The 55,358-nt window shown below is 62.1% G+C and carries 52 protein-coding genes, 3 pseudogenes and 1 riboswitch (2 of these 56 only partly in view); of the genes and pseudogenes, 34 read left to right on the top strand and 21 right to left on the bottom strand.

All coding sequences use genetic code 11. From position 1 onward, the window contains the following. A protein-coding gene (locus AA098_RS23785; RefSeq protein ID WP_003247399.1) for a tetratricopeptide repeat protein crosses the window boundary here: on the bottom strand, positions 1-100 show its 5' portion. The gene continues 1,622 nt to the left of window position 1, outside the view; the window shows 100 of its 1,722 coding nt (coding positions 1-100); its start codon is at positions 98-100; the stop codon falls past the left edge of the window. A gap of 861 nt (positions 101-961) precedes the next feature. Continuing rightward, positions 962-1,069: pseudogene (locus AA098_RS29355) on the bottom strand (3-deoxy-7-phosphoheptulonate synthase); the annotation flags it as partial. 696 nt (positions 1,070-1,765) lie between these two features. Here AA098_RS29355 and hemA point away from each other — a divergent pair. From hemA to AA098_RS23755, 6 genes are all read left to right on the top strand, one after another. Beyond that, positions 1,766-3,043, top strand: a complete 1,278-nt coding sequence (gene hemA, locus AA098_RS23780) for a glutamyl-tRNA reductase (RefSeq protein ID WP_003247394.1) — start codon at positions 1,766-1,768, stop codon at positions 3,041-3,043. Continuing rightward, positions 3,040-4,122: a peptide chain release factor 1 gene (gene prfA, locus AA098_RS23775; RefSeq protein ID WP_003247392.1), complete on the top strand. Its 1,083-nt coding sequence runs from the start codon at positions 3,040-3,042 to the stop codon at positions 4,120-4,122. The genes hemA and prfA overlap by 4 nt, the downstream gene beginning before the upstream one ends. Beyond that, complete coding sequence (prmC, locus tag AA098_RS23770) at positions 4,122-4,952, top strand: peptide chain release factor N(5)-glutamine methyltransferase (protein ID WP_004575885.1); 831 nt, start codon at positions 4,122-4,124, stop codon at positions 4,950-4,952. Before prfA ends, prmC begins: the two co-directional genes overlap by 1 nt. After that, the gene (locus AA098_RS23765) at positions 4,946-5,701 is read left to right on the top strand and encodes a molybdopterin-synthase adenylyltransferase MoeB (RefSeq protein WP_003247388.1); all 756 of its coding nucleotides are present in this window, start codon (positions 4,946-4,948) and stop codon (positions 5,699-5,701) included. The genes prmC and AA098_RS23765 overlap by 7 nt, the downstream gene beginning before the upstream one ends. After that, positions 5,694-6,491 carry a glutamate racemase gene (gene murI / locus AA098_RS23760; RefSeq protein WP_003247387.1) on the top strand — a complete coding sequence of 266 codons (798 nt, stop codon included), beginning with the start codon at positions 5,694-5,696 and terminating at the stop codon, positions 6,489-6,491. Before AA098_RS23765 ends, murI begins: the two co-directional genes overlap by 8 nt. A 106-nt stretch (positions 6,492-6,597) precedes the next feature. Next, positions 6,598-7,116, top strand: a complete 519-nt coding sequence (locus AA098_RS23755; RefSeq protein WP_004575884.1) for an acyloxyacyl hydrolase — start codon at positions 6,598-6,600, stop codon at positions 7,114-7,116. A gap of 123 nt (positions 7,117-7,239) precedes the next feature. Here AA098_RS23755 and AA098_RS23750 read toward each other — a convergent pair whose 3' ends face one another. The 5 genes from AA098_RS23750 to AA098_RS23730 all read right to left on the bottom strand — a co-directional run bounded on the left by AA098_RS23750 (position 7,240) and on the right by AA098_RS23730 (position 12,315). Beyond that, a complete protein-coding gene (locus AA098_RS23750) occupies positions 7,240-7,938 on the bottom strand; it encodes an SDR family oxidoreductase (protein ID WP_033725213.1) in 699 nt (232 codons plus the stop codon). Between the two features lie 11 nt (positions 7,939-7,949). Then, positions 7,950-9,377 carry a deoxyribodipyrimidine photo-lyase gene (phrB, locus tag AA098_RS23745; RefSeq protein ID WP_004575883.1) on the bottom strand — a complete coding sequence of 476 codons (1,428 nt, stop codon included), beginning with the start codon at positions 9,375-9,377 and terminating at the stop codon, positions 7,950-7,952. Further along, positions 9,368-10,267, bottom strand: a complete 900-nt coding sequence (locus AA098_RS23740; RefSeq protein WP_003247379.1) for a MerR family transcriptional regulator — start codon at positions 10,265-10,267, stop codon at positions 9,368-9,370. The genes phrB and AA098_RS23740 overlap by 10 nt, the downstream gene beginning before the upstream one ends. Further along, positions 10,257-11,225 carry a DUF523 and DUF1722 domain-containing protein gene (locus tag AA098_RS23735; protein WP_003247377.1) on the bottom strand — a complete coding sequence of 323 codons (969 nt, stop codon included), beginning with the start codon at positions 11,223-11,225 and terminating at the stop codon, positions 10,257-10,259. Before AA098_RS23735 ends, AA098_RS23740 begins: the two co-directional genes overlap by 11 nt. A 103-nt stretch (positions 11,226-11,328) precedes the next feature. After that, positions 11,329-12,315 (bottom strand): NAD(P)/FAD-dependent oxidoreductase, encoded by a 987-nt coding sequence (locus tag AA098_RS23730; RefSeq protein ID WP_003247375.1) that lies wholly within the window; start codon positions 12,313-12,315, stop codon positions 11,329-11,331. A gap of 187 nt (positions 12,316-12,502) precedes the next feature. Here AA098_RS23730 and AA098_RS23725 point away from each other — a divergent pair, with 187 nt between their 5' ends. Together AA098_RS23725 and hemH are read left to right on the top strand one after the other, a co-directional pair. Then, positions 12,503-13,408, top strand: coding sequence for a TIGR01777 family oxidoreductase (locus AA098_RS23725; RefSeq protein ID WP_003247373.1), 906 nt, complete (start codon positions 12,503-12,505; stop codon positions 13,406-13,408). Positions 13,409-13,421: 13 nt separating this feature from the next. Next, the gene (gene hemH, locus AA098_RS23720; protein WP_003247370.1) at positions 13,422-14,438 is read left to right on the top strand and encodes a ferrochelatase; all 1,017 of its coding nucleotides are present in this window, start codon (positions 13,422-13,424) and stop codon (positions 14,436-14,438) included. Positions 14,439-14,473: 35 nt separating this feature from the next. On the opposite strand, the gene AA098_RS23715 is transcribed toward hemH, so the two are convergent. Then, a complete protein-coding gene (locus tag AA098_RS23715; RefSeq protein WP_003247369.1) occupies positions 14,474-15,739 on the bottom strand; it encodes a uracil-xanthine permease family protein in 1,266 nt (421 codons plus the stop codon). Between the two features lie 2 nt (positions 15,740-15,741). Next, a complete protein-coding gene (gene upp / locus AA098_RS23710) occupies positions 15,742-16,380 on the bottom strand; it encodes a uracil phosphoribosyltransferase (RefSeq protein ID WP_003247366.1) in 639 nt (212 codons plus the stop codon). A gap of 163 nt (positions 16,381-16,543) precedes the next feature. On the opposite strand from upp, the gene AA098_RS23705 reads away from it, so the two are divergent. The 4 genes from AA098_RS23705 to AA098_RS23690 all read left to right on the top strand — a co-directional run bounded on the left by AA098_RS23705 (position 16,544) and on the right by AA098_RS23690 (position 18,458). Further along, positions 16,544-17,101 carry a hypoxanthine-guanine phosphoribosyltransferase gene (locus AA098_RS23705; protein ID WP_003247364.1) on the top strand — a complete coding sequence of 186 codons (558 nt, stop codon included), beginning with the start codon at positions 16,544-16,546 and terminating at the stop codon, positions 17,099-17,101. 2 nt (positions 17,102-17,103) lie between these two features. Next, positions 17,104-17,577 (top strand): WbuC family cupin fold metalloprotein, encoded by a 474-nt coding sequence (locus tag AA098_RS23700; protein WP_003247362.1) that lies wholly within the window; start codon positions 17,104-17,106, stop codon positions 17,575-17,577. Positions 17,578-17,628: 51 nt separating this feature from the next. After that, entirely contained in the window at positions 17,629-18,099 is a 471-nt protein-coding gene (locus AA098_RS23695) for a hypothetical protein (RefSeq protein ID WP_003247361.1), read from the top strand. Positions 18,100-18,167: 68 nt separating this feature from the next. Then, a complete protein-coding gene (locus AA098_RS23690; protein ID WP_003247360.1) occupies positions 18,168-18,458 on the top strand; it encodes a PA4642 family protein in 291 nt (96 codons plus the stop codon). A 159-nt stretch (positions 18,459-18,617) separates the two neighbouring features. Here AA098_RS23690 and mqo read toward each other — a convergent pair whose 3' ends face one another. Both mqo and AA098_RS23680 read right to left on the bottom strand, forming a co-directional pair. Beyond that, positions 18,618-20,126 carry a malate dehydrogenase (quinone) gene (mqo, locus tag AA098_RS23685; protein WP_003247357.1) on the bottom strand — a complete coding sequence of 503 codons (1,509 nt, stop codon included), beginning with the start codon at positions 20,124-20,126 and terminating at the stop codon, positions 18,618-18,620. Positions 20,127-20,727: 601 nt separating this feature from the next. Continuing rightward, positions 20,728-20,961, bottom strand: coding sequence for a hypothetical protein (locus AA098_RS23680; protein ID WP_003247356.1), 234 nt, complete (start codon positions 20,959-20,961; stop codon positions 20,728-20,730). A 145-nt stretch (positions 20,962-21,106) separates the two neighbouring features. Between AA098_RS23680 and AA098_RS23675 the strand changes: the two genes are divergently transcribed. Then, on the top strand, positions 21,107-21,691 hold the full coding sequence (locus tag AA098_RS23675; protein ID WP_003247354.1) for a YajG family lipoprotein: 585 nt from the start codon (positions 21,107-21,109) through the stop codon (positions 21,689-21,691). Positions 21,692-21,765: 74 nt separating this feature from the next. On the opposite strand, the gene AA098_RS23670 is transcribed toward AA098_RS23675, so the two are convergent. Then, a complete protein-coding gene (locus AA098_RS23670; protein WP_003247353.1) occupies positions 21,766-21,972 on the bottom strand; it encodes a hypothetical protein in 207 nt (68 codons plus the stop codon). Between the two features lie 160 nt (positions 21,973-22,132). On the opposite strand from AA098_RS23670, the gene AA098_RS23665 reads away from it, so the two are divergent. Continuing rightward, entirely contained in the window at positions 22,133-22,393 is a 261-nt protein-coding gene (locus AA098_RS23665; protein WP_060545814.1) for a hypothetical protein, read from the top strand. A 123-nt stretch (positions 22,394-22,516) separates the two neighbouring features. On the opposite strand, the gene AA098_RS23660 is transcribed toward AA098_RS23665, so the two are convergent. Beyond that, positions 22,517-23,686 carry a 1-acyl-sn-glycerol-3-phosphate acyltransferase gene (locus tag AA098_RS23660; protein ID WP_003247351.1) on the bottom strand — a complete coding sequence of 390 codons (1,170 nt, stop codon included), beginning with the start codon at positions 23,684-23,686 and terminating at the stop codon, positions 22,517-22,519. A 122-nt stretch (positions 23,687-23,808) separates the two neighbouring features. Between AA098_RS23660 and AA098_RS23655 the strand changes: the two genes are divergently transcribed. From AA098_RS23655 to AA098_RS23640, 4 genes are all read left to right on the top strand, one after another. Then, on the top strand, positions 23,809-23,994 hold the full coding sequence (locus AA098_RS23655) for a CPXCG motif-containing cysteine-rich protein (protein ID WP_003247349.1): 186 nt from the start codon (positions 23,809-23,811) through the stop codon (positions 23,992-23,994). Next, positions 23,994-24,254, top strand: a complete 261-nt coding sequence (locus AA098_RS23650) for a putative signal transducing protein (RefSeq protein WP_003247348.1) — start codon at positions 23,994-23,996, stop codon at positions 24,252-24,254. Before AA098_RS23655 ends, AA098_RS23650 begins: the two co-directional genes overlap by 1 nt. 15 nt (positions 24,255-24,269) lie before the next feature. After that, positions 24,270-24,890 (top strand): SOS response-associated peptidase, encoded by a 621-nt coding sequence (locus AA098_RS23645; protein WP_003247346.1) that lies wholly within the window; start codon positions 24,270-24,272, stop codon positions 24,888-24,890. A gap of 227 nt (positions 24,891-25,117) precedes the next feature. Next, positions 25,118-25,936 (top strand): M48 family metallopeptidase, encoded by an 819-nt coding sequence (locus tag AA098_RS23640; RefSeq protein ID WP_003247344.1) that lies wholly within the window; start codon positions 25,118-25,120, stop codon positions 25,934-25,936. 44 nt (positions 25,937-25,980) lie between these two features. Here AA098_RS23640 and AA098_RS23635 read toward each other — a convergent pair whose 3' ends face one another. From AA098_RS23635 to AA098_RS23625, 3 genes are all read right to left on the bottom strand, one after another. After that, complete coding sequence (locus AA098_RS23635) at positions 25,981-26,565, bottom strand: TMEM165/GDT1 family protein (RefSeq protein ID WP_003247342.1); 585 nt, start codon at positions 26,563-26,565, stop codon at positions 25,981-25,983. A gap of 88 nt (positions 26,566-26,653) precedes the next feature. Further along, positions 26,654-26,793: riboswitch (yybP-ykoY riboswitch) on the bottom strand. Positions 26,794-26,832: 39 nt separating this feature from the next. Then, positions 26,833-27,831 (bottom strand): class I SAM-dependent methyltransferase, encoded by a 999-nt coding sequence (locus AA098_RS23630; RefSeq protein WP_064615043.1) that lies wholly within the window; start codon positions 27,829-27,831, stop codon positions 26,833-26,835. A gap of 54 nt (positions 27,832-27,885) precedes the next feature. After that, positions 27,886-28,851, bottom strand: coding sequence for a 2-hydroxyacid dehydrogenase (locus AA098_RS23625; protein ID WP_060538627.1), 966 nt, complete (start codon positions 28,849-28,851; stop codon positions 27,886-27,888). A gap of 292 nt (positions 28,852-29,143) precedes the next feature. Here AA098_RS23625 and AA098_RS23620 point away from each other — a divergent pair, with 292 nt between their 5' ends. The 8 genes from AA098_RS23620 to AA098_RS23575 all read left to right on the top strand — a co-directional run bounded on the left by AA098_RS23620 (position 29,144) and on the right by AA098_RS23575 (position 41,747). Continuing rightward, on the top strand, positions 29,144-30,826 hold the full coding sequence (locus AA098_RS23620) for a fatty acid--CoA ligase (protein WP_054889366.1): 1,683 nt from the start codon (positions 29,144-29,146) through the stop codon (positions 30,824-30,826). A 331-nt stretch (positions 30,827-31,157) separates the two neighbouring features. Continuing rightward, positions 31,158-33,041 (top strand): DUF1302 domain-containing protein, encoded by a 1,884-nt coding sequence (locus AA098_RS23615; RefSeq protein ID WP_064615042.1) that lies wholly within the window; start codon positions 31,158-31,160, stop codon positions 33,039-33,041. Positions 33,042-33,066: 25 nt separating this feature from the next. Beyond that, the gene (locus AA098_RS23610) at positions 33,067-34,431 is read left to right on the top strand and encodes a DUF1329 domain-containing protein (protein ID WP_003247334.1); all 1,365 of its coding nucleotides are present in this window, start codon (positions 33,067-33,069) and stop codon (positions 34,429-34,431) included. Positions 34,432-34,765: 334 nt separating this feature from the next. Beyond that, complete coding sequence (locus tag AA098_RS23600; RefSeq protein WP_064615041.1) at positions 34,766-37,483, top strand: LuxR C-terminal-related transcriptional regulator; 2,718 nt, start codon at positions 34,766-34,768, stop codon at positions 37,481-37,483. Positions 37,484-37,642: 159 nt separating this feature from the next. Beyond that, the gene (locus AA098_RS23595; RefSeq protein ID WP_003247330.1) at positions 37,643-39,250 is read left to right on the top strand and encodes a tetratricopeptide repeat-containing response regulator; all 1,608 of its coding nucleotides are present in this window, start codon (positions 37,643-37,645) and stop codon (positions 39,248-39,250) included. Continuing rightward, positions 39,247-39,939: a sensor histidine kinase KdpD gene (locus tag AA098_RS23590; RefSeq protein ID WP_003247329.1), complete on the top strand. Its 693-nt coding sequence runs from the start codon at positions 39,247-39,249 to the stop codon at positions 39,937-39,939. Before AA098_RS23595 ends, AA098_RS23590 begins: the two co-directional genes overlap by 4 nt. A gap of 334 nt (positions 39,940-40,273) precedes the next feature. Continuing rightward, a complete protein-coding gene (locus AA098_RS23580) occupies positions 40,274-40,918 on the top strand; it encodes an MBL fold metallo-hydrolase (protein ID WP_004575872.1) in 645 nt (214 codons plus the stop codon). A gap of 109 nt (positions 40,919-41,027) precedes the next feature. Next, entirely contained in the window at positions 41,028-41,747 is a 720-nt protein-coding gene (locus AA098_RS23575; protein ID WP_003247328.1) for an OmpA family protein, read from the top strand. A 79-nt stretch (positions 41,748-41,826) separates the two neighbouring features. Here AA098_RS23575 and pta read toward each other — a convergent pair whose 3' ends face one another. Beyond that, the gene (pta, locus tag AA098_RS23570) at positions 41,827-43,914 is read right to left on the bottom strand and encodes a phosphate acetyltransferase (RefSeq protein WP_064615040.1); all 2,088 of its coding nucleotides are present in this window, start codon (positions 43,912-43,914) and stop codon (positions 41,827-41,829) included. 31 nt (positions 43,915-43,945) lie between these two features. Further along, the gene (locus AA098_RS23565; RefSeq protein ID WP_014755346.1) at positions 43,946-44,248 is read right to left on the bottom strand and encodes a DUF3565 domain-containing protein; all 303 of its coding nucleotides are present in this window, start codon (positions 44,246-44,248) and stop codon (positions 43,946-43,948) included. On the opposite strand from AA098_RS23565, the gene AA098_RS23560 reads away from it, so the two are divergent. Beyond that, positions 44,247-44,732, top strand: coding sequence for a peptidylprolyl isomerase (locus AA098_RS23560; RefSeq protein ID WP_003247325.1), 486 nt, complete (start codon positions 44,247-44,249; stop codon positions 44,730-44,732). The two genes, AA098_RS23565 and AA098_RS23560, sit on opposite strands and share 2 nt — an antisense overlap. Before the next feature lie 145 nt (positions 44,733-44,877). After that, a complete protein-coding gene (locus AA098_RS23555) occupies positions 44,878-45,360 on the top strand; it encodes a glutathione peroxidase (RefSeq protein ID WP_014589696.1) in 483 nt (160 codons plus the stop codon). Between the two features lie 63 nt (positions 45,361-45,423). Here AA098_RS23555 and AA098_RS23550 read toward each other — a convergent pair whose 3' ends face one another. Further along, positions 45,424-46,614, bottom strand: a complete 1,191-nt coding sequence (locus tag AA098_RS23550) for a glycosyltransferase family 1 protein (protein ID WP_054889371.1) — start codon at positions 46,612-46,614, stop codon at positions 45,424-45,426. Positions 46,615-46,771: 157 nt separating this feature from the next. Here AA098_RS23550 and AA098_RS30320 point away from each other — a divergent pair. The 4 genes and pseudogenes from AA098_RS30320 to AA098_RS23535 form a co-directional block, all read left to right on the top strand. Beyond that, positions 46,772-47,515: pseudogene (locus AA098_RS30320) on the top strand (PAS domain-containing protein); the annotation flags it as partial. 162 nt (positions 47,516-47,677) lie between these two features. Beyond that, on the top strand, positions 47,678-48,109 hold the full coding sequence (locus AA098_RS30315; protein WP_370626866.1) for a methyl-accepting chemotaxis protein: 432 nt from the start codon (positions 47,678-47,680) through the stop codon (positions 48,107-48,109). A gap of 225 nt (positions 48,110-48,334) precedes the next feature. After that, positions 48,335-49,112 (top strand): annotated as a pseudogene (locus AA098_RS23540) (DUF6861 domain-containing protein). A 14-nt stretch (positions 49,113-49,126) separates the two neighbouring features. After that, a complete protein-coding gene (locus tag AA098_RS23535; protein ID WP_064615039.1) occupies positions 49,127-49,750 on the top strand; it encodes a GAD-like domain-containing protein in 624 nt (207 codons plus the stop codon). Positions 49,751-50,068: 318 nt separating this feature from the next. On the opposite strand, the gene cysZ is transcribed toward AA098_RS23535, so the two are convergent. Then, entirely contained in the window at positions 50,069-50,797 is a 729-nt protein-coding gene (gene cysZ / locus AA098_RS23530; protein ID WP_019436949.1) for a sulfate transporter CysZ, read from the bottom strand. A gap of 330 nt (positions 50,798-51,127) precedes the next feature. Here cysZ and trxB point away from each other — a divergent pair, with 330 nt between their 5' ends. Further along, positions 51,128-52,090, top strand: coding sequence for a thioredoxin-disulfide reductase (gene trxB, locus AA098_RS23525; protein WP_004575865.1), 963 nt, complete (start codon positions 51,128-51,130; stop codon positions 52,088-52,090). Positions 52,091-52,165: 75 nt separating this feature from the next. On the opposite strand, the gene nadC is transcribed toward trxB, so the two are convergent. After that, the gene (gene nadC, locus AA098_RS23520; protein WP_004575864.1) at positions 52,166-53,014 is read right to left on the bottom strand and encodes a carboxylating nicotinate-nucleotide diphosphorylase; all 849 of its coding nucleotides are present in this window, start codon (positions 53,012-53,014) and stop codon (positions 52,166-52,168) included. Positions 53,015-53,256: 242 nt separating this feature from the next. Here nadC and AA098_RS23515 point away from each other — a divergent pair, with 242 nt between their 5' ends. Continuing rightward, positions 53,257-55,358: the 5' portion of a DUF1631 domain-containing protein gene (locus AA098_RS23515; RefSeq protein ID WP_064615038.1), read on the top strand. The gene runs 58 nt beyond the window's last position; the window shows 2,102 of its 2,160 coding nt (coding positions 1-2,102); its start codon is at positions 53,257-53,259; the stop codon falls past the right edge of the window.

The following is a 55,358-nucleotide window of genomic DNA, read 5'->3' as shown; positions in this document are numbered from 1 at the left end:
TGCCAGCTTCGGCGACGGGAGGCTCGGCCTTTTGCGGGGCCAGGCTCTGGCAGCCCTGGAGCAGGGCGAAGGCAAGCAGCAATGCGTATGGTTTGTTCATAGAAAGGCTTATTAGGAGGACTCACCGGCGGTCGGAGCATGATGACACAAGCGCGTAGGCAAACCCACCTGCGAAGGTATGAAGCTACGCTTAGCCTATGCAGACCGCACTGCGCGCGCAGGGTTCGCCCCAGGCTGGCCACGATGCCCAGCGTTCGTGCTGTTGTTCTGCTTCTGCTTCTGCTTCTAAGCGCGCGGTAGTTCAGGCGACGCAGATTGCGACTTCAGGAGGCCGAGCGCAGGGCTTGCGGAGGGAGGTGACGGGCATGGATGCCCGTCAAGCGCTGGGCCCCAGGATGGGGCCTGCAGCGCGGTCCTCCCGGGAGCAAGCCCGGAGCGAGGGGACCCCGGAGCGTAGCGTAGGGGCCGGATGATGGGAGCCGACGGTTTTGGTTACTTTGGCCACGACCAAAGTAACCCGCCGGAAGGGCGGAAAGGTGAATAGGCGCCTACATCGTGAATGAATGTCTACTTGATGTGAAAGCGCACAACCCAAAGGCCCAAAAGCTCAAAAGCTCAAAAGCTTAAGCGCTGGTTCTGATCGGGCGTACAGTCCGTTTGCGATGGCGACGCCGACTCACCTTTCCGCCCTTACGGCGGGTCCCTTTTTGTCGTGGCAAAAAGGGACCAAAAACCGTCGGCTCCCATCATCCGGCCCCTACGCTGCGCTCCGGGGTCCCCTCGCTCCGGCCTTGCTCCCGGGAGCACGCGCTGCAGGCCCCATCCATGGGGCCTCAGCGCTTGACGGGCATCCATGCCCGTCATCTCCCTCCGCAAGCCCTGCGCTCGGCCTCCTGAAGTCGCAATCTGCGTTGCCTGGACTACCGCGCACTTAGAAGCAAAATCAAAAGCGAGAAGCGAATTCGGTGATCGGCCGGGCATCGCCGATGCATTCGGTGACGTTTTGCCCGGTCATCTGGATAAGGATATCGCCGACATGGCTGCCCTCGGCCTGGTGTACCTGGAAGAACGTCGTTGCTCTTGCTCTTGCTCTTGCTTTGGCTTTTGCTTCTAAGCGCGCGGTAGTCCAGGCGACGCAGATTGCGACTTCAGGAGGCCGAGCGCAGGGCTTGCGGAGGGAGGTGACGGGCATGGATGCCCGTCAAGCGCTGGGCCCCAGGATGGGGCCTGCAGCGCGGTCCTCCCGGGAGCAAGCCCGGAGCGAGGGGACCCCGGAGCGTAGCGTAGGGGCCGGATGATGGGAGCCGACGGCTTTGGTTACTTTGGCCACGACCAAAGTAACCCGCCGGAAGGGCGGAAAGGTGACTACGCGCCACCTTCGCGAATGAATACCTATTTAATGTGGATGCTCACATCCAAGAAGCAAGAAGCAAGAAGCAAACTCGTCTGTTTTGACTCGGCGAACCGTCCATTTGCGATGGCGACGCTGACTCACCTTTTCGCCGGTATGGCTCACCCACATGGGTTACAAATCAGTTCACGCACATAGGTAACAGCCTTTAACTGGCAAGGACTGCGTTCGGCCTCCTGAAGTCGCGAAGATCAGAAGCAGATCAAAAGCGGGAGTGAAACCTGAAATCAACGTTGATACTGGCCCGCGAGCGGCGATAGCCGCAGGACTATCAGCACAATAGCGAACGGTGGTTGTCCTGAAACCTGCGAAAGAGGACAATTATCGGCTTCCCGTCACAACCAGCGACCTTGCATGGCCTTTCTTGCACTTGGTATCAACCATAAGACTGCCTCGGTAGACGTACGCGAGCGCGTGGCGTTTACCCCAGAGCAGCTGGTAGACGCCCTGCAGCAGCTCTGCAGACTGACGTCCAGCCGCGAGGCGGCGATCCTGTCGACCTGCAACCGCAGTGAGCTCTATATAGAGCAGGACCACCTGTCCGCCGACGCCGTGCTGCAGTGGCTGGCCGACTATCACCGCCTCAGCCTCGACGAGCTGCGCGCCAGCGCCTACGTGCATGAAGAGCACGAAGCCGTGAAGCACATGATGCGCGTGGCCTCGGGCCTGGACTCGCTGGTTCTCGGCGAGCCTCAGATCCTGGGCCAGATGAAGTCCGCCTACGCCGTGGCCCGCGAAGCCGGTACTGTCGGGCCGTTGCTTGGGCGCCTGTTCCAGGCCACCTTCAGCGCCGCCAAGCAGGTGCGTACCGATACGGCCATCGGTGAAAACCCGGTTTCGGTTGCGTTCGCCGCGGTCAGCCTGGCCAAGCAGATTTTCGCCGACCTGGGCCGCAGCCAGGCCCTGCTGATCGGTGCCGGCGAAACCATCACCCTGGTCGCCCGCCACCTGCACGAGCAGGGCGTACGCCGTATCGTGGTGGCCAACCGCACCCTCGAGCGCGCCAGCATCCTGGCCGAGCAGTTCGGTGCGCATGCCGTGCTGCTGGCAGACATCCCCCAGGAACTGGCCAACAGTGACATCGTGATCAGTTCCACCGCCAGCCAGTTGCCGATCCTGGGCAAGGGCGCGGTCGAGAGCGCACTGAAACAGCGCCGACACAAGCCGATCTTCATGGTCGACATCGCTGTACCTCGCGATATCGAAACCGAAGTAGGCGAGCTGGACGATGTCTACCTGTACACCGTCGACGACCTGCACGATGTAGTGGCAGAAAACCTCAAGAGCCGCCAGGGGGCGGCTCAGGCGGCCGAAGAGCTGGTATCCGTGGGCGCCGAAGACTTCATGCTGCGCCTGCGCGAACTGGCGGCAGTGGACGTGCTCAGGGCCTATCGCCAGCAAAGTGAGCGCCTTCGCGACGAAGAACTGCAAAAGGCCCTGCGCCTGCTGGCCAATGGCGGCAACCCCGAAGACGTGCTGGCCCAGCTGGCCCGGGGCCTGACCAACAAACTCCTGCATGCGCCCAGCGTGCAGCTGAAAAAGCTCTCGGCCGAGGGCCGCCTCGATGCGCTGGCCATGGCCCAGGAACTCTTTGCCCTCAATGAGGGCTCCACGGACAAATCCCCGCAATGAAAGCGTCGCTGCTGAACAAACTGGAAATCCTCCAGGACCGTTTCGAAGAACTCACCGCCCTGCTCGGTGACGCCGAGGTTATTTCCGACCAGACGCGTTTTCGCGCCTACTCCCGCGAGTATGCCGAGGTAGAGCCGGTCTACGCTGCTTATAAAGAGTGGCGCAAAGTCCAGGACGACCTCGAAGGTGCCCAGGCGCTGCTCAAGGACAGTGACCCGGACCTGCGTGAAATGGCCGTGGAAGAGGTGCGTGAAGCCAAGGAGCAACTGCTGACGCTGGAGGCGCAGCTGCAGCGCATGCTGCTGCCCAAAGACCCCAACGACGGTCGCAACGTGTTTCTGGAAATCCGCGCCGGTACGGGTGGCGACGAGGCAGCCATCTTCTCTGGTGACCTGTTCCGCATGTATTCGCGCTACGCCGAAAAGCGCGGCTGGCGCCTGGAAATCTTGTCCGAGAACGAAGGCGAGCACGGCGGCTACAAGGAAATCATTGCCCGCGTCGAGGGCGAGAATGTCTACGGCAAGCTCAAGTTCGAGTCCGGTGCACACCGGGTTCAGCGTGTGCCCGAGACCGAGTCCCAAGGCCGTGTCCACACTTCCGCGTGCACGGTGGCGGTGCTCCCCGAGCCGGACGAGCAGGCCGCCATCGAAATCAACCCGGCCGACTTGCGCGTGGACACCTACCGTGCCTCCGGTGCCGGCGGCCAGCACGTCAACAAGACCGATTCGGCGATCCGTATCACCCACTTGCCCACCGGTATCGTGGTCGAATGCCAGGAGGAGCGCTCGCAGCACAAGAACCGTGCTCGCGCCATGTCCTGGCTGTCGGCCAAGCTGAACGATATGCAGACCAGTGCCGCGCAGAACGCCATTGCCAGTGAGCGCAAGCTGCTGGTGGGGTCCGGTGACCGCTCCGAGCGCATCCGCACCTACAATTATCCACAGGGGCGGGTGACCGATCACCGCATCAACCTGACCTTGTATTCGTTGGACGACATCCTCAGCGGTGGCGTAGACGCGGTGATCGAACCGCTGCTGGCCGAATACCAGGCCGATCAACTGGCCGCCTTGGGGGACTGATGACTGTCATCGCCAGCCTGTTGCGCAACGCGCAGTTGCCTGAATCGCCCACTGAGCGCCTGGATGCCGAACTGCTGCTGGCTGCGGCCATCGGTAAATCGCGCAGCTACCTGCATACCTGGCCCGAGCGTATCGTCAGCAGCGAAGATGCCGAGACCTATGCCGGCTACCTGCAGCGCCGCCGTGGCGGCGAGCCAGTGGCCTATATCCTTGGGCTGCAGGGCTTCTGGAAGATCGACCTGGAGGTTGCGCCGCATACCCTGATCCCGCGGCCGGATACCGAACTGCTGGTCGAGACGGCGCTTGAACTGCAACCCGCTTCGCCAGCCAAGGTTCTCGACCTGGGTACGGGTACGGGGGCCATCGCTCTGGCGCTGGCCAGCGAACGCCCGGCCTGGCAGGTGACAGCGGTTGACCGGGTGGAGGAGGCTGCTGCCCTCGCCGAGCGCAACCGCCAGCGGTTAGGCCTGGCCAACGCTCGGGTACGGCTAAGCCACTGGTTCGACAGCCTGGCCGGGGAGCGTTTCGACCTCATTGTCAGCAACCCGCCCTACATCGCCGCTGAAGACCCGCACCTGGTGGCCGGCGACGTGCGCTTTGAGCCCAGCAGTGCCCTGGTGGCCGGTGCCGATGGCCTGGACGACCTTCGCGTGATCGCCGCCCAGGCCCCCGCGCACTTGTTGCCAGGTGGTTGGCTGCTGCTGGAACATGGCTACGATCAGGCGGCAGCGGTACGCGCTCTGCTGGCTGAACATGGCTTTATCGAGGTGGCCAGCCGCACGGACCTGGGCGGCCATGAACGCATTACCCTGGGGCGACTGCCATGCTGAGTGATCAGGAACTGCTGCGTTACAGCCGCCAGGTGCTGCTGTCCCAGATCGACATCGATGGCCAGCTGCGGCTCAAGCAGAGCAAAGCGCTGATCATCGGGCTGGGTGGCCTGGGCTCGCCAGTCGCCCTGTACCTGGCCGCCGCTGGCGTGGGTGAGCTGCACCTGGCCGACTTCGACACCGTCGACCTGACCAACCTGCAACGCCAGGTCATCCACGACAGTGCCAGCGTCGGCATGAGTAAGGTCGACTCGGCCTTGCAGCGCTTGCAGGCAATCAACCCGGAAGTCAGCCTGGTTGCTCACCGCCAGGCACTGGACGAGGACTCGCTGGCGGCTGCGGTGTCGGCAGTCGACCTGGTACTGGACTGCTCCGACAATTTCTCTACCCGCGAGGCGGTCAACGCTGCCTGTGTCGCCGCCGGCAAGCCGCTGGTCAGCGGAGCGGCAATCCGTCTGGAAGGCCAACTGTCGGTGTTCGACCCGCGGCGCGACTACAGCCCGTGCTACCACTGCCTGTACGGGCATGGTAGCGAAGCCGAACTGACCTGCAGCGAAGCTGGCGTCATTGGCCCACTGGTGGGGCTGGTGGGTAGCCTGCAGGCGCTGGAGGCAATGAAGTTGCTGGCTGGCTTCGGTGAGCCGTTGGTCGGCCGCTTGCTGTTGATCGATGCCCTCGGCACCCGTATCCGCGAGCTTCGTGTCAAGCGCGACCCGGCTTGCACGGTCTGTGGTAAGCGCGATGGCTGAGCGCTCGGCGCCGATCGGCGTCATGGACTCGGGGGTTGGCGGTTTGTCGGTGCTGGCCGAGATCCAGCGCCTGCTGCCCAACGAAACGTTGCTGTATGTGGGCGATTGCGGGCATATACCCTACGGTGAGAAGTCGCCGGACTATATCCGCGAGCGCTGCCGGCACATTGCCGGGTTCTTCCATGAACAAGGCGCAAAGGCCATGGTGTTGGCCTGCAACACTGCCACGGTGGCGGCAGTGGCTGACCTGCGTGAGTTGTATCCGACCTGGCCGTTGGTGGGCATGGAACCGGCCGTCAAGCCTGCAGCGGCAGCCACCCGCTCGGGCGTGGTCGGTGTGCTGGCCACCACCGGTACCCTGCAGAGTGCCAAGTTCGCAGCCTTGCTCGACCGCTTCGCCAACAACGTACAGGTTATTACCCAGCCTTGCCCGGGGCTGGTCGAGCTGATCGAAGCCGGTGACCTTGTAAGCCCAGCGGTGCGCCAGCTGCTGCAAGGTTATGTGCAGCCGCTACTGGCTGCAGGTTGCGATACGCTGATCCTCGGCTGCACCCATTACCCTTTCCTTCGCCCATTGCTGGCCGGCATGGTCCCGGATGACGTGGCCATCATCGACACCGGCGCGGCCGTGGCGCGTCAGTTGCGACGGCTGCTGGGTGCCAATGATCTATTGGCCGAAGGCCCGGCCGGCGCTGCACGCTTCTGGACAAGCGCTGACCCAGAAGCCTTAAGAAAAATCCTACCTGTGCTGTGGCATAAGTCTGACGATGTGCAAAGCTTTGCGTTGTGAAAAAAACGTGAAAAAAGGCTGAACTATCGTTCCACTTCTGCTTTCTACCGCTTTGCCTGAGATGAGGCGGACACTAACAACAGCATCAGAAAGAAGGATGTTTCTTATGAGGAAACTGCTCGGCTTGGCAGCGGCTGCTGCCTTTGTTTTGGGGCAAACGATGTCGGCACAAGCTGCCGATGTTTCGTTTTCGGTGGGGCAGACCGGCGATTCGACAATGGTTTACCGGCTAGGGCTGCAATCGAATTGGGATGCGAGTTGGTGGCAGACCAGCGTTGGTCGGCTGACCGGCTATTGGGATGGGGCCTACACCTACTGGGATGGCGACGAGACCGCAAGCAATCACAGCCTGTCCTTCGCGCCCGTGTTCGTCTATGAATTTGCCGGGGAGTCGGTGAAGCCTTACATCGAAGCCGGGATAGGGGTAGCGGCGTTCTCCAGCACCGAGCTGGAAAGCAACGAGCTGGGTTCGGCTTTCCAGTTTGAGGACCGCATCGGCTTTGGTTTGCGCTTTGCCGGCGGGCATGAGATTGGGGTGCGGGCGATTCACTATTCCAACGCGGGCATCAAAGAGCCCAATGATGGTGTAGAAAGCTACAGCCTGCATTACAGAATGGCGCTCTGAGTTCGCCTGCATTCGCCACTTCGCGGGCAATGCCCGCTCCTGCCGGCATACCACAGTACTCAAGGTCTGGGTAATTTGCAGGAGCGGGCTTGCCCGCGAAGACGGTAATGCTGATTTCAGGTGTTAACGCGCCAGCGGCCACAGGCTACTGAGGTCCAGCGTCTCCAGGATCAGTTCGGGTTCTCTCTGAGGCCAACGCCGCAGCAACTCCTCTGCGGCACTGCCGGGCGTCCACTCCTCCGGTATCGCCTGTGCCGACGTTAGCGTAACCTTCAACGATTGTGGCCCTACAATGGTCAGTGCTACCCCTTGGTCCTCAAGGGCCTTGCGTTGCTCACGCATCCATTGCGGCAAATTGTTCCAGCCCGCAGTCACCTGTGTCGGTGCAAACAGCTGCAACGCCGAATAGCGGTTGAAAAGCGCCATCACCTGCGGCGACCGACCCTTTTCCAGCAACGGCAGCGCTTTGCTCAGGCAATGCTCTGCGGCCAGCTGGTTGGTAGTGACGATCGCTTCGATCAGCTCACTGTCACTGGCATTGTCTGGCAGGTAATCGGTGGTGCCGGTGTTGAGGATCAGCCCGTCCAGCGAACACCAGGCATGGCAAATTTGTTGGCACGCATGGCTGACGTGTTGTTCTTCATGCAACTGCCACGGCAACCGCAACAATTGGCTGCCGTAGCGTGCCCCCAAAGCATCCAGTGCATCGCTATCCTTGCCACTCGCGGCAACGCGATGTCCTTCATCGAGCATCCGCTCCACCAAAGCCAAACCAAGTCCGTTGCTTGCGCCCGTAACCCAGAAACTGCGTGAGTTAATCAACACGTTATCCCCTAATTCTGCCGGCGTGGCAGCCCTTTGAACGCTTCCAGGGCCCGCTGGCGACTGCTGCTGAGATCTACGATTGGACTAAGGTAAGAAGTATTACCGAAAAGGTCCGTCGATTTAATGGGCTGATGGATGGCTTTTTCATCGAGTGCTTGTAGTTCTGGTACCCAGTGGCGAATGAAATGCCCCTGAGGATCGAAGCGCTGCGACTGCGAAACCGGGTTGAAGATACGGAAATAGGGCACCGCATCGGTGCCGGTGGACGCACTCCACTGCCAACCCCCGTTGTTGGCGGCCAGATCGCCGTCTATCAGGTTTCGCATGAAGTGTCGCTCGCCCTTGCGCCAGTCAATCAGCAGGTTCTTGCTGAGGAACATGGCCACGATCATGCGCAAGCGGTTGTGCATCCACCCGGTGTGCAGCAACTGGCGCATGGCGGCATCGATGATCGGGAAACCGGTGCGGCCCTGCTCCCAGGCCTCCAGGTCTGCCGGGGCGTCACGCCAGGGCAAGGCTTCGGTCTGGGCGCGGAAGGCGCGGTGGCGCGAGACCTGTGGATAACCGCTCAGGATGTGCTTGTAGAACTCCCGCCAGAGTAGCTCGTTTATCCAGGTCTGCACGCCCATGCTGCCACTGTCGAACTCGCCCCGGTTGCTGGCCAGTGCACCGTGCAAGCATTGGCGGGGCGAAATCACGCCGGCGGCCAGGTAGGGGGAAAGCTGGCTGGTACCAGGCTTGGCAGGTAAGTCGCGCAAGTGGTGGTAGTCGTCGATGGTTTCGTCCAGGAAGCGTGACAGGCGGGACTGTGCCTCAGCTTCACCGGCTGGCCAGTGGTCGCGCAGTGCGGGCGTGGTTTTTCCGAACCCCTCTACATGTTGCGGGATTGGGTCGCTGCCGATGTTCAGCGGGGCCTGGCGCTTCACCCGCCGTGCCAGGGCCGGCAGGCTGCGGTGCAGATGCTCCAGGCAGGTTTTCTTGAACTGGCTGAACACCTGGAAGTAATCGCCACTGCGAGTCAGTACGGTGCCCGGACGGAAGAACAGCTGGTCGAGGTAGCTGTGCGCCTGGATGGCCGACTTTTCCAGCAGTGCCCGGGTGGCATCATCCCGGCGCTGCTCATTGATGCCGTACTCCTCGTTCCAGTGCACGCTTTGCACCTGGTGTTGGCGACAGACATCGAGCACCGCCTGTGGCGCCTGGTCCCAGGTATCGATTGTGCGGATCAGCAGGGGTATGTTCAGCTTTTCCAGTGATTGGCGCAGGTCATGCAGGTTACGCAGCCAGAAGTCGACTTTGCAGGCGGCATCGTCATGGGCTTGCCATTGTCCGGGGCTGACCAGCCACAGGGCGATGGTCGGGCCGCGCTCGGTGGAGGCGCTGAGTGCAGTGTTGTCATCGATACGCAGGTCGCTGCGCAGCCAGGTCAGGTGCATGGGGCATTTATCTCTACAGGCTGTCGATCATGGGCTTGAAGCACGCGCAATGCCGCCTGCGGGGTGTCGAACAGGAAAAGGTCGGGTAGCTCAAAAGCCTTCAAGCGGGCTTCATGCAGCGCCAGCGTGGCACCACCCAACAGCTTGGGGATTGGTAAGCCTTGCAGGGTGCGCAGCAACGCCTTGTCGTCGATGCGTGGGCCCAAGTGCAGGAGTAAGGCGCGTGGTTTGAGCGCGTTGACGGCGCTTAGCAATTGCGGGCCTGCGACGGGCTGCTCGAGCACCTCGACCGGGAAGCCATTGCTGGTGAGCAGCCAGGCGCACAACCATAAGTCTGGGCTGAAGGTGCGTTCGCTGTCTTCGGCCAGCAGCACGGCGGGCCCTTGCAGCAGCTGGTTGTCGTGGTACACGCGGGCACCGAGCTTGCTGCGCAGCCAGCTGTGGAAAAACACCTGCTCCAGCCGAGCATTGAAGTAATTGCGCCAGCGCTGGTCGAGCATGTCGAGCAGCGGCAGCAGCAGTTGTTCGCACAGGGTGACTGCCGGGTACAGCGCCATGGCCTGGTTAAGTTGCTGGTCGAGGGCGCGCTGTGAAAGGCCGGCGATGGCTTCGATCAGCTGGAATTGCCTGGCTTGCCAGTCCCCCTTCGGTGGGGTGCTGGCGGGTTTGTCGAGCAACTCGCGGACTTGGCCGACCGACGCGCCACGCTGCAGCCAGGCCAGGACCGCCTCGACGCGTTCGACCTGCTCAAGTGGGTACAGGCGATGCCCCTTGGCAGTGCGCTGTGGCTTGAGCAACCCATACCGGCGCTCCCAGGCGCGCAGGGTGACCGGGTTTACGCCGGTGCGACGGGCAAGTTCGCCGATGGGCAGCAAGTCCTCAGACCGCATTGCGCAAACCCAGGCTCTCGGGGTGCGGCTGCAGGTAGGCTTGTTGCTGCAGGTAGGGGTCTGGGTGCTTGCGCAAATGGTGTTTGAGCAAGGTCAGTGGCACTACCAGTGGTACCACGCCTTGTTGGTATTGGCCGATGACTGCCTGCAACTCGGCCTTGTCCTGCTGCGTCAGGGCATCCTTGAAGTAACCGCTCAGGTGCTGCAGCACGTTACTGTGGGTGCCGCGGCTCGCGCAGCGGCGCAGGGCTTGCATCAGCTGGCTGAAATAGCGCGGGCCGATGCTCTGTGGTTCATCAGCCTTGCTCATGCTGCCAAGCAGGCGGCCGAGGGTGCGATAGGCCTGGGGGTTATTGGCCATCAGCAAATACTTGTAGCGCGAATGAAAGCGTACCAGCGCGCCACGGTTCAGGCCCTCGGCCAGCAGGCGCTGCCAGTCGGCGTAGGCGTAAACGCGGCTTATGAAGTTCTCGCGCAGCACGGGGTCATGCAGGCGGCCTTCTTCCTCTACTGGCAGGTCCGGGCGCAATGCACAGAAAGCCTGGGCATAGACGCCGCGCCCACCATGCACGGCCGGGTGGCCATTGTCCTGATAAACCTTTACCCGTTCCAGGCCGCAAGAAGGTGACTTCTGCATGAAGATGTAGCCGCAGATGTCGTCAAGTTCGTTGGCCATCTGCTCGCCATAGGTGCGCAGCGGGTCGGTCAGGTCCTTGCCGGGGTCGCGGGTGCCGACCACTTCGGGTTGCTCGGGGTTGCCGACCAGGCGAATCGGGTCGCGCGGAACACCCAGGCCGATTGCCACTTCCGGACACACAGGTAGCCAGTCGAAGTGCTGTTCCAGCTGTTTACGGCACAGGTCGGAGGCCTTGTGGCCGCCGTTGTAGCGCACGCTGTGCCCGGTCAGGCAGGCGCTGATGGCGATACGCGGCTTGCGGTGGGCGGAAGGGTCGTGCATGGCTGCCTCCGAAAATAAACCTGTACGTGACTCGAAACTTGTACAGGTTTATTTCAGCACAGCGCTGAAGTTATGCAAACTAGTATTTTTGTATAGTTCGGCATCACTCAAGGTGTTCGAGCAAGCGCCGCGCCGCTTCCTGGCCACTGAGCCATGCGCCCTCGACGCGGCCGGACAGGCACCAGTCCCCACAGGCGTACAAGCCCTGGTCGGCATCGGCCAGTGCGCCCCACTCATGGTTGCTACTGGGGCGGGCATAGAGCCAGCGGTGGGCCAGGGCGAAGGTGGGCGGCGGTACCACGCAGCCGACCAGTTCGGCGAATTCACCCCACAACTGTTCGATCACTTCCTCCTTGGGCAGGTCGATGTGTTGCCGGCTCCAGTCTGAGGTCGCGTGCAGTACCCAGGTGTCCAGGTGCTCGTCGCGGCCGGGCTTGCTGCGATTGCGGGCCAGCCAGTCCAGCGGGTTGTCCTGCACGAAGCAGCCTTGCATTGGCGTATCCAGCGGTGCCTGGAAGGCGAGGGCGACGGCCCAGGTAGGTTCCATTTGCACGCCAGCGGCAACGGCAGCCAGCTTCGGTGTGGCGGCCAGAAGTGGCGTGGCCTGCGGAGCCGGGACGGCGATGACCACACGGCTGTAGGGGCCGTGGCTGCAACCTTCGGTGTCTTGCAGGTGCCAGTACTGCTTGCCGCGAAACACTTCCGCTATGCGGCAGCCGAAGTTGACGGTGGCGTCCTTGAGCAAGCCGCGGGTAATGGCGCTCATGCGTGGCACGCCTACCCAGCGCGTCTGCTCGTCAGGGGAGGGGGTGAGTTCGCCGTCACGGTAGTTATACAGTTGAGGCTTCCATTGTTCGGCCCAGCCGGCGGCCACCCATTGCTGCACCTGATCGACAAAGCGTCGGTCACGGGCAGTGAAGTACTGTGCGCCCAGGTCGAGCGCGCCGGCTTCGCTGCGCTTGCTGGCCATGCGCCCGCCACTGCCGTGGCCTTTGTCGAACAAGTGCACGGATTGCCCGGCCTTTTGCAAAGCCTGGGCGGCTGACAAACCGGCGATGCCGGCCCCGATGATGGCGATAGGTATTGTCATGATGGCCTCTTCAAACCTTGCTGTGAGCAGACTACGCTGTCAGGCAAACCTGTACAATGCAAAAATTCTGTATAAGGTTATTCCGTGTTGGCGGGCAGGTTGGCCTATGTTTATCCGAGAGCGTCGGGTCAAAAAAGTGCCTTGCTGTTAAAAATAGACCACCGATGCATTCTGCGAGGACACAGCCATGCATATATTGCTGACAGGTGGCACCGGTTTGATTGGCAAGCATCTGTGCCAGTACTGGCTGGGCCAAGGGCATCGGCTTACGGTTTGGAGCAGGCGTCCTGAACAGGTGGCAAAAATCTGTGGTAGCGGGGTGCGTGGTATCGCGCGCCTGGAGCAGCTGGAGGCCGACGATCATCTTGATGCGGTGGTCAACCTTGCTGGTGCGCCGATTGCCGACAGGCCCTGGACGGCCGCCCGGCGCAACGTGCTGTGGGCCAGCCGTGTCACCCTTACCGAGCAATTGCTGGCGTGGTTGGGCACCCGTGAGCAGCGCCCGGAGGTGCTGATCTCCGGCTCTGCGGTAGGTTGGTACGGAGACGGTGGCGAACGCGAACTGACCGAGGCTTCACCCCCGGTGCGTGAAGATTTCGCCAGCCAGTTGTGCATTGCCTGGGAAGAGACCGCCCAGCGTTCGCAAGCCCAGGGGATCCGCGTGGTACTGGTCCGTACTGGCCTGGTGCTGGCCAGCGATGGCGGCTTTTTGTCGCGCCTGCGCATGCCCTTCAAACTGGGGCTGGGCGGGCCTTTGGGCGACGGGCGGCAGTGGATGCCCTGGGTTCATATAGACGACCAGGTCGCCCTGATTGATTTTCTCTTGCAGCGCAAGGATGCCAGCGGTCCTTATAATGCCTGCGCGCCGGAGCCTGTACGCAACCGTGAGTTTGCCAGGCGACTGGGCCGAGCCCTGCATCGGCCGGCGCTGTTGCCAGTGCCGGCATTGCTGCTCAAGGCCGGGCTTGGCGAGATGTCGACCTTGCTGCTGGGAGGCCAGCGGGCGCGCCCGGTACGCTTGCTGGAAGCAGGCTTCACCTTCCGTTTCAACGATCTGCAATCGGCGCTGGACAACCTGTCCAGTGGCCTCTGACATAGGACGCTGCATGACCGATCACGCCCTGCTGCTGGTCAACCTGGGTTCCCCGGCCTCCACCTCGGTGGCCGATGTGCGCCGTTACCTCAACCAGTTCCTCATGGACCCGTACGTGGTCGACCTGCCGTGGCCGGTGCGGCGCTTGCTGGTGTCGCTGATCCTGATCAAGCGCCCTGAGCAGTCGGCACACGCCTACGCTTCGATCTGGTGGGAGGAGGGCTCGCCTCTGGTTGTGCTGACCCGTCGCCTGCAGGCAGCGATGGTCGAGCACTGGCCCCATGGCCCAGTGGAAATTGCCATGCGCTACGGCCAGCCAGCGTTGCCTGATGTGTTGGAGCGGCTGGCCGCCCAAGGTGTGCGCAAGGTGACTTTGGCGCCGCTTTATCCACAGTTCGCCGACAGCACGGTGACCACGGTGGTCGAGCTGGCAAAACAGACCGTCAGCGAGCGCCAGTTGCCGTTGCAGATGCGTGTGCTGCAGCCGTTCTACGAGCATCCGGCGTACATCGAGGCACTGGCTGCCAGTGCCCGGCCGTACCTTGAGACGGGTTACGACCACCTGCTGTTGAGCTTCCATGGTTTGCCGGAACGGCACCTGAAAAAGCTGTTTCCGAAAGGGGTCAAGCACGACCTGCGTGCTGCCGATTGCTGCCACGGTGCAACCGCCGAAGTACGTTCGGTTTGCTATCGCGGGCAATGCCTGGCCACGGCCAAAGCCTTTGCGCAGAAAATGGGCATACCTGATGGCAAGTGGTCGGTATCGTTCCAGTCGCGGCTGGGCCGGGACAAGTGGATCGAACCCTACACCGAGACGCGGTTGGATGAACTGGCCAAGGCCGGTGTGAAGAAGCTGCTGGTGATGTGCCCGGCATTTGTGGCGGATTGCATCGAGACGCTGGAAGAGATAGGCATGCGTGGCAGCGAGCAGTTTGTCGAGGCGGGTGGCCGGGAGCTGGTGCTGGTGCCGTGCCTGAATGATCACCCGGAGTGGGTGAGGGTGTTGGCTGATATGAGTGAAAAGGCCTGAATCGAAGGGGCCGCCTTGCGGCCCCTACCGACCGTTTATACATCCAGCTTCTTGTGCTTCCAGCTGTCATTACCCGGCAGAATCAGGTTCAGCGCAATAGCCACAATGGCGCACAGGGCGATGCCCTTCAGGCCCCAGTCATCCGGGCCGTCACCGCTGCCGATCAGCACGCCGCCGATACCGAACACCAGTGTCACCGAGACGATCACCAGGTTGCGTGCTTCGCCCAGGTCAATCTTGTGGCGGATCATGGTGTTCATGCCCACCGCTGCAATCGAGCCGAACAGCAGGCACAGAATGCCGCCCATCACCGGCACCGGGATGCTCTGCAGCAGCGCGCCGAACTTGCCGATGAACGCCAGGGTAATGGCGAAGACCGCCGCCCAGGTCATGATCTTCGGGTTGTAGTTCTTGGTCAGCATCACCGCGCCGGTCACTTCGGCATAGGTGGTGTTGGGCGGGCCGCCGAACAGGCCGGCTGCAGTAGTCGCCAGGCCGTCGCCCAGCAACGTCCGGTGCAGGCCAGGCTTCTTCAGGTAGTCACGGCCGGTCACGCTGCCCACTGCAATCACCCCGCCGATATGCTCGATCGCCGGCGCCAGCGCAACCGGGACGATGAACAGAATGGCCTGCCAGTTGAACGCAGGGGCGGTGAAATTGGGGATTTCCAGCCACGGTGCGGCAGCGATCCTGGCGGTGTCGACCACGCCAAAGGCGAACGACAGGGCAAAGCCCACCAGCACGCCGGAGATGATGGGCACCAGGCGGAAAATGCCCTTGCCGAATACGGCAACGATCAAGGTTGTCAGCAGCGCTGGCATCGAGATCAGCATGGCCGTCTTGTATGGCATCAGCGCTGTACCGTCCCCACCTTTGCCCATCGCCATGTTGGCGGCGATCGGTGCCATGGCCAGGCCGATGGAGATGATCACCGGGCCGATCACCACCGGCGGTAGCATGCGGTCGATGAAACCGGTGCCTTTGATTTTTACCATCAGGCCCATGAAGGTGTACACGAAGCCAGCAGCCATTACGCCGCCCATGGTCTCGGCCAGGCCGAACTGGCCTTTGGCGAGGATGATCGGCGTGATGAAGGCAAAGCTCGAGGCCAGGAACACCGGTACCTGACGTCCGGTGACCAGCTGGAATAGCAGGGTGCCGATGCCGGCGGTGAACAGCGCGACGTTCGGGTCGAGGCCGGTGATCAGGGGCATCAGCACCAGCGCGCCGAATGCCACGAAGAGCATCTGCGCGCCCGAAACGACCTGGCGCCAGAGCGGGTCGTTGAAGCCGTCCTGCATGGTCAGGCGTCCTTTTGCTTGGTGCCGAAGATCTTGTCACCGGCATCACCCAGGCCTGGCACGATGTAGCCGTGCTCGTTCAGGCGCTGGTCGATCGAGGCGGTGTAGATCTTCACGTCCGGGTGGGCTTTTTCTACCACCTCGATGCCTTCTGGCGCGGCGACCAGCACCATGGCGCGAATCTCTTTGCAGCCGGCCTTTTTCAGCAGGTCGATGGTGGCAACCATCGAGCCGCCGGTGGCCAGCATCGGGTCGATGATCAGGGCCAGGCGCTGGTTGATGTCCGGCGCGAGCTTTTCCAGGTAGGTGTGGGCTTCGAGGGTTTCTTCGTTTCGGGCAACGCCGACGGCGCTGACCTTGGCACCCGGGATCAGGCTGAGCACGCCGTCGAGCATGCCGATGCCGGCGCGCAGGATCGGTACTACGGTGATCTTCTTGCCGGCGATTTTTTCAACCGAGACCTTGCCACACCAGCCGTCGATCTCGTAGGTTTCGAGGGGCAGGTCCTGGGTGGCTTCATACGTCAGGAGCGCGCCGACTTCCTGGGCGAGTTCGCGAAAATTCTTGGTGCTGATATCGGCACGGCGCATCAGGCCAAGCTTGTGGCGGATCAGCGGATGGCGGATCTCACGAGTGGGCATAGGGGAGGGCTCCGAAAGGCGGGCAAAAAAACCGCGCTAGATTAATCTATTCAGCCTGTGCTGTCGTCTGGTCATTCTGGACGTTAGTCCATAAATGCTTGATCTGTGACGAGCGGATGCGTACCTTTGCCCGCTTTTCCAAAATGCCCCCCCGGAGAGCGCCATGTCCGCCGATCTCGAGCATATCCGTCAAGTCATGCGTGAAGCTGACTGCCTGTACACCGAAGCCGAAGTCGAAGCGGCCATCGCCAAAGTCGGCGAGCAGATCTGCAAGGACCTGCACGACAAGAACCCGGTTGTGTTCTGCGTGATGAACGGCGGCCTGATCTTCTCCGGCAAACTGCTGACCCACCTGCAGTTCCCGCTGGAAGCCTCCTACCTGCACGCTACCCGCTACCGCAACCAGACCAGCGGCGGCGAGCTTTTCTGGAAGGCCAAGCCGGAAGTGTCGTTCATCGACCGTGACGTGTTGATCGTTGACGATATCCTCGACGAAGGCCACACCCTCAGCGCCATCATCGAGTTTTGCAAGCATGCCGGCGCCCGCTCGGTGTACACCGCTGTGCTGATCGACAAGGATCACGACCGCAAGGCAAGCCCTGACCTCAAGGCCAACTATGTGGGCCTGCCTTGTGTCGATCGCTATATCTTCGGTTACGGCATGGACTACAAAGGGTACTGGCGCAACGCTAACGGCATCTTCGCCGTAAAGGGGCTGTAACCGTGCGCCAGCCTGCGTTCATCGACCAATCGCTGTTCGCCGGGCTGGCCGAAAAAGCCGCTGCCAACCCGCGCGGGCGGCAGCACCATAACTTTCACGCTATGGAAGAGCCCTGCCACCGCATGGCGGTCGGGCTGCAACCGAGCACCTACATTCCGCCGCATCGCCATGTGAGCGCCGACAAGGCTGAAACGTTGATAGCGCTCAAGGGGTGCTTTGGCCTGCTGATCTTCGATGAGCAAGGCGCGGTGACTGACAAGCGGGTGCTGCAGGCCGGTGGCGACTGTCTGGGTGTGGATCTGGCGCCTGGTACCTACCATGGCTTGGTGGTGCTTGAGCCCGACAGCATCCTGTTCGAGTGCAAGGCTGGGCCATACCGACCAGTGGGCGAGGGCGAGCACGCACACTGGGCGCCGCGCGAGGGTGAAGCCGGCGTGGCCGATTACCAGGCCTGGATGCGCGCGCAGTTCGATTGATATCGGCTGTACCCGGCATGCTAGAGTGCTCCTTCATACAAGGAGCCTCACATGCGTGCGATTCTTCCCCTCCTGCTGGCGGTCAGCCTGCCGCTCGCTGCCGCACCGCTGCACAGTCAGTTCCTGCCACCGGATGACCAGTCCCTGCGCCAGGAAGCGCCGACCAGCCAGCAATTGCTGCAAGTGACTGACTATTCGGTGGTCGTAGGGGCCCAGCGCCAGTCCGATCAGCAGCCGATCCCGATCACATCGTCGTTGCAGGTGCGCCTGAAGGGCAAGCCGCTGAGCAAGGGCGCGACCATTGCCCAGGTGCTGCTGACGTTCGATGGTGAAGCGGCCAAAAGCCTGAAAAAGCCTGTGTATGACGCTAAAACCCGCACCTTGAGCCTGAATTACCCGGTCAGCAACTACCGGGTGGTCATGGACCTGCTGCGTAACGAAACCCTGTACGTGCAGTTTCTGACTTACGGCAACGGCCATATCTGGGCCGACCTGCACACCGGGACGGTACGTACGCGTTGAGGCGTGAAGCCTGCGGGGGGTAAACTGCCGGCCTTCGAAATTCCGTGATGGTCCAGTTGGAGTCGGCAATGCGTAAAGACAAGAAACAGGTAATCGGTGACGAAATCAGCGACGACTACATCAAGTCGTTCCTTCAGTTCGAGCCGGCCGATGGTGTGACTTCGCCGTCGCTGCACAAGCTGGTCAAGGCCTACCGCGGCCTGCGCGTGGACGACTTTGAGCGCTTTGTAGGCTTCTTCGTCGAAGCTGGCCTGGACCTGGATGGCAAGGACGAGCACGGCAAGACCTTCGTCGAGCAGATTGCCGACCAGCGCAATGCCCCTGAGTACATCGAGATCATCGATAAAGCCCGTGGCTGATGGGTAACCTGCCCCGGCGCTTTCGCGGGTAAACCCGCGCCTGCAAAGGATATGCGGTCCTTGTAGGAGCAGGTTTACCCGCGAGAGGGCCGGCACAGGCTGACAAACACCCAGGTACAAAAAAACGCCCCGAGGGGCGTTTTTGCGTTTCAGGCCGTCTTAGGCGTAATGCTTGGCCGCCGGGCTGCTTTCTGCCAGGTCCAGGGCCGCGTCGTTATCGGCACTGATCTTGTGGTACAGCGCAGCATCGGTTGCCAGGGTCTTCTCGCGAGCCGGGAAGATTTCCTTGAGCTTGGCAGCCCAGGCGCCCTTGGCCTGCTCGGGGAAGCAACGCTCGATCAGTTCCAGCATGATCGACACGGTCACCGAGGCACCCGGCGATGCGCCGAGCAGTGCTGCCAGGCTGCCGTCCTGGGCCGAGACCAACTCGGTACCGAACTGCAGCACGCCGCCTTTTTTCGGGTCTTTCTTGATGATTTGCACGCGCTGACCCGCCACTTCCAGGCGCCAGTCCTCGGCCTTGGCCTGCGGATAGAAACGACGCAGGGCTTCCAGACGCTGCTCCATCGACTGCATCACTTCGCTGACCAGGTACTTGGTCAGGTCCATGTTGTCGCGGGCCACGGCCAGCATCGGGCCAATGTTGCCCATGCGCACCGACAGCGGCAGGTCCATCAGCGAGCCGTGCTTGAGGAACTTGGTGGTGAAACCGGCATACGGGCCGAACAGCAGCGAGGTCTTGCCGTCCACGACGCGGGTGTCCAGGTGCGGTACCGACATCGGCGGGGCGCCGACAGCGGCCTGGCTGTAGACCTTGGCCTGGTGCTGCTTGACGATTTCCGGGTTGTCGCAACGCAGCCACTGGCCGCTGACAGGGAAGCCGCCGAAACCTTTGCTTTCCGGGATGCCGGACAACTGCAGCAGCGGCAGGGCCGCGCCGCCGGCGCCGAGGAAGACGAAGCGGGCGTCGACCTCACGGCTGCCGCCGCTGTTGACGTCCTTGATGCTCACGGTCCAGCCGCTGCCGTTACGGCGCAGGCCGACCACCTTCTTGCTGTACTTGACCTGCGCGTCCGGCGAGTCGCCCAGCAGCTTGAGCAGCTTGTTGGTCAGTGCGCCGAAGTTGACGTCGGTGCCTTTGGCCACGCGGGTAGCGGCGATGTGCTGGTCGGCCGGGCGGCCAGGCATCATCAGCGGCATCCAGTCGTTCATCACGGCCTTGTCTTCGGTGTATTCCATCTCGGCGAAGGCGTGGTGCTGCTTGAGCAGCTCGAAGCGCTTCTTGAGGAAGGAAACACCCTTGTCACCCTCGACATAGCTCAGGTGCGGGACAGGGTTGATGAAGGCACGCGCCGAGCCGAAGTTGCCCTTCTTGCTCAGGTAGGCCCAGAACTGGCGCGAAACCTCGAACTGGGTGTTGATGTGCACGGCCTTCTTGATGTCGATGCTGCCATCGGCGGCCTGCGGCGTATAGTTCAGCTCGCACAGGCCGGCGTGGCCGGTGCCTGCGTTGTTCCAGGGGTTGGAGCTTTCCGCGGCCCCGGAGTCCATCGCCTCGACGACCTCAAGCTTCAGGGTCGGGTCAAGCTCCTTGAGCAGTACGGCCAGGGTGGCACTCATGATGCCCGCGCCTACCAGTACCACATCAACCGATTCGTTCTGCGCCATTTAACGCGTCTCCACAATCTACAGCTACCTAATTGACAGCATAGGACCTGGGTTTGCCAGGGTCGCCATGTCCGACTTTTCGCAGTTCTTGCAACTTCCGCGGACACCGCCAATCAGTCTTCGGGTTCGTGTATTGAACGCCGTTTGCCACAGGTGCGGCAATTCGACTTATGGTCAAGGTGTCGTGCGTGCGTTATGGAACGGTTCAGACACTCATACGGGATGAGCGCATCTGCCGCCTGTTCAGGGCTGTTCGGGACACATCTGCCGCTTTTGCACATGCCAGACTGTTCATTTGCTCGCCACACTCTTGTGAAGTTGTGAAAACCGTTTTTTCACGCTCTTTTGGAGACGTGAACCTCAAAAGGGGACTGCGCGATGGCAACCCGCAGGTTCATGCAGTGTGAAGGGCCGGAAAAAGCAGGCACGACAGCCGATGCAAGACCTGAGTGGAAGGCTCTCTGTGGGCGAGGCGGTGAAGTTGCCGGGGTCAATCGGCGAATGCGGGGCCCGATCAGGAGACGTCCTTATAATCGGGGGGAGATTATAGCGATGTCGCGGGCAGAAATGTCGCCATTCGTGGTTTTTATTGCAGCGTTTGTCAGGCAGCGAGGAGGCGTTGGTGCCAACGGCGCTTTGCACGGGCGCAAACCCGGGCTTCGGCGGGCAGTTCGCGCCCCAGCCAGGCCAGCTGAATTTCGCTGATCTGCACCCAGTCGATGCCCCGTGGTGCCTGGCTGCATTGCTTGAAGGCCAGGCATTTGCCATCAGCGTCAAGGCGGGCATAAGCGTTGTGACGCGGCCGTTTGAAGAGCTGAGTCCAGAGCGAGGTCATGGCGGCGAGTCCTTTGCGTTAGGGCTTGGCGCAAGGATAAGGGTGTGGCGATGAAACGATTGTGACAAGCGGATCGGGCCGATGACTGGTCTGTGCCTGGCTAGGTATACTGTGGGCCTTTGCCGCATTTTCTGGAGAAACGCGCATGTTGCAACGTCTGTTGTTCGGTTTGATCGCCGTGGCCAGCCTTAGCCTGGTCGGTTGTGCCCACAGCCCGCAACAACTCAACCCGCAACCCACGCTCAAGGCCCAGCTGGCCCCGGTCGGCCATGGCCAGCCGGTGGTGGTCCGGGTAGTTGATGGCCGGCCTTCGCCGTCCCTGGGTACCCGCGGTGGCATGTACCCCGAGACCAGCACCATCAGCGTCAGCGGTAACGACGTGGTGCCCAAGCTGCAGGCTCAGGCTGAAGCTGCTGTGCGCCTGCTCGGCTTCACCCCGACCCCGAACGCCTACAATGCGCCGCAGCTGACCGTCACCCTGGCCGAGCTGAAGTACCAGTCGCCGAAAGACAACCTTTACGTGACCGAGGCCACCATCGGCGCCACCTTCCGCGCTGATGTGACCAATGGCGGCCGCCGTTACAGCGGCCGTTATGGCGCTTCGCTGGACCAGCGTTTCGGCATGGCGCCAAATCAGGACACCAACACCCAGCTGGTGGGCGATGTGCTGAGCGATGCCCTGACCCGCCTGTTCAAGGACCCGAGCATCGGGCAGGTGCTGGGTCAGTAAGCTTCAGGTTGTGTCAGAAAACCCGCTGCCTGAGTGACAGGCAGCGGGTTTTTTGTTGTCTGGACGGCACAGATTTACGCCGCTTCTATGTGGAAATCCAGCAAGCTGAACCCTGTGCCTGCATCCACTTCGGGCAAGTCCTCATGCACATGTCCGCCAAGCGCACAGTAGACCAGCCACTGGCGGTCCTGCACATTGATGGCAAAACCATCGATCAGCGCCTGTTGTTCATCGCTCTGGGCAACGAGGTAGAGGCGGTCCTGGTTTTCGGCGTGCAACATGAAAAAGCTCCGGGTCATCAAAAGGTCGACAGGGTCGCCTGTATTGATGACGAGCGGATGACAGATGAAATTTAACGACAGTTTGTCGCCAAGGCCGGGCGCCATGGTGCGACTTGGGTAGAATGCTGGCCTTTGCCACTGCTCACACCGAGGTTGCGTGATGTCCTTGCAAGTGCTCTGGGGGTTCCTGGCCACCCATCCCACCAAGCTGATCAACCTGCTGGCGCTGCTGCTGACCTGCCCGGGCGGTTTGCTGCTGCACAGTGCGCGGCGGCGCGAGGCCGAAACCCGCGCGTACATGGCAGTAGACGAGGGGGTAGTGGACGCCTTCGAGCTTCGTGTGCCGAAATACTTCTACATCCTGGGCTTTTCGTGCCTGGCGATGGCGCTGCTGCTGTCCTGGTTCAGCACCTGGATCTAAGAACCATCGGGGCCGCGTTGCGGCCCAATCGCGACACAAGGCCGCTCCCACAAGGGTGGACGCAATTCCCTGTGGGAGCGGCCTTGTGTCGCGATTGGGCTGCAACGCAGCCCCCGGGATCAATCAGGCGACCGGCGTCTGCTGCCGGACCTGGTACTGGTTGCGCACCGGCGTCGCATACTGCAACACCAGGTACGGCCGCTGCTCTTGCGGGCAGGCATCCAGACGCCGTTGCCATTCTTCCTTGGCCTTGGCCAGCTCATCCGCCGGGAACACTTTCTCGGCGCTTGGCACCTGCAGGGCTTCGTCCTTGCCTTCCCACATCGCATACGCCAGGTAATGCACCGGGAACAGTCGGTAGCCCCCCAGAATCTGCCGGTCGATCTCTGCCGCCAGCTGTTTTGTGTCTTCGTGGTACTCGGTGACCGGCGGCGCGAAGTTGATGTGGACTCGGCCCTTGTAGCCGGTAATGCCTTTGGCAATGCTGTTGTCATCTTCGCCCGGCGCCTTCTTGTAGGTGCCGGTTGTGGCGCGGATGTACAGCTCGCGGGCCTTGGCCTGGTCGCACGGGTCGTATTCGTAGCTGATCGACACCGGGGTCAGGTTCAGGCTCTGGATAACCGCACCGAACGGCTCGTCCTTGCGGCTCATGTGGAACATCTTGAGGATCGCCGAGTCGGTACGGTCGTCACCGTCCTTGGCCCGACCTTCGGCCTGGGCAATCCAGATCGAGGTGGCATCGTTGCGGATCGAGTGGTTGATGTAGGCCGATAGCAGTTGGTAGGCAGCCAGTTTTTCGCGCCGCCCGCTGATCGAACGGTGCACGATGAAGCTCTTGTTCAGGCGCATCATGTCGCTGACAAAGGGCTTTTGCAGCAGGTTGTCGCCAATGGCGATGCGCGGCGTGGGCAGGCCGGCGTGGTACACGGCATAGTTGACGAAGGCCGGGTCCATGACGATATCGCGGTGGTTGGCCAGGAACAGGTAGGCGGTGCCTGCCTTGAGCTGTTCCACACCCGAATAGGTGACGCCGTCGGTGGCGCGATCGATGGTCTGGTCGACGTAGTACTCGACTTTGTCCTGCAGGGTCGAGACACAGGTAACGCCGGCGAATTCCTTGCGCAGGCGGCGTGCGATCAAGGGCTTGAGCAACCAGCCGAGAGCACCGGCCGCACGCGGAAAGCGGAAGTGAGTGAGGATATCGAGGAATGCCGGGTCGCTGAGCAGGCGTGCCAGAACGGCAGGGACCTCAGCGTCGTCGTACGGTCGGATGGCATCGAATTCGCCCATCATGCTCTCTTGTTGGAAACGGCTAGGGTAATAAGGTAGGGACGGGCTCCGAAAAACGGCTCGGACGCACACAGACCCTGTAAACAGACCGGCAATTATACGCATAAGTCACTGCGGAGGCCGCGATGCTGGAAACCGACTTCTATGATTGCCCTTATTGTGGCGAACGTGTGGAAACTACCGTCGATCTGTCTGCGGGCGACCAGGTTTATACCGAGGATTGTCAGGTGTGCTGCCAGCCTGTGGTGTGCATTCTGCAGGTGCATGGTGACGAATGGATGCTTGAAGTCCGTCGCGAGGACGACGCCTGATGCAGCGCATCTACGAACCGGAAAGCCTGCTCGAGGCGCAAATGCTGGCAGGTATGCTTGCCAGCGAGGGGATCGATGTACACGTGGTCGGCCGTGACCTGCTCGGTGCCGCCGGCGAGCTGCCCTTGCAGGGCCTGCTGGGGCTTATCGTGGCTGATGAGCAGGCCGAATGCGCACGGCAGCTGATCGATGCGTACAATGATGCCCAGCCACTGGTTGGCGACGAACCGGAGCATGTCCCCGGTACCTTGATCTGCTAGGTTCTGAATTCGCCCATGTGTGGACGTTATGCCCTGTTTCGCTGGCCCCAGGCCCTTGCCAGTCTGCCGGGTTTTCCCGTCGGCCAGCCGGCCCAATGGAATATATCGCCAGGGGCGTCGGTGCTGATCCAGCGCCAGCTTGATGGCCAGCAGCAACTGGCCAAGGCGCGCTGGGGGTTGACCCCGGCCTGGCTCACCGACCTGTCCCGTACCCCCGCCCATGCCCGGGCCGAAACGCTGGCCGAGCAGCCGATGTTTCGCGATGCATTTCGCCAGCGTCGCTGCCTGATGCCGGCCAACGGCTTTTACGAATGGCGTGGCAACGTGCGCAAACGCCCGTTCTGGTTGACCCCGGGGGAGGGCGCGTCGCTGTATTTTGCGGCGGTGTGGGAGGCCTACCCGGTGCAGGACCAGGTATGGCTGAGTTGCGCGGTGGTGACCCAGGCGGCCATGAACCAGCGTCGGCCGCTGATACTGGACGAGGCCGGGCAGGCGGCCTGGCTCGACCCGGACACGCCGGTTACCCGCTTGCACGAGCTGCTGGCCAGCCCACCTGCGACGTTGCGTGAGCGGGCCCTGGCCAACTTCGTCAATGACCCGAAGCTGGATGCGCCGGAGTGTCTTACCCCGGCTTGATGGGGGGCTGTGCCGGCCCTTTCGCGGGCAAGCCCGCTCCTACAATGATCGTGTTACCCCTGCGGTAGGAGCGGGCAAGCCCGCTCCTACCCACGGTCGTGTTACCCCTGTAGGAGCGGGCTTGCCCGCGAAGAGGCCGGTACAGGCGACGAAAATCTTCCCTGCGGCTATGGCAGCCACTGGCGACTCGGCCTAGGATACGCCGCATGTGGATAGGGAGTGTTTTCATGCGTAAGTCTTTTGTCGTCAGCCTACTGAGTGCTGGCATCCTGCTGGCCGGCTGCCAGGCGGTGAATACCACCAGCGGCGGTGCTGTTGGCGTCGAGCGCCAGCAGTACATGTTCAGCATGCTCTCGACCGATGAGGTCAACCAGATGTACGCCCAGTCGTATCAGCAGACCTTGGGTGAAGCATCGAGCAAGGGTGTGCTCGACAAGTCCAGCGCCGATGCCAAGCGTGTGCAGGCCATTGCCAACCGCCTGATCGCCCAGGCGCCCAAATTCCGCCCGGATGCCGCGCAGTGGGACTGGCAAGTCAACGTGATCAAGAGTGACGAACTGAACGCCAACTGCGGCCCGGGCGGCAAGATCATCGTCTACACCGGGCTGATCGATCAGCTCAAGCTCACCGATGCGGAAATTGCCGCAGTGGTGGGGCACGAGATTGCCCACGCCTTGCGCGAGCATAGCCGCGAGGCCATGTCCAAGGCATACGGTGTGGAAATGGCTCGCCAGGGTGCCGGTGCCATCTTCGGGCTCGGCCAGAGCAGCATGGCCATGGCCGACACGGTGGTGAACTACGCCATGACCTTGCCCAACAGCCGGGCCAACGAAAACGAGGCCGACCTGATTGGCCTGGAGCTGTCGGCCCGTGCCGGCTACGACCCGAATGCCGCGATCACCTTGTGGAACAAGATGAGCAAGGCTTCCGAAGGTGCACCGCCTGAGTTCATGAGTACTCACCCGGCGTCCGCGAGCCGCATTGCTTCGCTGCAGGCGGCGATTCCGAAGGTGATGCCGCTGTATCAGGCTGCCGCCAAGCAGTAAATGCCTGAATCCTGGGGCTGCATGGCAGCCCCCCGGTTTTCCCTTTACCCAATCCAGCCACTGGCCTTCATTGCCGAATAGACGGCCACGATCGCCAGCACGAAGAACGCCGTTGCCGCCAGGCGGCGAATCAGCGTCAACGGCAGTTTGTCAGCCGCGAAGTTACCCGCCAGTACCACCGGCACGTTGGCAATCAACATACCCAGGGTAGTGCCGATAATGACCATGATCAGGTGCGGATACTGCGCAGCCAGCATCACGGTGGCGACCTGGGTCTTGTCACCGATTTCGGCCAGGAAGAACGCAATCAGTGTCGTCAGGAACGGCCCGAAACGGCGAGCCGGGTTCTCGTCGTCATCCATCTTGTCCGGTACCAGGGTCCACAGTGCGGTGGCGGTAAAGCTCGCGGCCAGGATCCAGTGCAGTGCCGAATCGCTGAAGAAGCTGCCGACCCAAGCCCCCACGGCACCGGCTGCGGCATGGTTGGCCAAGGTGGCGGCGATGATGCCGGCGATGATCGGCCAGGGTTTGCGGAAGCGGGCAGCGAGAATGAGTGCGAGCAGTTGCGTCTTGTCGCCGATCTCGGCCAGGGCAACGATAGCGGTGGGGACCAACAGTGATTCCAGCATCAGGATTCCTACGGGGGCGGGTCGACACGGCTATGACACGTACAGCCTCCCCGCCCCGGGTAAGGTGTGCGTGTCATAGGTCTTGTCAAACCCTCGATCCGTCTATGCGGATCTCGCCATGCAGGCGTGCATGGTGGGTCGCACGCGCCATGGTCTGTGGACCAAGTGTGTTGACGCGTACCGGGCGAGCTGGGTGCTCGCGAGAGACTACTCCCCTAGGACGGTGCGGATTCTGCCTAGACAAAACGCTTTCGGCAAGCGCTGTTTTTATCCGTGAGTGGCCTGGTAGATGCGGAAACCGTCGGCCTCGTCACGTACCTGGCAGTTGCCCAATGCCCCTTCGATCAGTGGCTGGTAACGCAGGAAACTGTTGGCCACCAAGCGCATTTCGCCACCTTTTCGCAGATGAACGGCGGATTTTTTCAGCAAGTTTTCCGAAGCCTGATAGTTGGTATGAACGCCGGTGTGGAATGGCGGGTTGCTCAGGATAAGGCTCAGTTCGGTAGGGGCGGCGTCGATGCCATCGCCGCTGATCACTTCGCCTTCCAGGCCGTTGGCAGCCAGCGTCAGGCGGCTGGCGGCCACGGCGAAGGCATCCACGTCCAGCAAGGTCACCCGGCTTTGTGGGTAACGGCGTTTGAGCGTGGCCCCCAGTACCCCGGCACCGCAGCCAAAGTCCAGCATGTGACCACCGGGCAGGCCGTCAAGATGCTTCAGGAGCAGGGCCGTACCTCGGTCGAGTCGGCCATGGCTGAATACCCCAGGCAGGCTGACCACCTGCAGCGGGCCGTCTTCCAGGGCCAGCTCGAAGCGCTCGGCCAGGCTTTCCAGCGGTTTTGCCTGCGGCGCCTGGTCGATGGTCACTTGCCACAGCTGGCAGTGCCGGGCGCTGTCGAGCTTGCGTGGCTTGCCAAAGGCCGCCAACTGCTTGGCCGCGCCCTCGATGCCACCGCGCTTCTCACCGACCAGGTACAGCTCGCGGCCAGCCAGGCGCGACGCCAGGGTGTTGAGCAGATAGGCGGCCAGCTCGCGGGATTTGGGCAGGAACAGCACGGCGCTTTCGAATGCTGCGGTAGGGGCCTCGACGCCGTAATGGCTGCGGCCTGCGAAGCGGCTTTCGAGCATGGCCTGATCGCCGGCATGCCAAGTCCAGGCCTGGGCCTGAGGCAACTGGCCGAGCAGGTCGTCGGCGGGGGCGCCGGCGATCAGCAGCGGCCCCTGAAACAGCTCTGCCTGGCGGAGCAACACTTCACTGCGCGGGTCCATGGACGACGTCTCCTGGAAAAAAGTGGCGCAGTGTAGCAGAGGCGGGCGCCTGGCTCAGCTGACCACGCGGCGTGGCTGCCCGGCGAAGAAGGCCTGGGCGTTCTCGCTGAGCTGGCCGACGATGCGCTGGCGCGACTCCACGGCACCCCAGGCGCTGTGCGGGGTGATGATCAGGCGCGGGATGCCGGGCTCCAGCAGCGGGTTACCGTTGACCGGCGGTTCCACGCTCAGCACGTCGGTGGCCACGCCGCCCAAGTGACCATCGCGCAGGGCATCGGCCAACGCCTGTTCGTCGATCAGGCCGCCACGGGCGGTGTTGACCACCAGTGCATTGGGCTTGAGCAGGGCCAGTTCGCGGGCGCCGAGCATATGCCGGGTGTGCTCGTTCAGCGGGCAGTGCAGGGTCAGGGCGTCGATTTGCGGCAGCAACTCGTCCAGCGGCAGCCGGTCGGCGCGCTCCGGGCGGCCAGGGATCTGCCCGCTCAATACGCGCATGCCGAAGGCTTCGGCCAGCCTCGCCACTGCGCTGCCCAGTTCGCCGTGGCCGAGCAGGCCGAGGGTTTTGCCCTCCAGTTCGACGATAGGAAAGTCCAGCAGGCAGAACTGGCTGGCCTTGGCCCACTGGCCTTCGGCCACCGCCTGGTTGTAGTCGCACAGCCGGGTGGCCAGGGCCAGCAGCAGGGCCAGGGTATGCTGGGCGACAGACGGCGTGCCGTAGCCCTGGCAGTTACACACGGTGATGCCCTGGGCGCGGGCGGCGGCCAGGTCGACATTGTTGGTGCCGGTGGCGGCCACCAGGATCAGCTTCAGTTGCGGGTTGGCGGCCAGGGTAGCGGCGTCGAGCATGACTTTGTTGCTGACCACTGCCACGGCGCCCTGCAAGCGTTCCGCGACCTGGTCCGGGCGGGTGGCGGCGAACAGTTCGAACTGGTCGAACTGCTGCTTCAGGGGCGAAAGGTCGAGGTCGCCAAGGTCCAGGGACTGGTGATCGAGAAACACGGCGCGACGCGGGCTGGGCATGAAGATCTCCGGTGGCAGGGGGGATAAGGGTGTTGTGGCCATTCGCGGGCATGCCCGCACCCACAAGGTCACCACAACCCTTGCAGGAGCGGGCTTGCCGGCGAAGAGGCCCTCGGCTTCAGCACAAACCTGAAGCCGCCGCCGCAGTGTCTAGCTCAACCTTGCTGCCCGTCAACGCCCGCCACTCATACCTCTGCCACGCAAATCATTCCTTCGGCTGATTTGGCCGTCACATTGGCGAACTACAGTAAACCCAGACTTGTCCGGCCCGCTTTTCAGAAAAGGGATCCCCATGTTGCAGACTCGCATCATCAAGCCCGCCGAGGGCGCCTATGCCTATCCATTGCTGATCAAGCGCCTGCTGATGTCCGGCAGTCGCTATGAAAAGACCCGCGAAATCGTCTACCGCGACCAGATGCGGCTGACGTATCCACAGCTCAACGAGCGCATTGCACGCCTGGCCAATGTGCTGACCGAGGCCGGGGTCAAGTCCGGTGATACCGTGGCAGTGATGGACTGGGACAGCCATCGCTACCTGGAATGCATGTTCGCCATCCCGATGATCGGCGCTGTGGTGCACACCATCAACGTGCGCCTGTCGCCGGAGCAGATCCTCTACACCATGAACCACGCCGAAGACCGCGTGGTGCTGGTCAACAGCGACTTCGTGGGCTTGTACCAGGCCATCGCCGGGCAGCTGACCACTGTCGACAAGACCTTGCTGCTGACCGATGGCCCGGACAAGACTGCCGACCTGCCCGACCTGGTCGGGGAGTATGAGCAGCTGCTGGCGGCGGCCAGCCCGCGCTACGACTTCCCGGACTTCGACGAGAACTCGGTGGCCACTACCTTCTATACCACTGGCACCACCGGTAACCCCAAGGGCGTGTATTTCAGCCACCGCCAGCTGGTGCTGCACACGCTGGCCGAGGCCTCGGTCACCGGCAGTATCGACAGCGTGCGCCTGTTGGGCAGCAACGACGTGTACATGCCCATCACCCCGATGTTCCACGTGCATGCCTGGGGCATCCCCTACGCCGCCACCATGCTTGGCATGAAGCAGGTGTACCCGGGCCGCTACGAGCCGGACATGCTGGTCAAGCTGTGGCGTGAAGAGAAGGTCACCTTCTCCCACTGCGTACCGACCATCCTGCAGATGCTGCTCAACTGCCCGAACGCACAGGGGCAGGACTTCGGCGGCTGGAAGATCATCATCGGCGGCAGTTCGCTCAACCGTTCGCTGTACCAGGCCGCCCTGGCGCGCGGCATTCAGCTGACCGCCGCGTATGGCATGTCGGAAACCTGCCCGCTGATCTCCGCAGCACACCTGAACGATGAACTGCAGGCCGGCAGCGAGGATGAGCGCGTCACCTACCGAATCAAGGCCGGTGTGCCGGTGCCGTTGGTCGAAGCGGCCATCGTCGACGGCGAAGGCAACTTCCTGCCCGCCGATGGTGAAACCCAGGGTGAGCTGGTACTGCGTGCGCCGTGGCTGACCATGGGCTACTTCAAGGAACCGGAGAAGAGCGAGGAGCTGTGGCTGGGTGGCTGGCTGCACACCGGTGACGTCGCCACCCTCGACGGCATGGGCTACATCGACATCCGCGACCGCATCAAGGATGTGATCAAGACCGGTGGCGAGTGGGTTTCCTCGCTCGACCTGGAAGACCTGATCAGCCGCCACCCGGCCGTGCGCGAAGTGGCGGTGGTGGGGGTGGCCGACCCGCAGTGGGGTGAGCGCCCGTTTGCCCTGCTGGTGGTACGTGACGGCCACGCTATCGACGCCAAGGCGCTGAAGGAACACCTCAAGCCATTCGTCGAGCAAGGTCATATCAACAAGTGGGCGATTCCAAGCCAGATCGCCGTTGTTACTGAAATTCCCAAGACCAGTGTCGGCAAGCTCGACAAGAAACGCATCCGCCAGGACATCGTCCAGTGGCAGGCCAGCAACAGCGCGTTCCTTTCCACGTTGTAACTGTTGTGCGGGTCGCGCACGTCAGAGCGTGACCCGCACGCTAGAGAGCCCGCCGCCTTGCCAAACGACAGAAATGCGCCATCCTTGAGCACTACCAGCCCGCAACCGGAGCAAAACTGCAGCGAGTTGGTGGCATGGAGCGCAAATCACACTTTAGAGGGATCAAGCGCCTGTGCCTGCTGGCTATAGTCGGGGCCAGGGGATTTTCAGGAATGGGGGAGGGCGACATGCGCAAGCTGTGTCGCCGCGGGTGCAAGCCTGCAAACCGGTCGCTCGGGCCGTTCTTGAAAGGACTCACTGCCATAACAAAAAAGTACATGGAGTAGCGTCGATGAAATCTGCAAACCTGTTCTGGCGCCGGGCCAAGCTGCCCTTGGCCGTCAGCCTTGCTTCCACGCTCGCAAGTCCTGCTTTCGCTGTCAGTTTCAACATTGGTGAAATCGAAGGCCAGTTCGACTCGTCGCTCTCCATCGGCGCCAGCTGGTCGACGGCCAACCCCAACAAGAACCTGATAGGGGTGAACAACGGCGGCAAGGGCCTGTCACAGACATCCGACGATGGCCACCTGAACTTTAAGAAGGGCGAAACCTTCTCCAAGATCTTCAAAGGCATTCATGACCTGGAGCTCAAGTACGGCGACACCGGTGTGTTCGTGCGCGGCAAGTACTGGTACGACTTCGAGCTGAAGGACGAACACCGCGAGTTCAAGGACATCAGCGACTCCAATCGCAAGGAAGGCGCCAAGTCGTCCGGCGCCGAGCTGCTCGACGCCTTTGTCTACCACAACTACTCCATCGGCGATCAGCCTGGCTCGGTGCGGTTTGGCAAACAGGTAGTGAGCTGGGGTGAAAGTACCTTCATCGGCGGCGGCATCAACTCGATCAACCCCATCGACGTGTCGGCGTTCCGCCGTCCCGGGGCCGAGATCAAGGAAGGCCTGATTCCGGTCAACATGTTCTATGTGTCGCAAAGCCTGACCGACAACCTGTCGGCCGAGGCCTTCTACCAGATCGAATGGGACCAGACGGTCGTCGACAACTGCGGCACCTTCTTCTCCCAGCCGGACATCATTGCCGATGGTTGCAGTGACAATCTGCGGGTGTTGAACAGTAGCAGGGCGTTGTCGCCCCAGGCGCTTGCCGGTTTGTCGGCATTTGGTGTGGACGTGAACAGCGAGGGTGTGAAAGTACCGCGTGGCGCCGACCGCGATGCGCGTGACAGCGGCCAGTTCGGCGTCGCGTTCCGCTACATGTTCGAGCCGCTGGATACCGAGTTCGGTGCCTACTTCATGAACTACCATAGCCGGGCACCGATCTTCAGTGCTACCGGGGCGCCGCAGGCGCTGTTCAACCTGGTGAACAACCCACTCGCGTCACCTGCGGTACGAGCGCTGGCGCCGTTGATCATTGCAGGCAACTCCCAGTACTTCGTCGAGTATCCGGAAGACATCCGTCTGTACGGGCTGAGCTTCTCCACCACATTGCCTACTGGCACGGCCTGGAGCGGCGAACTTAGCTACCGCCCTAACGCTCCAGTGCAACTCAACTCCACAGATATTCTGTTTGCCGGTGTAAGGCCGATCGATAGAGCGCCCTACAACAATGCCTCGGTGCTGACTGGCACTCCAGGACAAGACCTGCACGGCTACCGGCGCAAGGAGGTCACCCAGTTCCAGACTACCTTCACGCACTTCTTCGACCAGGTCATGGGTGCCAGCCGCCTTACCGTGGTCGGCGAAGTCGGCGTTACCCATGTGGGTGGGCTGGAAAGCAACAGCAAGGCGCGCTACGGGCGTGACCCGGTCTATGGCCCGGGCCCATTGCCAAACGGCACCTGCGCCACTCTCAACGGTGCCACCATCGTCGGTTCGGGGCTTGGCTCCTCAACCGCGAACCTTGATCGCAACTGCGAAAACGACGGCTTTACCACCTCGACTTCCTGGGGCTACCGCGCCCGTGCCATCTGGGACTACAACGACGTATTCGCCGGGGTCAACCTCAAACCAAGCGTGGCCTGGTCCCATGATGTCTCCGGCTACTCGCCCGGCCCTGGCGGCAACTTCGAGGAAGGCCGCAAGGCAGTCAGCCTGGGCCTGGACGCCGAGTACCAGAACACCTATACGGCGAGCCTGTCGTACACCAACTTCTTTGACGGCAAGTACACCACCGTGGATGACCGCGACTTCGTCGCCCTCAGCTTCGGCGTGAACTTCTAAGCATACAGATCCAGGACGACACGACATGAACAAGACCAGAAGTCTACTGCAAGCCGGTGTACTGGGCCTGTCCCTGCTGGCGACCAGCGTCATGGCTGCGGTATCCGCCGACGAGGCGGCCAAGCTGGGCAGCACCCTGACTCCGATGGGTGCTGAGAAGGCCGGCAACGCCGACGGCTCGATCGGCCCATGGGAGCCGCTGTCGAAGACCGCAGGCAGTGTTGACGGCAAGGGCTTCCTGTCCGACCCGTACGGCAGTGAAAAGCCGCTGTTCACCATCACTGCGCAAAACGCCGAGCAGTACAAGGACAAGCTTTCGCCGGGCCAGCTGGCCATGCTCAAGCGCTACCCGGACACCTTCAAGATCCCAGTATTCAAAACCCATCGCGGCTCCACGGTACCTGCGGACGTGTTCGCCGCCATCAAGAAAAACGCCACCCAGACCACGCTGACGGAAGGCGGCAACGGTTTGAACAACTTCAACACGGCGGTGCCGTTCCCGATCCCGAAAAGCGGTCTGGAAGTGATCTGGAACCACATCACCCGTTACCGAGGGGGCAGTGTCAGCCGCCTGGTGATCCAGGCCACGCCACAGCAGAACGGCTCTTTCAGCCCGGTTTACTTCTCCGACCAGTTCGTCTTCCGCGACAAGATGAAGGATTACGACCCGAACAACCCAGGCAACATCCTGTTCTACTTCAAGCAGGAAGTGACCGCGCCAGCGCGCCTGGCCGGGACCGTGCTGCTGGTGCACGAAACCCTCGACCAGGTGAAGGAGCCGCGCAAGGCGTGGATCTACAACGCCGGCCAGCGTCGCGTGCGCCAGGCGCCGCAAGTGTCGTATGACGGCCCGGGTACCGCCGCCGACGGCCTGCGTACCTCGGACAACCTGGACATGTTCAACGGTGCGCCAGACCGCTACGACTGGAAGCTGGAAGGCAAGAAGGAGCTGTACATCGCATCGAACGCCTTCAAACTGGATGATCCGAAGCTCAAGTATGCCGACATCATCAAGGCTGGGCACATCAACCAGGACCTGGCCCGTTACGAGTTGCGCCGCGTCTGGCACGTAGTCGCAACCCTCAAGCCAGGCCAGCGGCACATCTACGCCAAGCGTGATTTCTACATCGATGAGGACACCTGGCAGGCCGCAGTGATCGACCAGTACGACGGCCGTGGCCAACTGTGGCGCGTGTCCGAGGCCCATGCTCAGCCTTATTACAACGTGGAAGTGCCTTGGTACACCCTGGAAACCATCTACGACCTGCAGTCCGGTCGTTACCTGGCCCTGGGCATGAAGAACGAAGAGAAGCGCGCTTACGACTTTGGCTTCAGTGCCAGCAAGGCCGATTTCCAGCCTGCAGCGCTGCGTCAGTCGGGTATTCGCTAAGCTGAAATCACTGAACGCCGTGTGATCCCCAGAACGCCCCGGCTCGCCGGGGCGTTTCTATTTCCTGAGCCGGCCTCTTCGCGGGCGAACCCGCTCCTACAGGCTCCGCGCAGCCCTGTAGAAGCGGGTTCACCCACGAAGAGGCCGGACAACGCAATAAGCCGCCTGAATACCTCCCCAAACCCCCGCCCCAGCCCCTGTCCATCAGCCATGTTGCTTTTTGTCGCAGTCTTTTCCATGCCAATTGCGTCCATCATCTTCAAATGCGCAGCGTTAACGGCTAGTCTCGCAAACATCCATACCGCCGTTGTCTTCCAACCAGAACGAGCCGGCCATGACAGATCTGTCCCGTACGCATGGATTCGCGAGTCAGGCCCTTGGCCTGCGGGACGGGCGTTTCTTCCGGCCGCCGCTGCCGGATGGCCATGTGCAGCGCCTGCGTTTGTGCCAGCGGCTGGAAGCCGGTTTGGGCGGGCGGCTGCTGCTGGTCAATGCCCCGGCGGGTTTCGGCAAAAGCTCCCTGGCCATCGAGTTTTGCGAAACACTGCCCGAGCACTGGCGTAGCCTGTGGCTTGGCCTGAGCCAGCGGGACGCCGACCCTGGCCGCTTCCTTGAGCGCTTGCTTGAAGGCCTGCAGCAATACTGCCCGGCACTGGGCGGCCAGGCCATGGGCCTGCTGAAAATGCGCCAGCGCCATCAGCCGTTTGCCTTTGAAGAGTGGCTCGATGGCCTGCTCGATGAGCTGGCGCTGTACCTGCAAGCTGATACGCCGCTGCTGCTGGTACTGGACGACTATCACCTGGCCCAAGGGCCGGTGCTTGACCGTTGCCTGCAGTTCTTCCTCAATCATCTGCCACCCGGCCTGGTGTTGCTGGTGACCAGCCGCCAGCGGCCAGACTGGCACCTGGCGCGGCTGCGCCTGTCCCGGCAGTTGGTCGAGCTTAACGAACAGGACCTGCGCCTCACCGCGGATGAGTCGTTGGCAGTGATCGGTCGCCAGCCTACTGGCCTGCGCGGCCAGGCACTGGACAACCTGATCCAGCGCAGCGACGGCTGGGTCGCCGGGCTGCGTTTCTGGCAGCTGGCGGCCAGCGACAGCGCCGATGAGCAAGCCTTGCCCCAGGCGCTGCATGGTGGCGAGGGACTGATCCGCGACTACCTGCTTGAAGAAGTCATCGATAGGCTACCTGCAGACGTGCAGGCTTTCTTGTACGAAACCGCCTGCCAGGAGCGTTTCTGCGCTCCGCTTTGCGATGCGATGCGTGGCCGCCACGACAGTGCCGCCGTCCTGAGCTTCCTGCAGGCGCATCAGGTGTTCCTTGTGCCGCTGGACGAGCATGGGCACTGGTTCCGCTATCACCATTTGTTCTCCGACCTGCTGCGCAGCCGCCAGGCGAGCGAATCGCAGGTCGCTCTGCATTTGCGGGCCTGCCGCTGGTTTGAAGCTCAGGACCTGCTGGACGAGGCGGTGGAGCAGGCTTTGCGTGCCGGCCACCTCGATGTTGCCGCCGACCTGGTGCAAAGTCTGTCCGAGGAGCAACTGCTGGCCGAGCAGAACGTCGGCATGTTGCTGCGTTGGAAGATGGACCTGCCCGACAGTCTGTTGATCAGCACGCCGCGGCTGATCGTGCTGTACAGCTGGGCGTTGGGCCTGGCTTGCCAGCTGGATGCTGCCGAGGAACTGGCCGGTTACCTCAGTCGCTTTCTGCCCGCGCCTTCGGCGACCGCGCAAAAGTCGATGCTGGCCCAATGGCTGGCACTCAGTGGGGTCATTGCCCGTGGCCGTGGCGACCGCGAGCGCACCCTGGCCTATTGCGGCGAAGCGCTGCAGAGTCTGCCGAGCAAGCGCTACGGCCAACGCCTGGTGTGTTTGTCGACGCTGTCCAACCTGGCCATTGCCGATGGCGACTTCTGGCGGGCCCGAGGCTGGAACCGCGAGGCCCTGGAGCTGGCCCAGCGGGTCGGTAACCCCTTGTTCGAGGCGCTGGCGCATTACGACCGGGCGCGGGTGCTGCATGCCCGTGGCGAGGTGCTGCGCGCGCTGGACGAAGTGCGCCAGGGCCTGCAACGTCTGCAAGGGCTTTCGGCGCAGCGGCTGTATGCCGTGCGTGCGCGGCTGACGCTTTACGAAGGTTACCTGCTGGTCTCGCGTCTGCAGCCGGCTCAGGGCCGCGCACGTTTGCGCGCAGGGCTGGGTGAGGCGCGAGCGTGCCGGGACATCAGTGTGCTCATCGGCCATTGCGTGATTGCCACGCTCGATGGCCGGGAAGGTCACTTTGCCGAGGCCTTTGCCGAACTGGCCGAGGCCGAGCGCTTGATGCACATCTGGGATGTGCCCCCGGTCTACTACCTGGCCATGATTACCCTGGTCAAATGCGAACTGTGGCTGGCCCAGGGGCGTATCGACCTGGCGGAGTCCTGGCTGCAGCGCCTGGGCCAGACCTATGGCGGCGAGCAGCCGGCGGCGGCACCGGAATTCCATCCGCTGCTGCCGTTGCACATTGCGTTGCAGCAGGCATCGCTCGATCGCATCCAGTTGCGTAGCGACGATGCCGTGCAACGCCTGGCATGCCTGGTAAAGCGCGGCCAGGCCAGTGGCGGCATGATGCTCGCCGTCAGCGCCCTGTGCCAATGGCTCTCCCTGCTGTTGGACGAAGGCAAGGAAGGGCAGGCCGCGCAGTTGCTGCCAAGTTTGCTGGAAGCGGCGCATGGCGGTGTGATGCAGCCAATGCAGCCACTGCTGGAAAAACACCCGCAATGGCTTCATGAACAACTGCAGGCAGGTGCCGCTTGCCCGGTTCAGGCGGAACTGCTCAAGCACCTGCCGCCACTGCCAATTGCCAGTACGGGCAACGGCGAAGCGCTGAGTGGCCGCGAAATGGCTGTGCTCGAACTGATTGCCCAAGGCTGTTCCAATCAGCAGATCAGCGAGCAGCTGTTCATTTCCCTGCACACGGTGAAGACCCACGCCAGCCACATCAACAGCAAGTTGGGCGTGGAGCGGCGCACCCAGGCGGTGGCCAAGGCCAAATCCCTGGGGTTGCTGGCGTGATACTGGCCCTGCAGGTCATTGCTCGTTAAAGTGATGGCCTGAAGCCATAGTTTTTGGCCGACAATGCTCTACCCTCATCTTTCCCGACCAGCTGCCGATACAGCGATCGGTGGCATCGCCTCGCGCGATTTTTCAATCATTCCAAGGCAGGTCGTGTTGATGCTGCAGTACGGGCAAAAGAGCTTTCTGATCGTCGACGACTTTACCGACTTTCGTACGTCGACCCGTTCCATGTTGCGCGAGTTGGGCGTGCGCGACGTGGACACCGCTGACAGCGGCGAGCAGGCGCTGCGCATGTGCGCGCAGAAGCGCTATGACTTCATCCTGCAGGACTTCCATCTGGGTGATGGCAAGAAGAACGGGCAGCAGGTGCTTGAAGACCTGATCATCGACAAGCACATCAGCCATGAGTGCGTGTTCATCATGGTCACTGCCGAGAGCAGTCAGGCGATTGTCCTTAGCGCCATCGAGCACGAGCCCGATGCCTACCTGACCAAACCGTTCAACCGGGTTGGCCTGGCCCAGCGCGTCGAGAAACTGTTCCAGCGCAAGACGTTGCTGAAGCCGATCCTGCAGGCGCTGGACCGCAACCGTCCGGCCGAAGTACTGGCGGCCTGCGCCGAGCTGTGCAAGAAGGATCCGCGCCTGGCGCCCTTGTGCTTGCGCTACCGGGCCGATGCCCTGCGCAACCTCAACCGTTTCGAGGAACTGGAAAAATTCCTCAAGGCCATCCTGGCCAGCCGTCCGCAGCCGTGGGTATATGCCGCGTTGGGCGCACTGATGCACAAGCGTGGTCAGAATGCCCAGGCCCAGGGTGTATACGAGCAGGCGCTCAAGGCGTTCCCGATCATGCCAGGCCTTTACGATGGCATGGCCGAGGTGCTGGTGGCGCAGGGTGATACCCGGCGCGCGCAGAACTTGCTTGAAGAAGCCGTGCGCCTGTCGCCTTTGTCGGTGCGTCGGCAGTCGACGTTGGGCAAGCTGGCGCTGGAGAACGAAGACTTCGAGAGCGCATCGAAGGCGTTCCGCCATGCGGTGAACCAGGGGCAGAGTTCGCGCTACAAGGATGCCGAAAACAACCTTGGCCTGGTGCAGGCGCTGATGAGCAAGAATGCAGGCTTCGGCCTGGACGCCCGCACCCGGGTCGAGATCAACACCACGCTCAGCGAAGTGGCCAAGGAAAACCCCGAGGACCAAGGCCTGCAGGTACGTGCGCGGATGATGAAGGCTGCCAGCCTGCAGCAGGCCGGCGACCCGGAAACGGCCGGCAAGCTGACAGAACAGGCGATTCAGCGCCTGGACAAGATGAACCAGTTCTTCTCTGTCGATTCGGCCCTGACTGTCGCTGCGCAACTGCAGGCGATGGGGCAGGAAGCCGCCGCCATCGGCGTGCTGAAGAACTGCGTGGAAAGTTATGGCGATGACCCCAAGGTCATGGAGAAAGTGGGCAAGCTGACGGATGACCCCAGCGTGCTCAACGCCATTACCGAAGCGGTCACCCTCAATCGGCAGGGTGTGCGCAGTTACCAGGGAGGGCAGCTTGGCGAGGCGTTGCAACTGTTCCGAAAGGCATTGGGTTTACAGCCGAAGAACATCAGCATCGCCCTCAATACCGCCCAGGCGCTGCTGCGCATCGGCGGTGACAACCCTCAGCCTGCGATCATGCAGGAGTGCCGCGACGCCTTGACCAGCGTGGCCGGTATCCCTGCCAGCGACAATCGCTATGACCGTTACCGCAAACTGCACATCCGAGTGTTCGGCGCATGAATCAAGACAATCAGGGGCTGGATTTTTCCACGGTGATCGCCTCCACCGTGCACGACCTCAAAAGTTCGTTGTCGGCGCTGATCCAGTCCCACAGCCAGTGGGTGGAACGCTTGCCCGAGGAACTGCGCGGCGGTGCCGAACAGGGGATCATGGAGCATGAATTTCGTCACCTCAACGGCATGCTGGTGCAGTTGCTGGGCTTGTACAAACTGGGTGTGAACCAGTTGCCGGTATGCCCGGACTACCATGAGCTGGATGATTTCATCGAAGCCCAGTTGGCGGCGCACGAGGAAGTACTCAAGCACAACGACATTCTCGCCACCTGGCGTATCGACACCGACAACCCGCTGGGTTTCTTCGACCGCGAACTGGTGGCCTCGGTGATCTCCAACGTTATCACCAACGCCACCCGCTTTGCCGGGCACGCCTTGCTGATCACCATCGAAGAGGCCGATAACCAGTTGGCCATTTGCGTCAATGATGACGGCCCGGGTTATCCAAAGCACATGCTCGAGCGCCAGGAGGAGTACATCCAGGGCATCGACTCGACCAGCGGCAGCACTGGCCTTGGGTTGTATTTTGCGGCGCGGATCGCAGCGTTGCATGAAAGCGGCGGGGTGCGCGGGCGGATCGAGATCTCCAACGGCGGGGCGCTTGGGGGCGGGTTGTTCAGGTTGTTTTTGCCTTGAGGTATTGGGTGCCTGGGCGATCGAGCGCCGCCCGCGCGGCGCATCGCGAGCAAGCTCGCTCCTACATTTGTTTCGGGCCAGTATTGCCTGCACCCTCGCGCGCGACCGCCTTGTTTGTTCCACGCAATATCGAGGTGGGCACCAAGGTGGCGCGCACCTCCGCCTCAGGAATAACTGGCCCGAAACAAATGTAGGAGCGAGCTTGCTCGCGATGCGCCGCGCGGGCGGCGCTCGAGCTCACAGGCGCCACTTCGCTCAAGACATGAACCTCGTGCACCCACCCCATTTTCCTGTCAGGCTCCCAGCAGAACCCAGCTTCACCTGCGAGAACACCATGACCCAAGCCCCGCCTGCTCTCATCCGCGAAACCTTCCCCGTCGGCCCCTTGCAGTGCAACTGCACGCTGATCGGCGACCCCCTGACCAAGAAAGCCATGGTCGTCGACCCGGGTGGTGATGTGGACAAGATCCTTGCCCGCCTGCAGGTCCACGGCCTGACGCTGGTGAGCATCATCCACACCCATGCGCACTTCGACCACTTCCTCGCGTCAGGCAAGCTCAAGGAGCTGACGGGTGCCACGCTGCACCTGCACAAGGACGACCAGATGCTGTGGGACAACCTTGAGATGCAGTGCCAGATGTTCGGCGTACCTTACACCCCGGTACCGGCACCGGACCGCTGGCTGGGTGATGACGAAGAACTGGCCTGCGGCTGCGGTGTGGCGTTGCACACGCCAGGCCATACCCCGGGCTCGATGAGCTTTTGGTTCGCCGACGCCAAGTTGTTGATTGCCGGTGACACCCTGTTCCGCCGGGGGATTGGCCGCACCGATTTGTGGGGTGGCGACCAGCGGGCAATCGTGCGTTCCATCAAGGAGCGGCTGTACCGGCTGGACGAAGAGGCCATCGTGGTGACCGGCCACGGGCCCGACACCCGTTTGGGCGACGAGATGCGGGAAAACCCATTCGTGCGTGCCTGATGGCACATGAAGGCACTTTCATGGAATTTTTCGTTGCCGATGCGTTCCAAGGCTGGCATAGAACCCTTTGGGATCTGCCGCATTTATGAATTTCAGTAGGAGCTTGTCCATGTTCACCATGCGTCGTCTGATTATCGTCGCAACCGCCGCTGCACTGATGACCGGCTGTGCCGGCCAGAACCCCTACGACAACCAGGGTCAGGCGCAGGGCTCCACAGGGATGAGCAAGACCGCCAAGTACGGCGGCCTGGGGGCGCTGGCCGGTGCCATCGCCGGCGCTGCCATCGACCACAACAACCGTGGCAAGGGTGCACTGATCGGTGCTGCCGCTGTGGGTGCCGCTGCAGCCGGTTATGGCTATTACGCCGACAAGCAGGAAGCCGAGCTGCGCGCGCAAATGGCCAACACAGGTGTGGAAGTGCAGCGTCAGGGTGACCAGATCAAGCTGATCATGCCGGGCAACATCACCTTCGCCACCGACTCGGCCAACATCGCCCCAAGCTTCTACTCGCCGCTGAACAACCTGGCTGGCTCGTTCAAGCAATTCAACCAGAACACCATCGAAGTGGTTGGCTTCACCGACAGCACGGGCAGCCGCCAGCACAACATGGACCTGTCCCAGCGCCGTGCGCAGGCGGTCAGTACCTACCTGACTTCGCAGGGTGTGGATGCCTCGCGTATCTCTGTCCGTGGCATGGGCCCGGACCAGCCGATCGCCAGCAATGCTGACGCCAATGGTCGTGCGCAGAACCGCCGTGTGGAAGTGAACCTGAAGCCGATTCCGGGTCAGCAGTATGAGCAGCAAGGTCAGGTTCAGCAGTATCCCTGATTGACCTTCAGGGCTGCTTTGCGGCTCTGTGGGAGCGGGCAATCCCGCTCCCACAAAGCTTGCAAAGAAGCCTCTGCTTTTAGCGCGCCACGCTGGCCTGAATCGCCGTCAGGGCAATGGTATGCACGATATCGTCAACCTGCGCCCCACGCGGCAAGTCGTTCACCGGTTTGCGCAAACCCTGCAGCATCGGCCCCAGGCTGACCCCGTCGGCACTGCGCTGCACCGCCTTGTGGGTCGTATTGCCGGTATTCAGGTCGGGGAACACGAACACCGTGGCGCGCCCGGCCACCGGGCTCGCCGGCGCCAGCTCTCGTGCGATCGCCGGGTTGGCCGCTGCGTCATACTGCAACGGCCCATCGATCAGTAGCTCCTGGGCCGCGTCCTGTGCCAGGCGTGTCGCTTCGCGCACTTTCTCGACTTCTTCATCGCTGGCCGAATCGCTTGAATAACTGATCATCGCCACCCGTGGCGCGATGCCGAAGGCCTGCGCCGATTCGGCACTCTGCTGGGCAATCTCCGCCAGCTCGGCAGCGCTTGGGTGCGGGTTCATCACGCAGTCGCCGTACACCAGTACCTGCTCGGGGAACAGCATGAAGAACACCGACGAGACCAGGCTCGAGCCGGGTGCGGTCTTGATCAGTTGCAGGGCCGGGCGGATGGTGTTGGCCGTGGAGTGCACCAGGCCCGAGACCAGGCCGTCTACTTCGTCCAGGGCCAGCATCATGGTGCCGATCACCACCGGGTCTTCCAACTGCTGCTCGGCCATCGGTGCGTTGAGGTTCTTGCTTTTGCGCAGCTCGACCATGGGTTCCACGTAGCGCCCGCGAATCAGTTCGGGGTCGAGAATCTCCAGCCCTGGCGGCAACGTGATGCCCTGGGCGCGGGCCACGGCGTCGACGTCTTCGGGTTTGGCCAGCAGCACGCAGCGGGCGATGCCGCGGGCCTGGCAGATGGCTGCGGCCTGCACCAACAGTGGCTCGGCGCCTTCTGGCAGGACGATGCGCTTGTTGGCTTGCTGCGCACGCTGGATCAGCTGGTAGCGGAACACTGCCGGCGACAGGCGCAGTTCGCGCGGCGTGCCGCAGCGTTGGTGCAGCCAGGCCGCGTCGAGGTGGCTGGCGACGAAGTCGGTGATGAACTCGGCACGCTCGCGGTCGTCCACCGGGATTTCGCGGTTCAGCGAGTTGAGCTGGTTGGCGGTGTCGTACGAGCCGGTGCTGACCGAAAGGATCGGCAGGCCGGCCTGCAGTGCACCGCGGCACAGGCCGAGGATGCGCACGTCAGGCTTGCTGTCGCTGGTCAGCAGCAAGCCGGCCAGGGGGACGCCATTGATCGCTGCCAGGCTGACAGCGAGGATGATGTCGTCGCGGTCGCCCGGGGTTACCACCAGGGTACCCGAGGTCAGTAGCGGGACCGTGTTGGCCACCGTGCGTGCACAGATGATGATCTTGCTCATGCGCCGCTGCTCGTAATCGCCGGCATTGAGCACCTGGGCGCCGAGCAGCTCGGCCACATCGCGTGTCCGCGGTGCGTTCAGCTCGGGCTGGTAGGGGATGCAGCCAAGCAGGCGGAAGTCATTGCCACGCAGCAATGGCGAGTGCTCGCGCAGGCGGGTGGCGAAGTCCGCCATGCTCTCGTCGGTACGCACCTTGTTGAGGATCACCCCGAGCACTTTCGGGTCGCGTGGGCCGCCAAACAGTTGGGCCTGCAGTTCGACCCGCCCAGACAGCTCGCTGAGCACTTCGTTTTCCGGGGCCGATACCAGGATTACTTCGGCATCCAGGCTCTTGGCCAGGTGCAGGTTGACCCGTGCTGCGTAGCTGGCGTGGCGGGTGGGCACCATTCCCTCGACCACAACCACGTCATTGCCGACGCAGGCTTGCTGGTAGAGGCGGATGATTTCTTCAAGCAGCTCGTCCAGTTGGCCATCGCCGAGCATGCGCTCGACGTGGGCCAGGCTCAGTGGGACCGGTGGCTTGATGCCGTGGGTGCGGGCGACCAGATCGGTGGAGCGCTCGGGGCCGGTGTCACCCGGGTGGGGCTGGGCGATAGGCTTGAAGAAGCCGACCTTCAGGCCGGCACGCTCCAAGGTGCGCACCAGGCCCAGGCTGATCGAAGTCAGGCCGACACCAAAGTCGGTCGGCGCAATGAAAAATGTCTGCATGCGTGCTTCTCGAAATAAGCGGTGCAAGAAATTAACGGTCAAGGGTAGCGCTATCGGCCCCTTGTGCGCACCAGCCGCAAGCGAAAGGCTGGCCGATGTGCTGCGCACGTTGTGCCGGGTCGAGCACCCAAGGGCGTGCCTGCCACGGCGGCTGGTGGCGCAGGTGCTGGGTATGGCCGCACGAAAGTTCCACCACCCAGTGGCCTTCTTCGTCCTGATGAAAGCCGTTGATCCGACTGATGGGCCGTTGCTCGTCTGCACCACGTTCGCAATCGGACGATGGCAAGGTTACACTTGTCCGCTCTACATTCTTTTGCAAAAGGTCTTGCCCCATGCTGATCGCCGCCAACAAGGCTGTCTCCATCGACTATACCCTGACCAACGACGCCGGGGAGACCATCGACAGCTCCGCCGGTGGCGCGCCGCTGGTTTACCTGCACGGTGCCGGCAACATCATCCCGGGCCTGGAAAAAGCCCTGGAAGGCAAGCAGGCTGGTGACGAGCTGAACGTTTCCATTGAACCTGAAGAGGCCTACGGCGAGTACCTGGCCGAACTGGTCAGCACCCTGAACCGTAGCCTGTTCGAAGGTGTCGACGAGCTGGAAGTGGGCATGCAGTTCCACGCTTCGGCGCCGGACGGCCAGATGCAGATCGTCACCATCCGCGACATCGACGGCGACGACGTCACCGTTGATGGCAACCACCCACTGGCCGGTCAGCGCCTGACCTTCCAGGTCAAGGTTGTGAACGTGCGTGACGCCAGCGACGAAGAAATCGCTCACCGTCACATCCACGGTGAAGGTGGCCATCACCACTGATTTTCTGCGCTAAGCTCAGAAAGTCGCCAGGCGCTCGGGCAAGCCGATTTGCCTTCCTACGGGAGGTGAACGGTTTGGACGAGCGCCTTTTTAGTGGGCGAAATTCGCCTGCACGGCAACCGGGAACCTGAGAGGGGATTTCATCATGAGTGCATTTCACGACCTGAAACTGGAAGCGCTGAACGGCGGAGAGCTGCCCCTCGCACCCTTCAAGGGCCAAGTGGTGCTGGTGGTCAACGTCGCCTCCAAATGTGGCCTGACGCCACAATACAAGGCCCTGGAAAACCTCTACCAGATCTACAAGGACAAGGGCTTCAATGTGCTTGGCCTGCCGTGCAACCAGTTTGCCGGGCAGGAGCCGGGTAGCGAAAAGGAAATCCAGGACTTCTGCAGCCTCAACTACGGGGTCAGCTTCCCGCTGGGGGGCAAGCTGGAGGTCAACGGGCCGCAGCGCCATTCGTTGTACCGCCTGCTGGCAGGCGAGGGGGCCGAGTTCCCCGGTGACATTACCTGGAATTTCGAGAAGTTTCTGGTGGGCAAGGATGGCCGGGTGCTGGCGCGTTTCTCGCCGCGCACGGCGCCGGATGACCCAGCGGTGGTGCAGGCCATCGAGAAAGCCCTGGCCTGAAGAGTGCCTGACGTGATGTTTTGGCACCTGTGAGATCGAGTGCCGCGCGGGTGGCGCTGGATCTCACAGGCGCTGCAAAAATTGCGCAGAACGCCCAGCCGTAGCACCAGGTTGCCGGCATGCGCTGTTCAGATACCCCTCGAACTGTTCGACAATCGCCGGCCAGCCCTGACGGCTGGCATGCTGTCGCGCATTCAGGCGCACCCTGCGCAAGGTCTCCACTTCTTCCAGCAACCAGCACGCTGCATCGACAAACGCTGCCTGGTCCCCCGGCATGGCCAGCGCGCCACTGTGGCCATGGCGAATATGCTGCGCGGCGGCCGCCTCGTCATAAGCAACCACCGCCAACCCTGAGGCCATGGCCTCGAGCACCACATTGCCGAAGGTTTCGGTCAGGCTCGGGAACAGGAACAGGTCGCCGCTGGCATAGTGCTCGGCCAGTCGTTCACCGCGCTGGGCGCCGCAAAACACGGCGTCCGGTATCTCTTGTTCAAGCCTGGCGCGCTGAGGCCCGTCGCCGACCATGATCAGGCGCAGGCGCTTCTGTGGATAGGTCGTGCGTAATGCCTCAAAGCAAGGCCTTAGGAGGCCTAGGTTCTTTTCCGCCGCCAGTCGCCCGACATGCAGTACGGCGATATCCTCCGGGCCTAGCCCCCAGCTTTCGCGCAGGGCCTGGCTGCGCCGGGCTGGATTGAACAGGCAGGCATCGACCCCTCGGGCCAGCAGCTCCAGGCGTTCGAAGCCGCGACGCTCCAGCTCCAGGCGCTGGCTGGCACTCGGCACCAAGGTGATTGCCGTGCGCCGATGGAACCAGCGCAAGTAGTGAGTGAGCAGGCGCGCCAGCAGGCCAAGGCCGTACTGGCCGGAATACTGCGGGAAGTTGGTGTGAAAGCCACTGACCACTGCCACCCCCAGGCGTCGGGCCGCGCGTAGGGCGCTGAGCCCCAGCGGCCCCTCGGTGGCGATGTACAGTACATCCGGGCGCTGCCGGCGCCAGCGGCGCAACAGCTTGTGCATCGACACCTCGCCCCACTGCAAACCCGGGTAGCCCGGCAGCGCCCAGCCACGGCACAGCATCAGGTGCGGGTCGTTGTACGCGTGCCCTTCGCCTGCCTGGCGTGGGCGCACCACCTCGACCTCATGGCCGCGTTGGCGCAACCCTTCACTGAGGCGGCCAAGGGTGTTGGCCACGCCATTGATCTCGGGTGGGAAGGTTTCGCTGACCAAGGTAATGCGTAGGGCGGGTGTATTCATGACAAAAAGTTTCCGCCTGCCGGGTTGCGCTAATGTGACCGCCTTGTGACGTAAAGATGACGCCTGACCGCTGGCACGTTTGCCTTCATGAATATTTCCTCGCACAGCACTCAAGAAGGTGTCCCCGGCAGCCGATGAAGATGCATTCGACTACGTGATGCGCTCCAGGAGAGCGGTGATGTTCAACAACAAGCTCAAGCAAGAAATCCGGCAACTGCGCGAAGACCTGATGTCCATCGAACAGGTCAAGAGTAGTCTCGACAGCGAGATGCTGGTGCTGCAGCTCGACCCTCAGGGACGGATCGAGATGGTCAACGGCAACTTCGAGAGCGAGATGCTCTACCGTGCCGAACAATTGCTTGGACGCAATATCGAGGACATCGTCCCCGCCCACGTAAAGTCGCTGGACTTCTACCAGCGCATGAAAAGTGCGATCAGCCGTGGCGAACACCTGAACGGTGCGTTCCGTCTTCTGCGGGGCAATGGTCAGGAAGCCTGGCTGCGCTCGATCCTGCAGCCGGTGAAGAACAGCGAGGGGCGCATCAAGTACTTCACCCTGCATTCCAGCGACCTGACCCGAACCATTGAGACCTCACGCGAGCACGAAAGCCTGATCAAGGCGTTGATGCGCTCTACTGCGGTGATCGAGTTCGACCTCGACGGCATCATTCTCACTGCCAACGATCGTTTCCTGGCCACCGTCGGCTATCGCCTGGAGCAGATTCGCGGTAAGCACCACCGCATGTTCTGCGAACCGCAGGAGGCCAACTCGGCCGGCTACCAAGCGTTCTGGGACCGGCTGCGCCGTGGCGAATATGTTGCCGAGCGCTTCAAGCGCATCGATGCCCATGGCCGGGTGATCTGGCTGGAGGCCTCGTACAACCCGATCTTCGATGCCCACGATGTGCTGTACAAGGTGGTCAAGTTCGCCACCGTGATCACCGATCAGGTCAACCAGGAGCTGGCAGTGGCCGAGGCGGCAGATGTCGCCTACAACACCTCGCTGGGTACCGATGTCAGTGCTCGCAAGGCCACCGAGGTGGTCACCCAGACTGTCACCGTGATGCGTGGACTGGAGGCTTCGATGCAAGAGGCGGCCGACGGGATCCAGGCGCTGGATACCCAGTCGCGGGTGATCGGTTCGATCATCAAGACCATCAGCGACATTGCCGGGCAGACCAACCTGTTGGCCCTTAACGCGGCCATCGAAGCGGCCCGTGCCGGTGAGCAAGGGCGGGGCTTTGCCGTCGTTGCCGACGAAGTGCGCCAACTGGCCTCCCGCACCAGCACCGCCACCGAAGAAATCGCCCGGGTGGTACAGCAGAACGAACAACTGGCGCAGGCGGCAGTGTCGATCATCGACACCAGCAAGCGCCAGGCCGAACAGGGGCTGGCGCTGGCGGATGAGACGGGCAGCGTGATTGTCGAGATCCAGGACGGGGCGAAGCGGGTAGTGGACGTAGTGGGGCAGTTTTCCAGCCGGTTGAGTCTTTGATATGGCTTGGGGTTTGTAATGGCCATGGGATCGAGCTTCGCCTGCGCGGCGCTCGATCTCAAGAACGATAAAAATTTCCAGCCTTACCCACGGTAACAACTGAGCAGCTGAACTTCGCCGAGCATGCCGGAAACGAAGTCGCATTTTCCTACAACTGACTCAGAAACCTCCGATCCGAATCCATGATGGGATTTCCCCCTGCACACGTTGTCAGGGAGACACCTCATGTACCTGGATTACCTCGTGCCCTCCTGGCACGAGATCGAGTCACGTGTCATCGCCATGGTGGGCTACCCAAGCGGTGGCCAGTTCCGCACCAGCCTCAATGAAGAGGTCGCCTCACTGGGCCTCAACCTGCGCCGGATCGAAGCTGTCCGCACAGCCTTCTACCACGCCGAATGGCAGGCGGCGCACCTGCTACGCCAGCGCTTCGCCGACCTCGACATCAACAGCATCGTCGACGAACTGCTGAGGGTCGTGCAGCAGATGGCGATGATCGTCGTCGGCAGCACCGTTACCGGTGGCCTGCTTGGCGCAGGGGTAGGCGCATTCGCCGGCGGCGCCGGAACCATTCCGTTCGCTGGCGCTGGCGCAGGCGCGGCCATGGGCCTCAAGGTCAGTGGTTGGATCCTTGGCGCGCTGGGGCTGGCTTGCATTGCCGAGTTCTTCATCGAGGGCTTGCCCAGAGAGCGAGAAAAAAGGAGCAAGAATTTATCAAGGAAAGATTGAAAAAGAGCTCAGGAAAACCATGGGCCCATTTGAAGCGCAACGGGTTGCAATAGAAAAAGCCAGAAACCGGATGTCAATTACAGCAGCACTGCACAATCCGGATCTCGTCGCCGGAGGTAGAGACGTCATATCGGACTTTGGGGACCGCCAGGTGAACTCAGTGATAGGCGCCCAATAGAAAACCAGGATACCCAACTTAAAGAAAGCGGCCGAAAGGGTACCCCTGGAGTCCAGAGGCTCAATCCGCATGAATGTCAAATTACATAAGTGCTAAGTGAGACGGTTGAAATGGATAAAGTATTTGCCAATTTGATTGAGAATTTCGGTCCGCCGATTGAGCGCCGGGAAGTACCTGGCTCCACAATCGAAAGATACAGAGACAAGCTTCCTCCCAAGCTCTTGGAATATTGGTCCGAGCATGGGTGGGGGGGCTACGGTGAGGGCATATTCTGGCTAGTCAATCCGCAAGAATATGACTCCGTAGTTTCCTGCTGGATTGCAGGCACGGCACTTGCTTCGCACGACAGCTATCATTTGGTTGCAAGAAGTGCCTTCGGAGACTTGTACCTTTGGGGAGAAAAAACTGGATTTTCATTGGAAATAACAAGCGTTGGGTCTCAGTACATATTTTATCGAACTGAATTCACAAAGGAACAACTAAATACGGAGCTTCAAGGCTTTGTTTTGTCAAGAGAAGTGGAGTCAATGGATTTCAATGGTCTCTTCAATCCCGCCAAGGAAAAACTGGGTAGACTTAAACATGACGAGATGTACGGCTTTTTCCCCGCGCTCATGCTGGGCGGGGCTGACTCCCTGCAACATCTAAAAAAAGTCAGCGCTGTTGAACACTTGATCTTTCTGGCGCAATTGACAGATTTTCAACCTTACTCCTTTTCCGAGCAGCCAGATTAATGCCGCAGTCAACCGCCAGGCTGAGCAAAGGCTGGCGCTTGCCGACGAGACTGGCAGCGTGATTATAGGGATTCAGGACGGGGCGCAGCCGGTGGTGGATGTGGTGGGGCAGTTTTGCAGCCAGTGGGGCAGTGAACCAGGCCAGGCACGCTCTGCTTTTTTGTGGGAGCGGCCTTGTGTCGCGATAGGGCCGCAAAGCGGCCCCAGCAATCTGTGCAGTGGCGCTGAAATCTGGGGCCGCTCTGCGGCCCTATCGCGACACAAGGCCGCTCCCACAGGGGCCTGCGCCATTCATGTCAATCGCACACGGCCCAGGAATCAGCTCCGCTCCCGCACCCAGAACAGCGTAGCCCCGGCCACCGCCGCCGGCATCATCAGAACGTTCACCACAGGAATCATCAGCGCCAGGTAGGTGATGCCGCCAAAGCCCAGGCTTTGCCAGCGCTTCTGCCGCAGCCAGGCGAGCATGTCCTGCCAGCTCATCTTGTTGTTGTCTGCCGGGTAGTCGATGTACTGGATGGCCATCATCCACACGCCGAAGATCAGCCACAGCGGCGCAGCCACCACGTTGACCACCGGGATCAGCGACAGGATGAACAGGCCGATGGCGCGTGGCAGGAAGTAGCCCAGCTTGCGCATTTCGCGGCTGAAGGTGCGCGGTACCATGGCTGCCAGCTCGCCCCAGCTGAAGGCTGGGAAGGTGTCTTCGCCACGCACTACCACCTCGACCTTTTCCGCCAGAAAGCCGTTGAACGGCGCGGCAATGATATTGGCCACCAAGGTGAACGTGAAGAACACCATCAGCACCAGCAAGGCAACGAACAGCGGCCAGAGGATGTAGCTGAGGAAGCTCAACCAGTCAGGCAGCGTGGGCATCAGGGCATCGAGCCACAGGCCGAACTGGTGGCCGGCGAAGTAGATCAGGCCACCGAACAGCAACAGGTTGACTGCCAGCGGCAGCAGCACGAACAACCGCAGGTTCGGGCTCAGCACCAGTTTCAGGCCTTCGCGCAGGTATTGGGGGCCAGAGAGGACAGGGGCTTGCATCTAGATACTCCGCAGAGAAGGAAAACGCGCTGACCTTACCGAGTTTGCCGCGCCGACGAAAGGCACGCAGTGGGCGGGAAACGGGATGTAACAAAAGCGCCCGGAGCGTGTTTATCGATGAAATCGCAGCATAGGCGATGCCTATGAGGTGGATTGTCTAAGGATATTTCCTTAATCTTTGCGACCTCGCTACAGTGCGCTCAACTTTTCGCTTTGCGGGCCTGCGCGTTTTAGCCTTCCCCAAGTGCTGCGTGGGTCCTTTTTAATTTCTTGGCTGGCGCAGCCGGTACACCGATGCCGGCCCTGCGGCCCGCTCGACAGGAGTTCGACATGTCTGAAGTACGTCATTCGCGCGTCATCATTCTCGGTTCCGGCCCTGCCGGTTACAGCGCTGCGGTGTATGCCGCCCGTGCCAACCTCAAGCCGCTGCTGATCACCGGCATGCAGGCGGGTGGCCAGCTGACCACCACCACCGAAGTCGACAACTGGCCGGGCGACCCCCACGGCCTGACCGGCCCGGCTCTGATGCAGCGTATGCAAGAGCACGCCGAGCGTTTTGAAACCGAAATCGTCTTCGACCACATCAACGCTGTCGACCTGGCCAACAAGCCGTTCACCCTGCAGGGTGACAGCGGCAAGTACACCTGTGATGCGCTGATCATCGCCACTGGCGCCAGCGCTCGCTACCTGGGCCTGCCGTCGGAAGAAACCTTCATGGGCAAGGGTGTTTCGGCCTGTGCCACCTGTGACGGTTTCTTCTACCGCAACAAGCCGGTCGCCGTGGTCGGTGGTGGTAACACTGCCGTGGAAGAGGCACTGTACCTGGCCAACATCGCCAGCAAAGTGACCCTGGTACACCGTCGCGAAACCTTCCGCGCCGAGAAGATCCTGGTCGACAAGCTGAACGCCCGTGTGGCCGAAGGCAAGATCGAGCTCAAGCTCAACGCCACCCTGGACGAAGTGCTGGGTGACAACATGGGTGTAACCGGTGCGCGCCTGAAGAACAACGACGGCAGCAGCGACGAAATCAAGGTCGACGGCGTGTTCATCGCCATTGGCCACACCCCGAACACTTCGCTGTTCGAAGGCCAGCTGACCCTGAAAGACGGCTACCTGGTAGTCAACGGCGGCCGCGAAGGCAACGCCACCGCGACCAACGTAGAGGGTGTGTTTGCCGCTGGCGACGTGGCTGACCACGTTTACCGCCAGGCCATCACGTCGGCCGGTGCGGGCTGCATGGCAGCGCTGGATGTCGAGCGCTACCTGGACGGTTTGGCCAACGCCTCGTCCTGATCTGAGAAAAAGGGGTGCAAAGCGCCCCCAATAAAAAACCGGCCAAGCGCCGGTTTTTTATGGTCTGCAATCAGCTCACAGGCTCAGTCGCATCGACAGGTCCACCGCTTTCACATCCTTGGTCATGGCGCCAATCGAGATGTAGTCCACCCCCGTCTCGGCAATCACCCGCAGGGTCGTTTCGTTGACCCCGCCGCTGGCTTCAAGTTTGGCTTTGCCAGCGGTAATGCGCACGGCTTCGCGCATTTCGTCCAGGCTCAGCTCGTCGAGCATGATGATGTCCGCGCCAGCGGCCAGCGCCTGGCGCAGTTCGTCCAGGCTTTCGACCTCGATTTCCACCGGCTTGCCCGGCGCAATGCGGTGTGCTGCGGCCACCGCCTCGGCTACGCCGCCGCTGGCGGCGATGTGGTTTTCCTTGATCAGGAAGGCGTCGTACAGGCCTATGCGGTGGTTGTCGCACCCACCGCAGGTCACTGCGTATTTTTGCGCCAGGCGCAGGCCCGGCAGGGTTTTGCGGGTGTCCAGCAGGCGCACCTGAGTGCCTGCAACCAAGTCGGCGAGGAAGCGCGCACGGGTGGCGACCCCCGACAGCATCTGCAGGAAGTTCAGTGCGCTGCGCTCCCCACTGAGCAGCGAACGGGCCGGGCCTTCCAGGTGGAACAACGGCTGATTGGCAGTGGCCTGCTCACCGTCGGCCACCTGCCAGTGCACAGCAACGCGCGGGTCGAGCTGGCGGAATACGGCATCGACCCAAGCGGTACCGGCGACCACGCAGTTTTCACGGGTGATGATGGTCGCTTTGGCCAGGCGCTCGGCCGGAATCAGTTGCGCGGTGATATCGCCACTGCCGATGTCCTCCAACAGCGCGCGGCGCACGTTGGCTTCAATTTCAGCGGTCAGGTCGGCAAGGCGTAGGTTCGGCATGGTCGGCTCCACAAGCTAGGTGCCCGCGATTATAGGGCAGGGGGCCGGTGTGTACAGCCGCCTTGGCGCTGACCTTTGGTCGGGCGTTGTGAGTAATCGGAGCCGATCAGGGTCATTAGCCAGCCAGCGAAACGGCGCTGGTAGCTATACGGTTTTTTACCGATAATGGCGACTGGTATTTGGCGCCATGGCTTTGACGATTTTTAGCCCTTTCGGGCAAGACACCCTGCAAGGAGTCCAGGATGCAAAAAGAAGGCAAGGTGGTGCCCTTGGCGGCAGCCATCGACCGAGGGGGGCGCACGCCTCATCCTTGCCTTCCGGTCGTGTTGCTGCAGGTGCGCGACAAGGCCGCGTTGCAGTTGCGTCAGGGCCTGCAGGACTTGTTCGACAATGCCGATGACATGCTCTTCGAAATGGCCGACAAGGCCTCGGACCGCGGTGACCAGAACCTGTACTTCGAGGCCATGCGTGACCTGCGCCTGAAGCGCAAGAGCATCGAGCGTGGTTTTCTGGATACGTTCCATGATGCTTTCCTCCGAGCCGGCCAGGTCGACTTGCTGGCAAACCTGGTCGAGCCGGGCAACCCGCGCAGCAAGGCTCAAATGGAGCGGGCCGCCGCCATCGAGGGCATGGTGGCGCGGGTGCTGTCACGCGATGGCATCGCCCTGCAGCAACTGGGTCTGCGCCTGCAGGCATTGCTCGACCGCCCCCTGTACGAGCAGCACAACCCATTGGGGCCAGCCGCGCTGTGTCGTTACTTCCTCGAGGCCGGGCGTAATCTGGGCGTTGGCCTGCGGGTCAAGCTGGTGCTGCTGAAGCTGTTCGAGCGTTATGTGCTGCGTGATGCCGATGTGATCTATGGCGAAGCCAACCAGTTGCTGGCCGCTGCCGGCGTACTGCCCGAGCTGCAACCGGCGCCGCGCCGGCGTGCCGAAGACCGGCGCATGCGTGCGCGACCCGGGCCGGCGAACCTTGGCCAGGAGGAGGGGGCTGACGCCGCAGGGCAGGCGTTGTTTGCCTCGTTGCAGGCACTGCTGGCGCCGGTGCGCGGGCAGTTCGCTCCGCGCTTGCACGCGGTGGCTGCCGCCCAGCCGATCAGTACCGCCGACCTGCTCCGGCTACTGTCGCATTTGCAGCGCTATGTGCCCGCCACGTACGAGGCCGATGACTTCGAGCTCGGCCAGCAGCTTGAGCAGCTGCTGTTGCGGGTCAGCGTGCGCAGCGGTACGCGTCGGCGCCTTCACGTGGCTGACGAAGACATGATCAACCTGGTTGGCCTGCTGTTCGCGTTCATCCACAACGATGACAACCTGCCGGCCAGCCTGCGGGCGCTGATTGCGCGCCTTCATATTCCCCTGCTCAAGGTGGCATTACTGGACAAGGGGCTGTTCAGCCGGAGTAGCCACCCGGCGCGCCGTTTGCTCAACGAAATCGCCGGCGCCGCGATTGGCTGGGAGTGCGGCAGCGAAGGCCAGCGTGACAGCTTGCACGTGCGGGTAGAGCGTATCGTCCAGCGTTTGCTCAATGATTTTGCCGACGATGCCAGCCTGTTCGCCGAGTTGCTCGACGACTTCCTGGCATTCAATCAGGACGAACGGCGACGTAACGAGTTGCTGGAGCAACGCACTCGCGACGCCGAAGAAGGCCGTGCCCGGGCAATGCAAGCCAGGCAGCAGGTGCAGCACGTGCTCAACCAGCGCCTGCGTAGCCGGGTACTGCCGCAGGTGGTGGTGCAAATGCTGGTGCAGGCCTGGAGCCAGGTACTGCTGCTGGCTTGGCTGAAACAGGGCGAGGGCTCACAGGCCTGGCACGACGCAGTGCAGACGATGGACATGCTGCTGGCCAGCATCACGCCGCCACATGAGCCACAAGCCTTGCTGCAGCAAGTGCCAGGCCTGCTCAAGGCGCTGCGCGATGGCCTGGCCAGTGTAGCCCTGGACGCGGTGGCGACCCGCGAGTTCTTCCTGCAACTGGAACAGTTGCACCTGCGGGTCTGCGCAGGTAATGAGGCGCTGCCGGGCAGGGAGGGCCAATCCTTGGGCGATGTGCGGGTGGCCGAAGAGATTGTGCTGGCTATTGCCGAAGAGCCCGCCTGCGTGCCCCTGCACGCTGCCGACGGGCAGGCTGCAGCGCTGCGCCAGGCGCAACGCCTGCGCATCGGCACCTGGGTCGAGGTGCTCGACGAGGATGAACCACTGCGCTGCAAGCTGGTCGCGCGCATTGACAGCAGTGACAGGCTGGTGTTTGCCAACCGCACCGGCATGAAAGTGCGCGAGTGGAGCAGCGCCAGCCTGGCCCAGGCACTGCAGCGGCACGAAGTGCGCGTACTGGATGACCGTCTGTT

This window comes from Pseudomonas sp. JY-Q (assembly GCF_001655295.1).
In the GTDB taxonomy this organism is placed as follows: domain Bacteria; phylum Pseudomonadota; class Gammaproteobacteria; order Pseudomonadales; family Pseudomonadaceae; genus Aquipseudomonas; species Aquipseudomonas alloputida.
This window is presented reverse-complemented; position numbering and strand designations above follow the sequence as displayed.

What these genes read in the sequence shown, in the direction of transcription:
- AA098_RS23655 (WP_003247349.1), top strand. Translation starts at nt 23,809, where the DNA reads ATGCTGGAAACCGACTTCTATGATTGCCCTTATTGTGGCGAACGTGTG.
- AA098_RS23610 (WP_003247334.1), top strand. Translation starts at nt 33,067, where the DNA reads ATGAACAAGACCAGAAGTCTACTGCAAGCCGGTGTACTGGGCCTGTCC.
- AA098_RS23550 (WP_054889371.1), bottom strand. Translation starts at nt 46,614, where the DNA reads ATGAATACACCCGCCCTACGCATTACCTTGGTCAGCGAAACCTTCCCA.
- AA098_RS23730 (WP_003247375.1), bottom strand. Translation starts at nt 12,315, where the DNA reads ATGACAATACCTATCGCCATCATCGGGGCCGGCATCGCCGGTTTGTCA.
- AA098_RS23555 (WP_014589696.1), top strand. Translation starts at nt 44,878, where the DNA reads ATGAGTGCATTTCACGACCTGAAACTGGAAGCGCTGAACGGCGGAGAG.
- upp (WP_003247366.1), bottom strand. Translation starts at nt 16,380, where the DNA reads ATGCCCACTCGTGAGATCCGCCATCCGCTGATCCGCCACAAGCTTGGC.
- AA098_RS23615 (WP_064615042.1), top strand. Translation starts at nt 31,158, where the DNA reads ATGAAATCTGCAAACCTGTTCTGGCGCCGGGCCAAGCTGCCCTTGGCC.
- AA098_RS23715 (WP_003247369.1), bottom strand. Translation starts at nt 15,739, where the DNA reads ATGCAGGACGGCTTCAACGACCCGCTCTGGCGCCAGGTCGTTTCGGGC.
- AA098_RS23740 (WP_003247379.1), bottom strand. Translation starts at nt 10,267, where the DNA reads ATGCGGTCTGAGGACTTGCTGCCCATCGGCGAACTTGCCCGTCGCACC.
- phrB (WP_004575883.1), bottom strand. Translation starts at nt 9,377, where the DNA reads ATGCACCTGACCTGGCTGCGCAGCGACCTGCGTATCGATGACAACACT.
- AA098_RS23645 (WP_003247346.1), top strand. Translation starts at nt 24,270, where the DNA reads ATGTGTGGACGTTATGCCCTGTTTCGCTGGCCCCAGGCCCTTGCCAGT.
- AA098_RS23560 (WP_003247325.1), top strand. Translation starts at nt 44,247, where the DNA reads ATGCTGATCGCCGCCAACAAGGCTGTCTCCATCGACTATACCCTGACC.
- AA098_RS23630 (WP_064615043.1), bottom strand. Translation starts at nt 27,831, where the DNA reads ATGGACCCGCGCAGTGAAGTGTTGCTCCGCCAGGCAGAGCTGTTTCAG.
- AA098_RS23755 (WP_004575884.1), top strand. Translation starts at nt 6,598, where the DNA reads ATGAGGAAACTGCTCGGCTTGGCAGCGGCTGCTGCCTTTGTTTTGGGG.
- AA098_RS23660 (WP_003247351.1), bottom strand. Translation starts at nt 23,686, where the DNA reads ATGATGGGCGAATTCGATGCCATCCGACCGTACGACGACGCTGAGGTC.
- AA098_RS23725 (WP_003247373.1), top strand. Translation starts at nt 12,503, where the DNA reads ATGCATATATTGCTGACAGGTGGCACCGGTTTGATTGGCAAGCATCTG.
- AA098_RS23640 (WP_003247344.1), top strand. Translation starts at nt 25,118, where the DNA reads ATGCGTAAGTCTTTTGTCGTCAGCCTACTGAGTGCTGGCATCCTGCTG.
- AA098_RS23580 (WP_004575872.1), top strand. Translation starts at nt 40,274, where the DNA reads ATGACCCAAGCCCCGCCTGCTCTCATCCGCGAAACCTTCCCCGTCGGC.
- AA098_RS23690 (WP_003247360.1), top strand. Translation starts at nt 18,168, where the DNA reads ATGCGTAAAGACAAGAAACAGGTAATCGGTGACGAAATCAGCGACGAC.
- AA098_RS23765 (WP_003247388.1), top strand. Translation starts at nt 4,946, where the DNA reads ATGCTGAGTGATCAGGAACTGCTGCGTTACAGCCGCCAGGTGCTGCTG.
- AA098_RS23575 (WP_003247328.1), top strand. Translation starts at nt 41,028, where the DNA reads ATGTTCACCATGCGTCGTCTGATTATCGTCGCAACCGCCGCTGCACTG.
- AA098_RS23670 (WP_003247353.1), bottom strand. Translation starts at nt 21,972, where the DNA reads ATGTTGCACGCCGAAAACCAGGACCGCCTCTACCTCGTTGCCCAGAGC.
- AA098_RS23535 (WP_064615039.1), top strand. Translation starts at nt 49,127, where the DNA reads ATGGATAAAGTATTTGCCAATTTGATTGAGAATTTCGGTCCGCCGATT.
- AA098_RS23695 (WP_003247361.1), top strand. Translation starts at nt 17,629, where the DNA reads ATGCGTGCGATTCTTCCCCTCCTGCTGGCGGTCAGCCTGCCGCTCGCT.
- cysZ (WP_019436949.1), bottom strand. Translation starts at nt 50,797, where the DNA reads ATGCAAGCCCCTGTCCTCTCTGGCCCCCAATACCTGCGCGAAGGCCTG.
- AA098_RS23735 (WP_003247377.1), bottom strand. Translation starts at nt 11,225, where the DNA reads ATGCACGACCCTTCCGCCCACCGCAAGCCGCGTATCGCCATCAGCGCC.
- nadC (WP_004575864.1), bottom strand. Translation starts at nt 53,014, where the DNA reads ATGCCGAACCTACGCCTTGCCGACCTGACCGCTGAAATTGAAGCCAAC.
- murI (WP_003247387.1), top strand. Translation starts at nt 5,694, where the DNA reads ATGGCTGAGCGCTCGGCGCCGATCGGCGTCATGGACTCGGGGGTTGGC.
- hemH (WP_003247370.1), top strand. Translation starts at nt 13,422, where the DNA reads ATGACCGATCACGCCCTGCTGCTGGTCAACCTGGGTTCCCCGGCCTCC.
- prfA (WP_003247392.1), top strand. Translation starts at nt 3,040, where the DNA reads ATGAAAGCGTCGCTGCTGAACAAACTGGAAATCCTCCAGGACCGTTTC.
- AA098_RS23595 (WP_003247330.1), top strand. Translation starts at nt 37,643, where the DNA reads ATGCTGCAGTACGGGCAAAAGAGCTTTCTGATCGTCGACGACTTTACC.
- AA098_RS23600 (WP_064615041.1), top strand. Translation starts at nt 34,766, where the DNA reads ATGACAGATCTGTCCCGTACGCATGGATTCGCGAGTCAGGCCCTTGGC.
- AA098_RS23675 (WP_003247354.1), top strand. Translation starts at nt 21,107, where the DNA reads ATGTTGCAACGTCTGTTGTTCGGTTTGATCGCCGTGGCCAGCCTTAGC.
- AA098_RS23590 (WP_003247329.1), top strand. Translation starts at nt 39,247, where the DNA reads ATGAATCAAGACAATCAGGGGCTGGATTTTTCCACGGTGATCGCCTCC.
- AA098_RS23665 (WP_060545814.1), top strand. Translation starts at nt 22,133, where the DNA reads ATGTCCTTGCAAGTGCTCTGGGGGTTCCTGGCCACCCATCCCACCAAG.
- mqo (WP_003247357.1), bottom strand. Translation starts at nt 20,126, where the DNA reads ATGGCGCAGAACGAATCGGTTGATGTGGTACTGGTAGGCGCGGGCATC.
- AA098_RS23625 (WP_060538627.1), bottom strand. Translation starts at nt 28,851, where the DNA reads ATGCCCAGCCCGCGTCGCGCCGTGTTTCTCGATCACCAGTCCCTGGAC.
- trxB (WP_004575865.1), top strand. Translation starts at nt 51,128, where the DNA reads ATGTCTGAAGTACGTCATTCGCGCGTCATCATTCTCGGTTCCGGCCCT.
- pta (WP_064615040.1), bottom strand. Translation starts at nt 43,914, where the DNA reads ATGCAGACATTTTTCATTGCGCCGACCGACTTTGGTGTCGGCCTGACT.
- AA098_RS30315 (WP_370626866.1), top strand. Translation starts at nt 47,678, where the DNA reads ATGCGTGGACTGGAGGCTTCGATGCAAGAGGCGGCCGACGGGATCCAG.
- AA098_RS23565 (WP_014755346.1), bottom strand. Translation starts at nt 44,248, where the DNA reads ATGGGGCAAGACCTTTTGCAAAAGAATGTAGAGCGGACAAGTGTAACC.
- AA098_RS23705 (WP_003247364.1), top strand. Translation starts at nt 16,544, where the DNA reads ATGTCCGCCGATCTCGAGCATATCCGTCAAGTCATGCGTGAAGCTGAC.
- AA098_RS23635 (WP_003247342.1), bottom strand. Translation starts at nt 26,565, where the DNA reads ATGCTGGAATCACTGTTGGTCCCCACCGCTATCGTTGCCCTGGCCGAG.
- prmC (WP_004575885.1), top strand. Translation starts at nt 4,122, where the DNA reads ATGACTGTCATCGCCAGCCTGTTGCGCAACGCGCAGTTGCCTGAATCG.
- hemA (WP_003247394.1), top strand. Translation starts at nt 1,766, where the DNA reads ATGGCCTTTCTTGCACTTGGTATCAACCATAAGACTGCCTCGGTAGAC.
- AA098_RS23680 (WP_003247356.1), bottom strand. Translation starts at nt 20,961, where the DNA reads ATGACCTCGCTCTGGACTCAGCTCTTCAAACGGCCGCGTCACAACGCT.
- AA098_RS23650 (WP_003247348.1), top strand. Translation starts at nt 23,994, where the DNA reads ATGCAGCGCATCTACGAACCGGAAAGCCTGCTCGAGGCGCAAATGCTG.
- AA098_RS23620 (WP_054889366.1), top strand. Translation starts at nt 29,144, where the DNA reads ATGTTGCAGACTCGCATCATCAAGCCCGCCGAGGGCGCCTATGCCTAT.